Source organism: Campylobacter ureolyticus (assembly GCF_027277485.1).
GTDB classification, from domain to species: domain Bacteria; phylum Campylobacterota; class Campylobacteria; order Campylobacterales; family Campylobacteraceae; genus Campylobacter_B; species Campylobacter_B ureolyticus_B.
On the sequence record NZ_JAPXGQ010000003.1, the window covers coordinates 1 to 57,671 of the forward strand.

The 57,671-nt window shown below is 29.3% G+C and carries 61 protein-coding genes and 4 tRNA genes; 34 read left to right on the forward strand and 31 right to left on the reverse strand.

Features of this window, described 5'->3' with window-relative positions; translation table 11 throughout:
- Positions 1-95: 95 nt before the first annotated feature.
- The 5 genes from O6B72_RS09510 to O6B72_RS01950 form a co-directional block, all read right to left on the reverse strand.
- Positions 96-320: a DNA methyltransferase gene (locus O6B72_RS09510; protein ID WP_332112744.1), complete on the reverse strand. Its 225-nt coding sequence runs from the start codon at positions 318-320 to the stop codon at positions 96-98.
- Between the two features lie 277 nt (positions 321-597).
- Complete coding sequence (locus O6B72_RS01935) at positions 598-1,194, reverse strand: ZinT/AdcA family metal-binding protein (RefSeq protein WP_269492045.1); 597 nt, start codon at positions 1,192-1,194, stop codon at positions 598-600.
- A 336-nt stretch (positions 1,195-1,530) separates the two neighbouring features.
- Positions 1,531-1,827, reverse strand: coding sequence for an energy-coupling factor transporter transmembrane component T (locus O6B72_RS01940; protein ID WP_269492046.1), 297 nt, complete (start codon positions 1,825-1,827; stop codon positions 1,531-1,533).
- Positions 1,828-2,120: 293 nt separating this feature from the next.
- On the reverse strand, positions 2,121-3,842 hold the full coding sequence (locus O6B72_RS01945) for an ABC transporter ATP-binding protein (protein WP_269492047.1): 1,722 nt from the start codon (positions 3,840-3,842) through the stop codon (positions 2,121-2,123).
- On the reverse strand, positions 3,826-5,580 hold the full coding sequence (locus O6B72_RS01950) for an ABC transporter ATP-binding protein (protein WP_269492048.1): 1,755 nt from the start codon (positions 5,578-5,580) through the stop codon (positions 3,826-3,828). Before O6B72_RS01950 ends, O6B72_RS01945 begins: the two co-directional genes overlap by 17 nt.
- Positions 5,581-5,730: 150 nt before the next feature.
- On the opposite strand from O6B72_RS01950, the gene O6B72_RS01955 reads away from it, so the two are divergent.
- Positions 5,731-6,723, forward strand: coding sequence for an AraC family transcriptional regulator (locus O6B72_RS01955; RefSeq protein WP_269492049.1), 993 nt, complete (start codon positions 5,731-5,733; stop codon positions 6,721-6,723).
- Between the two features lie 256 nt (positions 6,724-6,979).
- Entirely contained in the window at positions 6,980-7,300 is a 321-nt protein-coding gene (locus O6B72_RS01960; RefSeq protein WP_269492050.1) for a uroporphyrinogen-III synthase, read from the forward strand.
- A gap of 696 nt (positions 7,301-7,996) precedes the next feature.
- On the opposite strand, the gene O6B72_RS09570 is transcribed toward O6B72_RS01960, so the two are convergent.
- The 11 genes from O6B72_RS09570 to O6B72_RS02005 form a co-directional block, all read right to left on the reverse strand.
- The gene (locus O6B72_RS09570; RefSeq protein WP_415271058.1) at positions 7,997-8,152 is read right to left on the reverse strand and encodes an HNH endonuclease; all 156 of its coding nucleotides are present in this window, start codon (positions 8,150-8,152) and stop codon (positions 7,997-7,999) included.
- 98 nt (positions 8,153-8,250) lie between these two features.
- The gene (locus O6B72_RS01965) at positions 8,251-8,538 is read right to left on the reverse strand and encodes a hypothetical protein (RefSeq protein WP_269492051.1); all 288 of its coding nucleotides are present in this window, start codon (positions 8,536-8,538) and stop codon (positions 8,251-8,253) included.
- A gap of 189 nt (positions 8,539-8,727) precedes the next feature.
- Positions 8,728-9,375, reverse strand: a complete 648-nt coding sequence (locus tag O6B72_RS01970) for a hypothetical protein (protein ID WP_269492052.1) — start codon at positions 9,373-9,375, stop codon at positions 8,728-8,730.
- Between the two features lie 130 nt (positions 9,376-9,505).
- Positions 9,506-10,885 carry a hypothetical protein gene (locus O6B72_RS01975; protein ID WP_269492053.1) on the reverse strand — a complete coding sequence of 460 codons (1,380 nt, stop codon included), beginning with the start codon at positions 10,883-10,885 and terminating at the stop codon, positions 9,506-9,508.
- Positions 10,886-10,887: 2 nt separating this feature from the next.
- Positions 10,888-11,925 carry a hypothetical protein gene (locus O6B72_RS01980; protein ID WP_269492054.1) on the reverse strand — a complete coding sequence of 346 codons (1,038 nt, stop codon included), beginning with the start codon at positions 11,923-11,925 and terminating at the stop codon, positions 10,888-10,890.
- 449 nt (positions 11,926-12,374) lie between these two features.
- Positions 12,375-12,761, reverse strand: a complete 387-nt coding sequence (locus tag O6B72_RS01985; RefSeq protein WP_269492055.1) for a hypothetical protein — start codon at positions 12,759-12,761, stop codon at positions 12,375-12,377.
- Between the two features lie 44 nt (positions 12,762-12,805).
- Positions 12,806-13,048 carry a helicase C-terminal domain-containing protein gene (locus tag O6B72_RS09575; RefSeq protein ID WP_415271060.1) on the reverse strand — a complete coding sequence of 81 codons (243 nt, stop codon included), beginning with the start codon at positions 13,046-13,048 and terminating at the stop codon, positions 12,806-12,808.
- Between the two features lie 796 nt (positions 13,049-13,844).
- The gene (locus O6B72_RS01990; RefSeq protein ID WP_269490889.1) at positions 13,845-14,114 is read right to left on the reverse strand and encodes a type II toxin-antitoxin system RelE family toxin; all 270 of its coding nucleotides are present in this window, start codon (positions 14,112-14,114) and stop codon (positions 13,845-13,847) included.
- Positions 14,111-14,332: a type II toxin-antitoxin system RelB family antitoxin gene (gene relB / locus O6B72_RS01995; RefSeq protein WP_024962245.1), complete on the reverse strand. Its 222-nt coding sequence runs from the start codon at positions 14,330-14,332 to the stop codon at positions 14,111-14,113. The genes O6B72_RS01990 and relB overlap by 4 nt, the downstream gene beginning before the upstream one ends.
- Before the next feature lie 255 nt (positions 14,333-14,587).
- Positions 14,588-15,922: an OprD family outer membrane porin gene (locus O6B72_RS02000; RefSeq protein WP_269492056.1), complete on the reverse strand. Its 1,335-nt coding sequence runs from the start codon at positions 15,920-15,922 to the stop codon at positions 14,588-14,590.
- 72 nt (positions 15,923-15,994) lie between these two features.
- The gene (locus tag O6B72_RS02005) at positions 15,995-16,579 is read right to left on the reverse strand and encodes a transglycosylase SLT domain-containing protein (protein WP_269492057.1); all 585 of its coding nucleotides are present in this window, start codon (positions 16,577-16,579) and stop codon (positions 15,995-15,997) included.
- A gap of 149 nt (positions 16,580-16,728) precedes the next feature.
- Here O6B72_RS02005 and O6B72_RS02010 point away from each other — a divergent pair.
- The 12 genes from O6B72_RS02010 (at position 16,729) to O6B72_RS02065 (ending at position 27,017) form a co-directional block, all read left to right on the forward strand.
- Positions 16,729-16,804, forward strand: a tRNA-Val gene (locus O6B72_RS02010).
- An 8-nt stretch (positions 16,805-16,812) separates the two neighbouring features.
- Positions 16,813-16,889 (forward strand) — tRNA-Asp (locus tag O6B72_RS02015).
- Positions 16,890-16,900: 11 nt separating this feature from the next.
- Positions 16,901-16,976: transfer RNA gene (locus O6B72_RS02020), tRNA-Lys, on the forward strand.
- A gap of 199 nt (positions 16,977-17,175) precedes the next feature.
- Entirely contained in the window at positions 17,176-18,408 is a 1,233-nt protein-coding gene (locus tag O6B72_RS02025) for a tyrosine-type recombinase/integrase (RefSeq protein ID WP_269492058.1), read from the forward strand.
- Between the two features lie 347 nt (positions 18,409-18,755).
- Positions 18,756-20,804 (forward strand): dynamin family protein, encoded by a 2,049-nt coding sequence (locus O6B72_RS02030; RefSeq protein ID WP_269492059.1) that lies wholly within the window; start codon positions 18,756-18,758, stop codon positions 20,802-20,804.
- Complete coding sequence (locus O6B72_RS02035) at positions 20,797-21,441, forward strand: hypothetical protein (protein ID WP_269492060.1); 645 nt, start codon at positions 20,797-20,799, stop codon at positions 21,439-21,441. The genes O6B72_RS02030 and O6B72_RS02035 overlap by 8 nt, the downstream gene beginning before the upstream one ends.
- Before the next feature lie 24 nt (positions 21,442-21,465).
- Positions 21,466-24,600 carry an ATP-binding protein gene (locus O6B72_RS02040; protein WP_269492061.1) on the forward strand — a complete coding sequence of 1,045 codons (3,135 nt, stop codon included), beginning with the start codon at positions 21,466-21,468 and terminating at the stop codon, positions 24,598-24,600.
- A 1-nt stretch (position 24,601) separates the two neighbouring features.
- A complete protein-coding gene (locus O6B72_RS02045; protein ID WP_269492062.1) occupies positions 24,602-25,291 on the forward strand; it encodes an HNH/ENDO VII family nuclease in 690 nt (229 codons plus the stop codon).
- The gene (locus O6B72_RS02050; RefSeq protein WP_269492063.1) at positions 25,292-25,684 is read left to right on the forward strand and encodes an SMI1/KNR4 family protein; all 393 of its coding nucleotides are present in this window, start codon (positions 25,292-25,294) and stop codon (positions 25,682-25,684) included.
- 88 nt (positions 25,685-25,772) lie between these two features.
- The gene (locus O6B72_RS02055) at positions 25,773-26,009 is read left to right on the forward strand and encodes a hypothetical protein (RefSeq protein ID WP_269492064.1); all 237 of its coding nucleotides are present in this window, start codon (positions 25,773-25,775) and stop codon (positions 26,007-26,009) included.
- 477 nt (positions 26,010-26,486) lie between these two features.
- On the forward strand, positions 26,487-26,633 hold the full coding sequence (locus O6B72_RS02060; protein ID WP_269492065.1) for a hypothetical protein: 147 nt from the start codon (positions 26,487-26,489) through the stop codon (positions 26,631-26,633).
- Between the two features lie 308 nt (positions 26,634-26,941).
- Positions 26,942-27,017 (forward strand) — tRNA-Glu (locus O6B72_RS02065).
- A 345-nt stretch (positions 27,018-27,362) separates the two neighbouring features.
- On the opposite strand, the gene O6B72_RS02070 is transcribed toward O6B72_RS02065, so the two are convergent.
- Positions 27,363-28,130, reverse strand: a complete 768-nt coding sequence (locus O6B72_RS02070) for a hypothetical protein (RefSeq protein ID WP_258298779.1) — start codon at positions 28,128-28,130, stop codon at positions 27,363-27,365.
- Positions 28,131-28,242: 112 nt separating this feature from the next.
- Here O6B72_RS02070 and efp point away from each other — a divergent pair, with 112 nt between their 5' ends.
- Positions 28,243-28,809 carry an elongation factor P gene (gene efp, locus O6B72_RS02075; protein ID WP_024962240.1) on the forward strand — a complete coding sequence of 189 codons (567 nt, stop codon included), beginning with the start codon at positions 28,243-28,245 and terminating at the stop codon, positions 28,807-28,809.
- A 39-nt stretch (positions 28,810-28,848) separates the two neighbouring features.
- Here efp and O6B72_RS02080 read toward each other — a convergent pair whose 3' ends face one another.
- Positions 28,849-29,064, reverse strand: a complete 216-nt coding sequence (locus O6B72_RS02080) for a SelT/SelW/SelH family (seleno)protein (protein WP_269492066.1) — start codon at positions 29,062-29,064, stop codon at positions 28,849-28,851.
- A gap of 64 nt (positions 29,065-29,128) precedes the next feature.
- On the opposite strand from O6B72_RS02080, the gene O6B72_RS02085 reads away from it, so the two are divergent.
- The 3 genes from O6B72_RS02085 to dnaE all read left to right on the forward strand — a co-directional run bounded on the left by O6B72_RS02085 (position 29,129) and on the right by dnaE (position 33,697).
- Positions 29,129-29,674, forward strand: coding sequence for a DJ-1 family glyoxalase III (locus tag O6B72_RS02085; RefSeq protein WP_269492067.1), 546 nt, complete (start codon positions 29,129-29,131; stop codon positions 29,672-29,674).
- Positions 29,675-29,766: 92 nt separating this feature from the next.
- A complete protein-coding gene (locus tag O6B72_RS02090; protein WP_101637015.1) occupies positions 29,767-30,015 on the forward strand; it encodes an RNA recognition motif domain-containing protein in 249 nt (82 codons plus the stop codon).
- A gap of 139 nt (positions 30,016-30,154) precedes the next feature.
- Complete coding sequence (gene dnaE / locus O6B72_RS02095) at positions 30,155-33,697, forward strand: DNA polymerase III subunit alpha (protein WP_269492068.1); 3,543 nt, start codon at positions 30,155-30,157, stop codon at positions 33,695-33,697.
- Between the two features lie 69 nt (positions 33,698-33,766).
- Here dnaE and O6B72_RS02100 read toward each other — a convergent pair whose 3' ends face one another.
- The 3 genes from O6B72_RS02100 to O6B72_RS02110 are packed head-to-tail and all read right to left on the reverse strand — an operon-like array spanning position 33,767 to position 35,395.
- Complete coding sequence (locus O6B72_RS02100; RefSeq protein ID WP_269492069.1) at positions 33,767-34,447, reverse strand: hypothetical protein; 681 nt, start codon at positions 34,445-34,447, stop codon at positions 33,767-33,769.
- Between the two features lie 8 nt (positions 34,448-34,455).
- A complete protein-coding gene (locus O6B72_RS02105; protein ID WP_269492070.1) occupies positions 34,456-35,064 on the reverse strand; it encodes a hypothetical protein in 609 nt (202 codons plus the stop codon).
- A 7-nt stretch (positions 35,065-35,071) separates the two neighbouring features.
- A complete protein-coding gene (locus tag O6B72_RS02110; RefSeq protein WP_269492071.1) occupies positions 35,072-35,395 on the reverse strand; it encodes a TM2 domain-containing protein in 324 nt (107 codons plus the stop codon).
- 136 nt (positions 35,396-35,531) lie between these two features.
- Here O6B72_RS02110 and O6B72_RS02115 point away from each other — a divergent pair, with 136 nt between their 5' ends.
- Positions 35,532-35,729 (forward strand): hypothetical protein, encoded by a 198-nt coding sequence (locus tag O6B72_RS02115; RefSeq protein ID WP_024962236.1) that lies wholly within the window; start codon positions 35,532-35,534, stop codon positions 35,727-35,729.
- An 81-nt stretch (positions 35,730-35,810) separates the two neighbouring features.
- On the opposite strand, the gene O6B72_RS02120 is transcribed toward O6B72_RS02115, so the two are convergent.
- Complete coding sequence (locus O6B72_RS02120; RefSeq protein ID WP_269492072.1) at positions 35,811-36,575, reverse strand: DUF234 domain-containing protein; 765 nt, start codon at positions 36,573-36,575, stop codon at positions 35,811-35,813.
- A 168-nt stretch (positions 36,576-36,743) separates the two neighbouring features.
- On the opposite strand from O6B72_RS02120, the gene O6B72_RS02125 reads away from it, so the two are divergent.
- Both O6B72_RS02125 and O6B72_RS02130 read left to right on the forward strand, forming a co-directional pair.
- Positions 36,744-38,048, forward strand: a complete 1,305-nt coding sequence (locus O6B72_RS02125) for an aminotransferase class V-fold PLP-dependent enzyme (RefSeq protein WP_269492073.1) — start codon at positions 36,744-36,746, stop codon at positions 38,046-38,048.
- 69 nt (positions 38,049-38,117) lie between these two features.
- Positions 38,118-38,897, forward strand: coding sequence for a sulfite exporter TauE/SafE family protein (locus O6B72_RS02130; protein WP_269486873.1), 780 nt, complete (start codon positions 38,118-38,120; stop codon positions 38,895-38,897).
- A gap of 17 nt (positions 38,898-38,914) precedes the next feature.
- Here O6B72_RS02130 and O6B72_RS02135 read toward each other — a convergent pair whose 3' ends face one another.
- The 7 genes from O6B72_RS02135 to O6B72_RS02165 form a co-directional block, all read right to left on the reverse strand.
- Positions 38,915-39,691 (reverse strand): undecaprenyl-diphosphate phosphatase, encoded by a 777-nt coding sequence (locus O6B72_RS02135; RefSeq protein WP_258298788.1) that lies wholly within the window; start codon positions 39,689-39,691, stop codon positions 38,915-38,917.
- Entirely contained in the window at positions 39,678-40,307 is a 630-nt protein-coding gene (locus O6B72_RS02140) for a thiamine phosphate synthase (RefSeq protein WP_258298789.1), read from the reverse strand. The genes O6B72_RS02135 and O6B72_RS02140 overlap by 14 nt, the downstream gene beginning before the upstream one ends.
- 33 nt (positions 40,308-40,340) lie before the next feature.
- Complete coding sequence (locus O6B72_RS02145; RefSeq protein ID WP_258298790.1) at positions 40,341-41,066, reverse strand: basic amino acid ABC transporter substrate-binding protein; 726 nt, start codon at positions 41,064-41,066, stop codon at positions 40,341-40,343.
- Between the two features lie 21 nt (positions 41,067-41,087).
- A complete protein-coding gene (locus tag O6B72_RS02150) occupies positions 41,088-41,915 on the reverse strand; it encodes a transporter substrate-binding domain-containing protein (protein WP_258298791.1) in 828 nt (275 codons plus the stop codon).
- A 138-nt stretch (positions 41,916-42,053) separates the two neighbouring features.
- On the reverse strand, positions 42,054-42,782 hold the full coding sequence (locus tag O6B72_RS02155) for an amino acid ABC transporter ATP-binding protein (RefSeq protein ID WP_050335990.1): 729 nt from the start codon (positions 42,780-42,782) through the stop codon (positions 42,054-42,056).
- 4 nt (positions 42,783-42,786) lie between these two features.
- Entirely contained in the window at positions 42,787-43,497 is a 711-nt protein-coding gene (locus O6B72_RS02160; RefSeq protein WP_024962227.1) for an amino acid ABC transporter permease, read from the reverse strand.
- Between the two features lie 85 nt (positions 43,498-43,582).
- Positions 43,583-44,014: a trehalose-6-phosphate synthase gene (locus tag O6B72_RS02165; protein ID WP_269485245.1), complete on the reverse strand. Its 432-nt coding sequence runs from the start codon at positions 44,012-44,014 to the stop codon at positions 43,583-43,585.
- 145 nt (positions 44,015-44,159) lie between these two features.
- Here O6B72_RS02165 and putP point away from each other — a divergent pair, with 145 nt between their 5' ends.
- The 4 genes from putP to O6B72_RS02185 all read left to right on the forward strand — a co-directional run bounded on the left by putP (position 44,160) and on the right by O6B72_RS02185 (position 46,820).
- Positions 44,160-45,671 (forward strand): sodium/proline symporter PutP, encoded by a 1,512-nt coding sequence (gene putP, locus O6B72_RS02170; RefSeq protein WP_244079240.1) that lies wholly within the window; start codon positions 44,160-44,162, stop codon positions 45,669-45,671.
- Entirely contained in the window at positions 45,661-46,086 is a 426-nt protein-coding gene (locus tag O6B72_RS02175) for a hypothetical protein (RefSeq protein WP_269492074.1), read from the forward strand. The genes putP and O6B72_RS02175 overlap by 11 nt, the downstream gene beginning before the upstream one ends.
- Positions 46,087-46,142: 56 nt before the next feature.
- Positions 46,143-46,433 carry a hypothetical protein gene (locus O6B72_RS02180; protein ID WP_269492075.1) on the forward strand — a complete coding sequence of 97 codons (291 nt, stop codon included), beginning with the start codon at positions 46,143-46,145 and terminating at the stop codon, positions 46,431-46,433.
- A gap of 129 nt (positions 46,434-46,562) precedes the next feature.
- Positions 46,563-46,820, forward strand: a complete 258-nt coding sequence (locus O6B72_RS02185; protein WP_269492076.1) for a hypothetical protein — start codon at positions 46,563-46,565, stop codon at positions 46,818-46,820.
- Positions 46,821-47,031: 211 nt separating this feature from the next.
- On the opposite strand, the gene O6B72_RS02190 is transcribed toward O6B72_RS02185, so the two are convergent.
- Positions 47,032-47,448 (reverse strand): Hsp20/alpha crystallin family protein, encoded by a 417-nt coding sequence (locus tag O6B72_RS02190; RefSeq protein WP_050335520.1) that lies wholly within the window; start codon positions 47,446-47,448, stop codon positions 47,032-47,034.
- Positions 47,449-47,692: 244 nt separating this feature from the next.
- Here O6B72_RS02190 and petA point away from each other — a divergent pair, with 244 nt between their 5' ends.
- Genes petA through O6B72_RS02205 form a run of 3 tightly spaced genes read left to right on the forward strand, consistent with a single transcriptional unit; the run spans position 47,693 to position 50,598 of the window.
- Complete coding sequence (petA, locus tag O6B72_RS02195; RefSeq protein ID WP_016646661.1) at positions 47,693-48,193, forward strand: ubiquinol-cytochrome c reductase iron-sulfur subunit; 501 nt, start codon at positions 47,693-47,695, stop codon at positions 48,191-48,193.
- A gap of 10 nt (positions 48,194-48,203) precedes the next feature.
- Positions 48,204-49,463 carry a cytochrome b gene (locus O6B72_RS02200; protein WP_258298795.1) on the forward strand — a complete coding sequence of 420 codons (1,260 nt, stop codon included), beginning with the start codon at positions 48,204-48,206 and terminating at the stop codon, positions 49,461-49,463.
- A 1-nt stretch (position 49,464) separates the two neighbouring features.
- Positions 49,465-50,598 (forward strand): c-type cytochrome, encoded by a 1,134-nt coding sequence (locus O6B72_RS02205; RefSeq protein ID WP_269492077.1) that lies wholly within the window; start codon positions 49,465-49,467, stop codon positions 50,596-50,598.
- A gap of 142 nt (positions 50,599-50,740) precedes the next feature.
- Here the strand turns inward: O6B72_RS02205 and mnmG are convergent, their stop codons facing one another.
- Positions 50,741-52,621 carry a tRNA uridine-5-carboxymethylaminomethyl(34) synthesis enzyme MnmG gene (mnmG, locus tag O6B72_RS02210; RefSeq protein ID WP_269492078.1) on the reverse strand — a complete coding sequence of 627 codons (1,881 nt, stop codon included), beginning with the start codon at positions 52,619-52,621 and terminating at the stop codon, positions 50,741-50,743.
- Positions 52,622-52,725: 104 nt separating this feature from the next.
- On the opposite strand from mnmG, the gene bioB reads away from it, so the two are divergent.
- From bioB to O6B72_RS02240, 6 genes are all read left to right on the forward strand, one after another.
- Positions 52,726-53,691 (forward strand): biotin synthase BioB, encoded by a 966-nt coding sequence (gene bioB / locus O6B72_RS02215; protein WP_269492079.1) that lies wholly within the window; start codon positions 52,726-52,728, stop codon positions 53,689-53,691.
- 20 nt (positions 53,692-53,711) lie between these two features.
- On the forward strand, positions 53,712-54,329 hold the full coding sequence (locus O6B72_RS02220) for a riboflavin synthase (RefSeq protein WP_269488071.1): 618 nt from the start codon (positions 53,712-53,714) through the stop codon (positions 54,327-54,329).
- Positions 54,293-55,006 carry a peptidoglycan editing factor PgeF gene (gene pgeF / locus O6B72_RS02225; protein WP_269492080.1) on the forward strand — a complete coding sequence of 238 codons (714 nt, stop codon included), beginning with the start codon at positions 54,293-54,295 and terminating at the stop codon, positions 55,004-55,006. Before O6B72_RS02220 ends, pgeF begins: the two co-directional genes overlap by 37 nt.
- A 117-nt stretch (positions 55,007-55,123) precedes the next feature.
- Positions 55,124-55,915 (forward strand): 30S ribosomal protein S2, encoded by a 792-nt coding sequence (gene rpsB / locus O6B72_RS02230; RefSeq protein ID WP_050335510.1) that lies wholly within the window; start codon positions 55,124-55,126, stop codon positions 55,913-55,915.
- Positions 55,915-56,964, forward strand: coding sequence for a translation elongation factor Ts (gene tsf, locus O6B72_RS02235; RefSeq protein WP_050335509.1), 1,050 nt, complete (start codon positions 55,915-55,917; stop codon positions 56,962-56,964). Before rpsB ends, tsf begins: the two co-directional genes overlap by 1 nt.
- Positions 56,965-56,971: 7 nt before the next feature.
- Entirely contained in the window at positions 56,972-57,616 is a 645-nt protein-coding gene (locus tag O6B72_RS02240) for an ABC transporter ATP-binding protein (protein ID WP_269492081.1), read from the forward strand.
- Positions 57,617-57,671 lie beyond the last annotated feature (55 nt).

Genomic DNA, 57,671 nt, shown 5'->3' on the forward strand with positions numbered 1-57,671 from the left:
TTTAAAATATCATTCTCCATTTCAACCTGTTTCAATTTTTTACGAAGTCTGATTATCTCTTTTTGTTTCGCATCCACATTATCAAAATGGTTACTCTAAGCAGCACACCAACTATTTATTTTTTGAGCTTTAAACTTTGGCAGAAGTCTTGAACTCTTTATATTTACATAACTATTTGCCTCTATCACTATTATGACACGAAACCCTAAGAAAAAATCCATTACGATGTCGTTTGGTTGAGTGGAAATTTCGATAATTCTTTGGAGTAAAAATTCACTTTTTGGATACGAAAAAATTTTATTATTAAATAAATTCTTAATATTTGTTTAGGTTAAATATTTGATTCGCCCAATAATATGATTTAAAATATAGATTACCATATTGGTCATGTCTTGTATTGGGGGAAAAGGACGTATAAATTAAGGGCTTGTCACTTTTTTCTCTCCGCCCCCCGCAGACCGTCAGGCAAACCAGAGCCAAAAGATATCTTCCTTTTTTTTTGCAAAAGGTCCTCCCTCCTTAACAAAAGAAAGGACAGGTTGCCCTGTCCAACTTGTTTTCATCTTTATCTCTTTTTTGAAGGTATTTTAGAATAAATTATTCTGCAATTTCTCCACTAATTTGATCATTGGTAGAAGATGGTTTTACAAAAGTTGGGAACCAACCTTCTTTAGCCAATAATTCGTCTTTGTCATCACCATAGCGCATGTGGAAATGGATTAGAGCTTCTTCCCAACCGACAGGCATCAACAATAAATACTTGTAAGGAGCATCTCCTTCTGCTTCAAAAATATTCCATTTCAAGGTTGCTTTTCCGCGGGGAACTTCTTTTAATTCAACAAACTTGTAAGTTCCTTCACCCTTTGCTTCACCCTTGTCTGCAGGAAAAGTAGATAGGTAGGTAACCTTGTCGCCTTCGATCTTTAAGCCGTCAAAGTCACATTTTCTCTTGGCAAGGTAGTCTGCTTTAGCCTTGGCCACATCAACATTTTCCTTTTTAGCTAATTCTTTGTAAGCAGATTGAACTTCAGGGCGTTCTAGGTAGCCACCCATGTTGTTCCATTCGCCTTCCCAATCAGCCAAGGATACCTTGTTGTTTTCAGCATTGGCACTGGCATTGCTTGCCGGAGCAGCATATAAAAGCACGGAGCAAAATAAAGCCCCAATCGCTAAAAGTAATTTTGTTTTTTTCATTTTGTCCTCCTGTTTTTAATCATGTGGCAACCTGGTCTAGCCCCGGAAAACTATGAAGAGAGGTTTTTTCTCAGCAAACCATTCCCAAGCTACAATCTTGCAGCACTTGGAACTCACAGGCCCCGCCACGCAATCATTCATTTTGCACGTTCATTATATCACAAAAAGAAAATGATGTCAATAATCATTTTTAACTTCTACCATACTAAGCCTCCTACAATTAGTCCATCAACCGCTAAAACATAAACAAAATAAATTAGCTGTATCTTTACACGGATAGATCTGGTCTTGGCAATTGGATTTTCTATTGCTTTTGTTTCTGCCGCTTTTGAAATGTCATCTGCAATATTTGAAGATATTTAGTAGTAGTACTGCAACATATTCAAAATATTTGATTGGGTTTTTAAAATTTATCTCTCTTACTCTCATAGCCATTTTGATGTTTTTCTTCTCCTCTTTAAAAGATGGGAAAAACCTAAACATAACCGCAATAGGTATGGATAGATTTTTTGAAATTTTAAGCTTATTCATCGATAAAATTATTGTACCTACATCAGAAGTCTTAATCATGAAACTTGCTGCCATAAATGGCAATAAAAACATTCTAAAGACAATAGGTATACTTAAAAACATCTTAAGTATTGGGTTTAGTGTAGAAAAAAATCATAAAATTATCCATTTGAAAAGTGTTTTTTTGTACCCATTCAAATAAAACAAAATACCAATAAAACAGATAATCGCTAGCTCAAAACGGATATTTATGCTATGCATAACAGTTAAGCCTGTAAGAAATACGGCTAATATCTTACTTATGGGATTGGGATTAAAGGGAGCATTTGAAGAAAAGGTAGGCATTATACAATGCCTACCTTTTTCAAAGTGTTTTTTCAATAGAGCCCTGCCTATATATGCTCCAATAATTCCTCCTAATAAATAAATTCTTCTGCCATTTTTGTCTTTTCTATTAAATTCTTGTAAACTTTTGATTTTTGTAAAAGCTCTTCATGCTTACCTTCGCTTTCCACTTTTCCGTTTTCAAGAACTACAATCTTGTCCGCATTTTCTATGGATTTCATTCTGTGTGAAATTATAACAACAGTTTTGTCTTTAATTAAATTATTTAAAGACTCTTGAATTTTTTTCTCATTATCTACATCAAGGCTTGCTGCTATTTCATCCAATATTAATATTGGTGCGTCTTTTAAAAAAGCTCTTGCTATTGATAGTCTTTGTCTTTCACCACCAGATAGCTCAGCGCCATTCTCGCCAATAACTGTATCAAAATCCTTATCCATTTTTTTTATAAAGTCTGTGCAATTGGCAAGTTTTGCTGCTCTTTTAACTTCTTCATCACTTGCTTCTTGCTTGCCAAGTCTAATATTTTCCATAACACTTTGATTAAAAAGAACCACATCTTGAAAAACTATTGAAACCTTGTCAAAAAGTGATTCTGTTGATATTTCTTTGATATCTTTGTCATCGATTAGGATTTGTCCCTCGTCATAATCATAAAGTCTTGATATAAGTTTTAAGATAGTTGTTTTACCGCAGCCACTTGCTCCTACCAAGGCAGTGACCTCTCCCTGCTTTGCCTTAAAGCTAACTCCCCTTAAAATTTTTGCGTCTTTGTTATAAGCAAATTCAACATCTTTTAGATCAATATCAAATTTTTTTAACTTATAGTCTTTGCCCTCTTGGAGATTTTGATTTTGAATTTCTTTTAATCTTTCAATCTTTGGCGTTAAATAAAATATTTCCATCATACCCTCTTTAGATGCATCTAGAGCGTCTTTTATCTTCATAGCCGCTAGCAAGTATCCTATAAGGTAGAGAACACTTATCTCTTTATTAATAATTAAATTTACGCCAACAAATATCACAACAGCAAGAGATATAAAGCTAAATATTGATGAAAGTGACATAGTTAAAACAAGTCCCATTTCTGTCTTTAAGTGTACTTTTTCACTTTTATCCATTTTTTCATATAGCTTTTCTTTCATCTCCTCTGATAAGCCATATGCTTTAATCTCCATTTGCATTTCGATATTTTCCTGAAAGCTTTCTGAATTTTCTCTTAAGATGTCATAATATTTTTTCTGCCCTTTAACTTGATATTTTTTAGATAAAGGTATGAAAATAAAGCTTAAGAGTGATGGAATAATTACAGCTAAGCCCATCTTGACATTTCCTACTAACATCATTACAGATATTAGTGGGAAGAAGAGTGCCATACCGCCAACTTTTGGTATCGAGTGGCTCATTGCATGTTCTATGCCCTCAATATCAGCCATGATTGTTTGTGAGAGATCAGAAATATCATGTTTAGAAAAGTATGATAGAGGCAGTTTTGACAAATACTCCGCTGTCCTTACTCTTAAATCTGCACTTTCTTGATATGTTGTGCTATACAGTTTATCGTACTCAATAAAAAGTAAAATATACATTACTATCAAGGTCAAAACTGAAAATATTATATAAAAACCATTGCTTTTGTCGATATTCTCCAATACTTCTTGAGCAAAAAACATTAGTATTATTACAGGAAGCATATTTATACAATAGACAAAAAATGAGAATAGTGTTGCTTTAGTTAAATTTCTAGCTCCCCTATCTGTAAGAGCAAATCTTTTTTTATAAAACTCTTTCATTTGAAACCCTCCATTCATTTGCACTGTTAAACAACTCTTGCAGTCTCTTATACCTTGTATCTCTTGACATTAACTCTTTGTCAGAACCTCTCTCTATTATTCTTCCATTATCCATCACAAGTATTTCATCAAGATCTTTAATTGTAGAAAGTCTGTGAGCAATCATGATAACTGTCTTATCCTTCATAAGATTTTTGAAAGCTTTTTGCAGTTCAAACTCATTATCTGGATCGATAGACGCCGATGCTTCATCCATAATAATAATTTTAGAATCCTTTAAAATTGCTCTAGCAATTGCAATTCTTTGTCTCTCTCCTCCAGATAAATAAACTCCTTTTGAGCCTATGACTGTATTTTCTCTATCTGGGAATTTGTCCAGTATCAGATCGCATCCTGCTAATTTCAGGGCTTTCATAACGTCATCTTTGCTCGCCTCTTTATTGGCTAAAGCAACATTGTCATAAATACTTTTCTTAAACAATTTCGAATCTTGAAAAACAAAGGAGATAGCTTTAATTAGGGCTTCGTTAGAATATTTAGATATTGGTATGCCGCCTATCTTTATGCTTCCTTCATTGACATTATAAAAACCTGATATAAGTTTTGCTACTGTTGATTTGCCTGATCCAGAGGAACCGACTAGTGCATAGGACTTTCCTTCTTCTAATTTAAAGGATAAATTTTCAATGACAACTTTATCATTATAAGCAAAGCTTACATTGTCAAACTCAATATTGAAGTTTTTAAAATTATTGAGATTGCCATGCACTAATTTGTCTTTTTGCATATCATTGTATAGTGACTCTAAAGTATCTACGGCATAATTTCCTTGAGAGATATACATGGAGTACCACATCATTCTCATAAATGAAACGAACATAACTCCTGATAAAAATAAAATCATGATAAGCTCAAGTAATATCATCTTGGCACTACCTAAGCTAGTCATAAAATAGACAACTGGAATAATTAAGATAGTAACTAGACCAAAAAATAACCACTGATACAAAACATAAGGTTTTTTACAAGATAGTGAATAGTCATAAGCATACTTTGAGTAATCTTTTATCGCCTTGTAGAAACTTTTAAATGACTCTACATTTGCTCTAAATATTTTTACAACCTGCATTCCTCTAACGTACTCGACAGTTTCAGCACTTAGTTTAGATAGGGCTTCTTGGTATATCTTCATAAATCTTCCCTCGCCCATCATTGCTCCTAAAATTACGCTTCCGATTATTGTAAGAGCAAGTAAAGTGATGCCTACTCTTATACTTACTATAAAGCCAAGCACAAGCACAAGAAAAGGTGTAATTATTGCTTGAGAGCTATCTGGAATCATGTGGGCTACAACTTGATGAGTTTGCGCGGCATTGTCATCTATGATCTTTCTAATTTTTCCAGAAGGGTTCAAGTCAAAGAACCTAAAGCTTGCTTTCTCTAGGCCATCAATCCCTCTTTTTCTTAAATTTGTTTCAAGCCTAAATCCCAATATGTGTGAAAACATTCCTGAAACAAAATAAAATATTGCTCCACCTGTTAATGCAAAGACTGATTTTAACGCTAAACTCTCTGCGCCAGATAAATTTGAATTAACTATTAAATTATCTAAAAATTTGTAGATTAGATAATATCCATATACTGTGAGCACTGCAGATATGACAGAAAAAACTATAGCAAAAACTCCAAGATATTTTTTATCCTCTACATAAGCAAATAGCTTTTTATAAATATTCATTCATCTCCCCTTTCTTTAATATCTCATTTAGATATAAATTTTGACAATAATTATCGTTGATTTTTTATTATACATCGATTATAATACAAATACAATAGTTTTTAATTAATAAGGCTAATTGGAATATTGTCTAAAAGGGATAGGATTATGATGACTTATTATGAATTTGTAAAAGAATATATGAACGTAGATGAATGTAAAAACAATAAGAAATATTCAAGTGCAGGGAATACATTTTGTTGGAGTAAAGAGGATTCAACCTATGCGGAAGGCCTATATTGGTTTTATGAAGGAGATGGATTTATTATTGATATACATGATTTTTATATCAGAGAAGAGGTAGTTCAAAATAGCACTTATAGTATGGCAGACTATGTTTCGATATACTCTAGCTACATTGTAAGTGCAAACGGCGAGAAATTTAATCCTTATCAAACTTTGACAGCCAACTCATTATGCACTTTTGATTTTGACAATATAAAAGATGACTTTCGATTTTTATTGCACGAGAACTGCTATTATCTTGCTGTTTCTATAGGCTTTAAAAAAGAACTTCTAGAAAAACACTTATCGTCCATTGATATTGACCTAGAATCATTTTATAGGGCTTTATTTCAATCAAATCAAATAATACTTACAAAGTCATTAGAAAAAGTGACAATGGAAATATTAAATTGTAAAATGAGCGCTCCTGCTGCTGATTTTTTCTTTAAAGCCAAAGCAAATGAGTGGATAAGCAGAGTAATAGATACCTACTTAAATAGAAAAAATTATAAAATTGAGTCTGATGATGATAAGGCACTTGAAGATGTAGCCAGATTTTTAGATGATCATTTCTCAATGAATATAAACCAAAGAACACTTGAAAAAATATCTAAAATGAGTGGAACAAAATTAAAAAATTTGTTTAAAGAAAAATATGGTCAAAGCATTACAGAATACACCCAAAGGAAAAGAATGAATGTAGCTGAAACTCTTCTTTTAAATACTGAGCTTCCTATAAAGGAGATAGCTGAGTCTGTTGGATACACATCTCATAGTAAATTTTCCATTTATTACAAAAGATACAAGGGAAAACTTCCTAGTGAAGTTCGTAATTTAGCTTTCAAGCATCACAATTTAAATTGCGATTACTGTGATTAAACTAAATTTTCTTTTATTCTTTCTTCTTTTAGATCTATCCCTTTAATAATTGTATCAATGTCCATAGTTGTTCTATTTTCAATACCAATTAAGAGTGATATAAAAATCCTCTTTTATTACAAAATTATTTTTGCATTAAAAAATAAATAAGAAATTTATCATATAATTATAATCTTATTATATATGTTTATGTAAAAAGTTTTAATATTTTTCAAAATAGATTACAAATATGGAAGTTTATAAAAAGGCAAAATAAATGGATAAAATTTATCTCATATCTCACACACAAAATAAAGCAGTTAAAAATTTAAAAGTTTGCGAAATAGAGTTTTTAAAATTTAGTGTTGATTTAAGTAAATTTGATGCTTTAGTCATTACTTCAAAAAACTCTATTAAGGCTTTAAAATTTAACAACATAAAAAAAGTAAATTTGAAAGTTTTTAGTATAGGTGATGGCTCGACAAAAGAAGCTTTGGAGTATGGATTTAGTGATATTTATACAGCGAAAAACTCTCACGGAAATGAATTTACAAATGAAATAGCTTCTTTTTTAAAAGGTAAAAAACTCTATTTTTAAAAGCTGAAAAAACAGTTTCGGATGTTGATGAAATCCTTAGTAAAAATGGAGTAATTCTTTAAAAAGAGAGTGTTGTGATGCTGAAATTCATAATGACTGGAAGTCATCTTATCGAAAAACATATTAGAATTCATCACTAGGCGTTAGAATAAATCATATGTACATATTGCATATTGAATATTGAATATTAACATATTACGTATTACATATTACAAAAAAAGAAAGCTTATTTTGTCTTAGCCTCGCAGAGCATATTGCGTTAGAGTTTCTCTAACGCCTAATATGTCTATTAGTCTATTAGTCTATTAGTCTATTAGTCATTAAATTTTATTTGACAACAAAAATAAGCTTTATCTCATCTATCATTTCCTTGTTATTTGTCAATCATATTTCATATGTAAGATTTCATATTTCATATTTCATATGTAAGATTTCATATTTCATATATTTTCATTTACTTTTTTATCTACTTTATAGCCTATGTAGGCGTTATATTTATATATTTTGATAATAGTTATTAAAAATGGATGAATTTCAATCCCTCGGTAGAGGGATATTTTGAGAATTGAATTCAAAACATATCCAAAAAAGTATCATCGTTTTCTTTATTAATTAATTTTTATCTGATCGTTTTTCATTGGCTCTTATTACTATATAAAAAAATATATAGTGCCAAAAATGGCACTATAAAATTAGTTACTTATCTGATTTTGTTCTGTTGCAATTCGCACAGAGCATTTGACAATTTTGGGCATTTGTTTTGCCACCCTTAGACCATGGTGTGATATGGTCGGCTTGCATATCTTTTAACTCAAATTTCTTACCACATTTTACGCAAATACCATTTTGCATTTTTTACACTATCGCTAAACTCTCTTAAATTTAGATGCTTTTCGTTTCTGTTTAGCACATAGTAGTATATGCCTTTTTTGTTGTTTACTTCATCATCGTCATTTTCCTAACATTAAAAGCTTTAAATCATATAGACAATCACGCTCATCGTTGTCATCTGAATCCTCAATATCACATTCAATAATGTGTTCTAATCCAGCAGCACAAGCTATTTGCAAGTCATAATCGTTAGCTTTTGCCAAAGCATCAATAAAAAGGTCAAGTTCTACTATTACCATTTTTGATAACTTATTTCTATCTATTTTTCCAAGTTTTAAATAGTAATCTAATAACTCTTTTCTTTCATCATAAGACATCTTATCATCGGTTGATAAGATGTCATCCATCACATCATGCAATTGCTGATTGTTTTTGCAATTATTTAGTTGATTTTTATAGTTTTTCATAATTTTTTCCTTTACTTTATATATTTTATTTAAAAAAAGCCCTAAAAAGATATGCAAGGAGTCTAAGCTAACGCTTATCCCCTCTTGCTTTTATACCTTGCCAGAGGCAAGGGTCAAGTATGAGCTTTTTTAATCACTATTTGTTTTAAAATATTCTTCCATTTCCTTATATTCATTTTTATATTTTTCATAGGTATCAGGTACTCCCTTTTGTATTTCATAACCAAGATTGTTTAAATAGTCTTGATAACTTATTTTAATTTTAAATTCAGAAAAAAGTTCATAAGCTAGTTGATATGCCATATGTACTTTTTGCGACTTTACGGAATAGTTACAAAGAGCACCCCACATTTTTAAAAAGCGAAAATATGAGTCATCTCTATCTAGCCTTAAATATTTTTTAGAATTCGTAGCGTAATAGATAAATATATTTTCTTGTTTGTCAAAAATAGGATTAGTTGGAATATCACCTAGTTTTTGAATTTCATTTTTAGCAAGTTCTTTTACTATTTGAGGTAAACGTTTATACATAATTTCTAGTCTATCGGAAAATTCAGTATCTTCACCAAGTTTTTTTAAGATTTGAAAATATAAAGAGCTTGGTTCTAACTCTTCATAATTCCATTCCAGTATTAGTGTTCTGTGCATTTGTTCCAAATACAGGGCAGGTAAACCATCAAAATAATCAGCTGTTTTATTTATATCAAAAAACCAGCTTAAAAACATTTTATTGTTAAACTCATTCTCTTGTTGTGTAAAATTTTTGTTAATTTTCATTTTTTTTCCTTTATTTTTTAATTTAAAAGCCCTAAAATAGGGCAACTAAAAGCGAATGGCGATAAAATCTAAAAGTGCCATTCGGCCCAGTATTCGTCCTCTTTACTTATTTTTGGGAGGTCAACGTCTTTCATTTGCCACCTCTTTTTTTTCTAAAATTTTCAATTATTTTGCCTTTTGAGAAACCCAACTCCCTAAAACTCACATTACGTCCGAATATTGTAAAGCCCATTCCATCGAGCTTTATAGGTGATATTGTTATCTCATTTCCGAGCCTGTCTTTAGCTTTTCTCTTTTTTAATTCCAATTCAGTGCATAGGAAATCATTAAAAGTTATATCGTTTTTCACATCTGGGTTTTCCAAAGCTTTTTCAACTGCTGCTTTAATTTTTGGATAGTTTAAGGTTAAATAATCTTTGCCGTAAATCCTTAATAAAATATCCCCCAAATCACGCCAACTGTGGCATTTTAACTGTTTTCGCAAATATTGTGCAGGTGTATAACTTATCCTTTTTCCAACTGAATCATTCATATTGACCACAGCATTATCCCACTGACACTTGATATATGCAATACCCTCACCACGCCAAGTTCCACTACAATCTTTTTTCAAATGGGGTTCAAATTTTTCAATTAGTTCCTCTATTTTATAATCGCTATTCAGCTTTTGAAAATCAAGTAAGATTAATGCATTTGAACTCCCCATAGATTGGTTATTTGCCTTGATTTGGCTTGGGGTGGTAGAATGACTTCCAGTCATCTGAATAGCAGCTTTTATTTTAAACTTTTTCTCTTTTTCTTTTTCCAGCCTATAAAATTCAAGATATTCAAGTATTTTGTTTGAATCCAAAATGCCCTTATTTTCCCCAAAATAAAGGCTTTGCTTGTGTTTTGATGATTGCGAAGTATAATACATCTGCCCAAAATTCAGAGCATTTTTATCGTATTTTTGAGCTATTTCATCATTCCTCAAAATCTCTAAGATATGTGATGAAATTGCCCTATATTCGTCATTTGTTAGTTTTTCATAGATAGAGCTTGACAATGGAATTATTAGTCTGAATTTGTTTTCTCCATGTGGGCAATGCCTTGAAGTTGTTGATATCAAGCTTTTAAAATTTTGGGTTTTTAAAAAATTTGCAACATTTTCAAGCAGAATTCCATGGTCAAAGTCAAAAACTAGGAAATTTAGAGAGATAATGTTTTCTCGTTTTCGATACCCACTTTTAAATGAAACATTACTATAACTAGCTATTTTAGAGCATTCGCACATATTTGCTATTCTAGTCCATTCGCACATTTCGGCTGTTTTCCAGCCAGTTAGTCCTCGATACTCTACCTTATTTTCTTTCCTTCCTATTTCGCTCATGTCTTGGCAAAATGAGGTAGTTAGAAAAACCTCACTATCAAGTTTTGGAGACGTTAAAAAGTAGCCTATATCATCGAATTTGGACTTTTCAATAGATGGTTTTTCCATCCAAATTTCATCATTAAATTTTAAATTCTTCATTGTTACATTCCTTTATATAGATTATTTTGTTTTATTTTTTCTTTTAATTTTTCTTCAAAATCATAAAAATTATTTTGAAAATGTCGATAGAATTCATACGTCATGTCGCCTGAATTTGCCATATTTTCAAAGAATTTTCTACTATCTTGAACCATTTTTAGGGTTTCTTCATCACTTTTTACTTGATTTTCATAGTTATCGAATGTCGCTCCCACGGTAGTTTGAAACATTTCTCTGCTCTTAGCAAGAGTAGAATACTCCATATTTTGGATATCAGCTTTTACTTCTTTTGCTTCATTTTCAAGATATTTTTTTGCTTTATAACTTCTCCAGTCAAGTCTTTTAGCTCCTGAAACACCTCGTTCCATCCCCAAAATTTCAGCTGTCATCGATTGGAGCTTTTTTAGATCACTCGTACCCATAGAATACCCACTGCGTCGCCATTTACTAGGGTCTCTCAACGTACAAAATGTCATATGCGCATGGTAATTTCTCACAGGCTCAAATTCATCTATGCTATAAACATCAAAGAATTTTTTTCCTGTTTTTTTGGCCTTTTTAAGTTTGCCATTTTCATATCCACCATCTGAAAGTTCCCACGCCTCGCCATTTTCATCAACTTCGAAATCAACTTGAGGGATGAAAATTTTTCCATCAGATTTTCGTTTCAGAACACCCTCATCCCTGTGTATTGAAATGGAAAGTGGGTAATAGCCAAACTCGCTATTTACGGCGTCTGCAAGCTCTATTAATTGTTCTATAGTGGTGTGCGAATCGCAGTTCACAATAGCTTCTCTAATATTATTTGCAATTATTGGTTTTTTACCTTTTTTTCCTTCGCAATACAGAGCAAATTTTGAGTTAAATACTTCTTGAGCTAATTTGGCAGATGAATCACCCCAATATTCATTAAACAGCGAAAATTCGTCAGGTAAAAGATGTGGAACATAGGCTATTCTTAAATTATGACCTTGCGCTTTACGCCAATTGCTTTCGCTTGGAGAGCCGAAGTAGAAGCAAGCTTTTCTTTTTGTTTCCACTTTTTCAACCTTCCTAATAATACTTAGTATTATTTATGTTTATTTTTTATAGGAAAAATATAACATGATTCACTATAAAAAATCAAGGCCATTTTTTAATATTTTTTTTAATCATTTTTTAAGGTAATTTATATTATAATATTCCCATACATAGGGAATTATAAACACTTAATATTACTTTTTTATCTACTCAAAAATACAGATATAGCCTATATAGGCGTTATATATTATTCTAGTATTATTTTTTTATAGCATTTATGTTTTTAAAATAATACTGAACTTTTTTAAAAAATAAAAAAATAGCAGGGACAAATTTAAAAGATAAATGAATAGTTAATGATTTTAAGAGTGTTTTTTTGTTTTTTTATAAATTTCATCATTTTTTATGCTTTTTTGAGCTGTTTTTAAGTTTAATTTAAGAGTTAGAGTTTTTAAAAAAGAGAAAATTTTTATCTATCGCCTATATACTTATTTAGTATTCTTTCTTTCCTTGCTGCTCTTCTCTTATCTGCTCTATCCCAGTCCCAGTTAAGAAATTTTTGCTTAATGCTACGATATTCATCCATTGTAAAATGGTTAATATCATTGCATATCTCTTCGATAGATAACTCTAACCTATAAGCTGCACTACTTTTATGATAAGGTGTTCCAATCTTATCAGCTATATGATTTTGAAATATCTCATATATGAAAGATTTTCCACCATATAACTCTATTTTTTCTACCGTTTCATTAGATAAAACAATATCTTGTCTGCCACACTCATTTAGTGTCAAACCATATGTATTGACATAGGTTTCAATTGTATCATCTGAATATATTTCATATACTTCCATATCTCATCTCCTAAATATTTTATTAATTGTATCATTATTTTTTATCACTTATCTTTTGGTGTTCTTATAAGCCTTCCAATAGCTTGTCTAAAATTAATTATCATATCATTTTCATATTGAAGCCACCAAGTATTAGGGCATTTTCTCTTTGTTTCAAGCCACTTCTTTGTTTGAGCTATAGGGGGTATTGTATTTTTGATATAAAGAGAATTTCTAACGCCTATATACTTAATTAACTCATCTGTCTTGGAATGATGGGATAACAGGCTGCCGCCTATGAGGGGAATTCAGCAGTTTTTCTCACTCTTTAAAAAAAAAATTAGTAGCTGGTATTCAACCACACGGAGTGTGGACTATCTCATGTAATCCATATAGAAGTAATAAAAGAGTATCAGTTTAATATATATATCTAATTTGCACACCCATGTAACCTGAATGTAACCTGAATGCACACCACACTATTCCCTTAGAATGGGGTTGCCACCCTGCACACTCTACTTTACATAAAAAAACCATATTATCATATTTAAAAAAAGCAAATGCCCTAAAATAGGGGAGTTTAAAAAAAGCAAAATAAAAAAAGTAAAAAGTTGTTAAAAAAATGGCTTAAGGTTTCAATTTTCTCAATAAACATGGTATAATACCCCAATTGAAAAAAAGTTGAAAAAAGACCTAAAAAAAGTTGAAAAAACCCAGTCATTTTGGGAGCAAAGTTGAGCAAAGCTTGAAAATAGGGGGATATAAAAAGGTCTCTCTGTCCGCCATATTAAAAAAACACATGATAAACCACCTAAAAATCGATGTCGATTCTTTACTTTTTTTAACAAATTTCAAAAATTGGGACAAGTTTTGGGACAAGATTTTAACAAATTCCTATAAATTTGCACTTTTTTTGAATTTTTTAGTCCTTTTTTAAAAATTTGCGATTTTATCCATATAATTAAATATAAAAAAGGATGAAAAATGATGACTTTTATAGAAATCAAAATGTAAAGAAAAGTATTTACAATATTAAATGAGATTTAAAATTTAAAAATAAGATAGTTTTTTGAAAATAATATAACAAAATTGATTTTTTAAATGTTATTGTTTTTTAAAGTCATAAACATTTTTTCTGTGAGAAATTTTAACAACTAAAATTATAAGTTTATCATCTAGTATTTGAGCCAATATTCTATAATCTCCACTTCTATATCTCCAAAGACCAAGCAAATTTCCAGCCAATGGTTTACCGTCATCTTTTGGATCATTCAAGCTCTCAATAAATTTTAATTTTTTAAAAATCTGAATTTGTATATGCTTATCAAGCTTTGCAAAATCTTTTTTAGCTCTATCATTTAATTCAATTTTCATACATTTAAGCCATATAAAGATGAAATTTCATCTAAGGAATAAGTTTTTTTGCCACTGCTTTCATTAATTGATTTCATAGCTTCTTTATAATCATCATAATCATCAAGCAAGTTTTTAACTGCTTCTTGCAAATAGTGAGATTTTGTTCTTTTAGTCTCATTTACAAGAGCTTCAAATCTTTTTGATAACTCATCATTTAATCTAAAAGTTAGTTGCATATCTTTTTCCTATTATTGTAATTTTTGTAATGCAAGTATAACAAAAAAATCTAAAAAATACTTAAACTTACTATATAGATTTTTCACTATTTAAAGATTTGAAATTTTTATATAAAATATGATTTATTATATTTTTTTAAATTTTTATTTATATTTTTAATCCATAATGCTTTTAAAATGCGATTTTGCAAAATTAATCAAAATTTATAATTAAAAAATAAGTGGCACAAGAAAAAATCTTTTGCCACTAAAAGATTAAAATTTATAACTTAGCTTTACCCAAAGTTCATCTATTTTTGATTTATTAGTTTTATTGTTTAATGTTTTTTCCTCATTAAGGCTTACCCACATTAAATTTGTGCTAAAGCCCTCTAAACAAGGAACTTTATAGTTAAACGCTAAGCTATATCCATTATATTCTCTTTTTACATTTGCTGGATTCATTCCTGCCTGTTTATTAGGAGTGCTGTGTTTTGAAAATACATAAGCTGCGCTAGTTTTTAAGTTTTTAATACCAATTTTTGAAAGGTCATAACCGGTTTGAAATTTATAAGTTGTCATACCCGCTGTTGAGGTAAAAAGATGCCCGCCTCGAACTGGTAAAAATGTGTAGCTATTTCCACCAAGTCCAGCACTCATTATAACAGATTTATTTTTGCTTACGGTTGTAGCAGCGGCAATAAAGTTAAATCCATTTAAGTCATAAACTCCAGCTTTTATACCATACATTTGACCATTAAAATTTCTTTCCTCTAATTGGCCTGAAGTTTTAGAGCCTCTAAAATTTGCATCAAATTTAAGGTTAAAATTTTCAAACGGCACTTTGTAGTTTCCTTCAGTATAATAAAGATGAATATCTCCACTTTTATCTTTCATATTAGGAATTGCAAATTCAACATTATTCAAATAACTATATTGAGCTGTTAAGTCTAGATTTTCAAAACTTTTATTTGTTAAGCCTAAATAATAAAGCCTATCAAATTTATGAGCTTTTGGACCAACTCCACCAAGAGTGATTCTATCTTTAAATTTTGGATATTTTCCGCTTTCATCACCCATTATAAAGCTTGTTCTACCTTGAAATTTATAAACATAGCCTAAGAAAATGTCATTATTTTCTATATCTTTAATGTTTGCTGTAGCGCCTTCAAAAGATTCTTTTAAGATTCTTGCACCATTTCCAGCAACTAAAGGAGTGTTAATAAATTGCCTTCCGATTTTAATATCACTATTTGATATTTTATAGCCTAAATAAAGTTGTGATAAAACAATTCCTTTAGTGTTTTGTTCGCCATTATATAGTAGTTTTGCGTTTTTTTTACCAATTGGAGCAAAGGCTATTTGGGCAGTTGAGCCAAGATAAAAACCATATAAATCACCTGTTTTAAGACCAAGCTCTAAAGCAAAATTTGTAATATTTTCGTTATTAAATTTGCTAGTTTCATCTGTTTTATCCCAGTACCAAGCTTTAAGTTCTGAGTTAAATTTTGTATTTAATAACGCATCTTTTAAACTCTCATTATTTGAGTCTGCAAATGCCATACTTGAAAGTGCGATAAGTAAAGTTATGCTAATTTTATGAGGTTTCATAAAAATCCTTAATGAAAAATTTATCCGAAATTATATCTAAAGTAAAATTAATTTTACCTTTTTATAAGAAATTTAGTTTTGGCCGAATTCTTTCATAAAATGCTTATAAAATCGCTTATAGTAAGGATTTGAGCCTCTGTGTCTCATACCGTAATTATAACATTCTATGGTCTGTTGCATATCTTTATTTTTGGCATTAAAGCATTTTCTAAGGATTTTTGCACATTTTGTTAAATTATAGTTTGGATTAAATATATATTCAATCTCATTTAGGCTAAAATTTTGAGAGTTTAACTGTCCAAGACCAACATCTATATTAAAGCCATTTTTTAAAAGAAGTTTTGATATTTCTATTGCATAAGATTCGTTTGATGGATTTATAGAAACTACCCATTTTGACTTATTTAACGAATACGGACTTGCTTTTACCCTTATGTTTTTTGTCTCCAAGCTTTTAAAATAAATTGCATTTTGGTTATTTGTTAGAAACGAAATAGCATATGGGTTAAGATCACTTTCGATTTTTACTATTGTATAAAGAACTTTGTTAGCTATTCCTTCTTTGTAGGATACATCTTTTATAGCGTATAAAATTTCTTCATAACTGTATGAAAACAGTAAATTTATAGAAAAAAATATAAAAAATAAAATTTTCATATCCAACTTTCAACTTTAAATTTTAGTTTAAATTATAGCAGAAATTGTAAATTTTGAATTTTTATAAAAGACTTTAAGTCTTTAAGCTTAATTTAAGATGTTTGATTGTATAATTTCATTTCCTTTTTAAGGAAAAAGCTTAAAAAGTTGGTCGCTTAGCTCAGTTGGTAGAGCGCCACCCTTACAAGGTGGATGTCAAAAGTTCGAGTCTTTTAGCGACCACCACTTTAGGTGCAGCAGTAGTTCAGTTGGTTAGAATATCGCCCTGTCACGGCGGGGGTCGCGAGTTCGAGTCTCGTCTGCTGCGCCATTTTTAAAGGTGTCTTGCTAGCTCAGTAGGTAGAGCATCTCCCTTTTAAGGAGGGGGCCGTTGGTTCGAATCCAACGCAGGACACCATTATTTCTATTTTTCACTCAATTATGATATAATTCACTTCAAAACAATTGATTTAAAACCTTATTTAAAATGCCTTATAAAGGGCTTTTGATATGTTTTTAATATCTTTTCAATTGAACTCAATATATTTTGACTTAATAAAAGATAATGTTACTTATAAGGTAGCTAGTAACTTTATAAAGTCGCTATAAGGAAAAATGTGAAAAAAGCTAGTAAAACATTAACCGATAAGCAAATAAGAGAATTGCCAATAAAAGAAAAGAAATACATACGCACAGTTGGAAATCCTAAAGAATTAATAATAACAATAAATCCTAGTGGAATTAAAGTTTTTAGTTTAAGAGTAAATGGAAAATATTACAAGTTAAAAGAATTTAACGATAAAGTATATCCAGTAGAATATGCAAGAAAAGAAGCAATAGCTATATTAAACGAAATGAACCAAAAAAATATCACACTAGATAAATATAAAGAAGAAGAAAATAAAAACTATTCATTCTATGGATATTATAAAGAATTTATAAAGATTAAAGAAGCTACTTGCAGAGAAGAAACCCTAAAACAGATAAAACAACAACATAAAAAATATACTTTACCAATATTAAAAAATATAGATATAAGGGAAATAGCACCAATTAATCTAAAAAAGCTATTACAAATACCTTATAAAAATGGAAGATATTATGTTATTTATGACTTAATAAGAGATTTAAAAAAAATATTTGATATAGCTATAAGAGAACAAATTATAACACACAATCCAACTTTTATGCTAATAGAGGATTTTCCACTGGCTAAAAATCATAAATCAGCTCATCAGTCAGCCATACTGGATAGAAAAACATTAAAAGAGTTCATAAAAGACTTAAAAGCAGACAATAAAATGGATATACAAACTAAAAGGGCTATATATTTACAAATTCTTTGTGTTAATCGACCAATAAATACAGTATCAGCAGAGTGGGAAGAAATTGACCTAAAAGAGAGAATATGGACTATAAAAGCAGATAAAATGAAAATGGAAAAAGAACATATCATACCATTATCAAAACAAGTTATAGCTATATTTGAAGAACAAATTTTATATTCAAATAGGTTTAAATATGTATTTCCAAGTGGAAATAAAAACGGACATTTACATAGAGATAGCTTAAGTAAAGCTATTAGAAATTTAGGCGAAAAGAACAAATATAAAGAAGTTGCAACTAGCCACGGATTTAGAGCTACATTTAGAACAATATGCACTTTATATAGCGACAAAATAACAAAACTAGGAATAAGCGATAAAGTAGTAGAAGAATGTTTAAGTCATAAAGAAGATAATAAAGTAATAGCAAGTTATGAGAGGCAAAGAGCAACACTAGAACAAAAAAGAATATTAATGCAATGGTATGCTGATTTTATTGACAACATAGAGCCATTAGGATATTAACCTTAAAATAAACTTCAAGTGATTTAGGTTATTTATAGTTGTTTAAGCAGGTTAAATCACTTGTAAAAATCTACATATTAAAAATTGCGAAATAAAGCGACTGATTTCGTTATTTTAATGAGTGTATTAACAAGATTGTAATTATTTTAATATCTAATATTTTATAATATGTTGAGCCGTTTTAAATTGTAATTAACTATTTTTAGGTATAATCGCTATGTGATTATTTGGTTTATTTAAATAAAATTACAATACTATTTGCAAGATTATTGCATATAGAAATATTGGACAATAAGATTGAAATATATTTGTATTTTTAGCTAATTATTTAATAGGAGCATGCTAATATGATAACTAGTTATAAAAAAGCAAAAGAAGATGTTTTGAAATGTTACTCCGAATTTTTAGATATTATTTCTAAGACAGACTTTCCAAAAGATGACACCTCCCTTCAAGCATTAAAATCCCAAGCTATTAAAATCAAAGAGGATAAATTTTGCTTAATGATAGCTGGAGAAGCAAAAAGTGGTAAATCTACATTTATAAATGCGTATCTTGGTACAGAAATTTTACCAATGGATGTTCGTCAATGTACAAGTTCTGTTGTTGAAATTAAATATGGCAAAGAATTTGTCTTGCATGCAACTTATGTAGATGGAAGATCTAAAACAATAATTGGTGAAAAAGATATTGCAAGGTTCTTAGCTGATAATGCATCAATAGATGATGAATATAGAGATATTCCAATTACCATCATAAATAATGAGATTATCGTTAAATATAAAAATAAAAGCATTCCAAAACAGATAATTTCAGATTTGTTAAATGGTGTTGAAAATGAAAACATACATCGTCTTTCAAAGGAAGAATATAATAAAAAAATTATAGAGTACATTAGAAAAACACAACCAGAATGGGAAAAAATTGTAACAAAAATAGATATTGAGTATCCCTTCAAAGATAATGATATGCGTGGCATTAGAATTATTGATTCTCCTGGCGTTAATGCAGCAGGTAGAGTTGGGGATGTTGCAGCTAAATATATTGAATCAGCGGATGCTATTATGTTTTTGCGTCCAATTACTGGAGTAGCCATTGAAGCAAATAGTTTTAAAGAATTTTTAGAATCCAAAAGTGTTGATAGAAATAAAAATGCTATGTTTTTGATTTTGACTAGAGCTGCATCGGAATCGGAAAATACCATAGAGCGAGCATATGAAGAATTTGTAAATATGTTCGGTAGTCAAAAAAATGATAATAGGCATGGAATAGTAAAAGAACAAATCATTTCTGTAGACAGTAAGGCTAAGCTCTATTATAATATATTTAAAGAAATGTCTACTTTAGAAATTAAAAATAAAATAGAAAGTATGAATTCTGAGAAAAAAATTGAACCCTTCCTTGGGCTTGCTTGGTTTGGTTCAAATAGAGAAAAAGAAAGTTTTCTTTTGGAATTAAAACGTATATCTAATTTTAATGCTATAGAGCAATCTCTAAATAAATTTGGAAGAAAAGCACAATTTATTGCACTTAGTGAGTTTCTTGGCAGAATGTTAAAAGTGTATACAAAAATAAGTGTTTCCTTGCATGAAAAAATTGATAATTATAAATTAAAACGTAAGGATCCAAATAAATTAGCACTAAAAATAAACGAAATAGAGAATGAGCTTATGGGTATTAGACTTGCAATGAAGGGTAAAGCTAAAGATATAGAATCAGAATATAGTAGCTCAGTAACAAAAGGATTAATTGCACAACGCGCTGAAGAAGTCACGGAACAGTATAAAAAAAACATAGAAGAAATAGATGGCACAAGTAATTCAGCTATTGATCAGTTGGAAAAACTATCATTTAGACAAGTTGATATTCTTATAGAATTTGAGGATGATTTACAAAAAAAGGTAGTTTCTGAGTGCAATGAGGCATTAAAAGTTGCACTCAGTGATAGTAATACAATTGAATATGTATCTTTGGAACCGGATTTCTCAAAAGAATTGGTAGATAAGATTAAAAATGATATGAAAAGTAAATCTTATGAATTACGTGAATATACAACTGGAGCTACGTTTAAAGAAACACATACAAAACCTTATTTTTCGCAAGATAAATATTATAAACTCGTAAAAACTAGTATAGTGGGAAAGATAGATGAGATTAAAGAACGTGCAATTAGTGATCTCCGCGATTTTGTAAGTGATACTTTAAAAGCGTATATAAAAGAACTACGTAAAAATGAATATGAAAAAATGAATGAATTGCATAAAGTTGAAGAAGATAAAAAAACTGCAGATGAAATTATAGCAACTATATCTAAACTAGAGAAAACTTTATCTTCTATTGAGCCTAGAAAAAAAATTATTTCTGAATTAAAAGGGGGCATTGATAGCAATGTGTAATATAGAATTAAGAAATGCGGTCCATAAAATGTTTAATGAGTTATCAAAAAAAGCTAGTGAAATTGCAGAAAATTGTGGTGCAGGAGATATGGCTATAAATGAAATAAGTAAAATGGTTTCTTCAAAAGTGTCAGCAGAAAGCAGAGGATACATTGTTGATATCTATGCAAATCTTGTGGACAAAATTAAAGAAGATGATTATTTTAAAGATCCAGAAAAATTAAATGACTTCTATGAACTTAATTTAAGAGAAAAATTAAATGAAAAATATAATTTTGATATTAAATTAAAGAATGCATATGAAAAAGGTATTAAATTTAAAGATATTAATAAGCTATATGTTGCTGCAGGTTCTGCTGCAGGAACTCTAGCAGTCGGCGGTATTTTAAAATTTGCAATTTCAGAGACAATTGAGACTCCAATTTTAGGGACAATTGGGATTCCAATTTCAATTATCATTGCAGGTGCTGTAATTGTTGGTATTTCTTCATATTTAATATGTTCAAAAAAGAATAAGCAAAATTTTCATCAAGCTATCAACAAATATTTAAAAGATATGGAGAATGAAATTCTAAATTGGCTAGTTGAAATAGAAGATTATTTAAACAGGCAAGTTAGAACCATTTACAAAAATTAATTTTTTAATTTTTAAGGAAAAATGATGAGTCAAGATTGTATTTTAAATGCTTCTCAAAAAGAAAACAGACATAATAGTGAACTAAAAACACAATTTAATCAAGATACCCAAATTATTGCAGAGCAATCTATTAAATTTATAGAGGAAGTGCATCCTTCATATTTGCTTAATGAAAAAAAAGAAATACAAAATTTAACATATGATAACTCTAATGAATTTTTAGATGCATTTGATTTTTTTAGAATTGTAAGCTGTACAGTAAATGGACTTGATGATGTTTTTGAATTTTTAAATGATAAAATGAATAAATTTTATACAGCTCTATATCATATAGGAAAACCTATAGTATATGGTATTGTTTCTTATAATGGAACTATGAACTTAGTAATTGGCTTATATGATCTCGATGAAGATATGGCATTAATAAAAAATATTATTGAAGGATTGTTGGATAATATTGAATTAGTGCCATATAAAACAAATTTTACAAAAAGAAAAGTATGTGAAAAAGATGCGGGGTTAATATCTGCTATACCATCCATAAAAATAGAAGACGAAAAACAAAAATTTTCATTAGCATCAATGATGAGAAGCCTAAACGGGCAGGATTATACAGTTTTGTTTATTTCGCGTCCTATATCTCAAGAAAAAATTCTTTATAAATGTGGTCAATTGATAGATATCAAAGACAAATGTTTCTCTGTTAGTAAAAGAAGTATATCAAAACAACAAGGGATATCAAAATCCGTAGGAGACACTAAAGGCTTGACAAAGACAAATACTTACAGCGTATCAGAGTCAAAAACCAAAAATATTGGGTTGGGTTATATTATTTTTAATACTGGTAGATCTGAAAGTAAAACAAAAACTGATAGCTATTCTATCTCAAATAACTATAGTCAAACCATAACCGATACTATTAATAAAAATGAAGGAATTTCATCCGATATACAAAATGGATTTGCTCTTGAGATGATTGATTATGCAGATAAAGCAATTGATAGATTTGAAAAGGGTAAAAATAATGGGATGTGGGAAACTGTTATTTCTTATTCTGCAGATTCAAAATTGGTTTCTAATGTCATAAAATCTTGTATTTCTGGGGAATTTGCGAAGCCAAATTCAAATATTCCACCAATTAAGGTGCAAGAGTTTCATATAGATGGCATTGAAGCTGATAGAAATTCTATCTTAATTCCAAAAATACTAATGAATGAAAAAGATCTATCTTCATTATGCAGCGTTGTTACATCTGAGGAATTGGGATTAATGTGTACATTGCCTGATGTCCCAGTTCCAAATTTTGAACTAAAAAAAGGGAAAATATATCCATTGATTACTGATGACAATGGAGGTATTGAAATTGGTCATATTTGTTCTGGAAAAAGAATTCTTAAAAATATGCCATTTTCATTAACATATAGGGATTTAGCACGTCATACTTTTGTATGTGGTATTACTGGTAGTGGTAAAACAACAACAGTAAAAAACATATTAATAAATGCAAATACTCCATTTTTAGTAATTGAATCTGCAAAAAAAGAATACAGAAATATTAGCCTTAAAGACAATAAAAGACCTAAAGTTTATACTTTAGGAAAACCAGAAATAAATTGTCTGCAATTCAATCCGTTTTATATTCAATGTGGTGTTTCTCCGCAAATGCATATCGACTTCTTAAAAGATTTATTTAATGCCTCCTTTTCTTTTTATGGTCCTATGCCATATATATTAGAAAAATGTCTGCAAAACATATATAAGAAAAAAGGATGGAATTTAACTTTGGGATTTCATCCGTATTTTACAAATATGAATAATTCCATTGATTTCTTTGATGCAGATTATATGCAGGAAAAATATGCTTTAAAAACCCATAAGTACATTTTTCCTACAATGCAAGAGTTAAAATTTGAAATAGAAAGATATATTGAAAAAGAAATGAACTATGAGGGGGAAGTTGCAGGCAATATAAAAACAGCCATAAAAGCAAGACTAGATAGTCTTTGCTCTGGCTCTAAGGGATACATGTTTAACACTTATGAATATGCCAATATGGATGAGTTATTAAATAATAATACAGTTTTTGAACTAGAGGGTTTAGCCGATGATTCAGATAAGGCATTTTGTGTTGGACTTTTAATTATATTTATTAATGAATATCGCCAAGTACATAAAGAAATTGCAAGTTCAAATCAAGACTTATCACATATTTTGGTAATCGAAGAAGCTCACAGGCTTTTAAAAAATATAAGTACTGAAAAAACTTCAGAAGATATTGGAAACCCAAAAGGAAAAGCAGTAGAGCATTTTACCAACATGATTGCTGAAATGCGCTCATACGGCCAAGGTGTTATTGTCGCTGAACAAATTCCAAGCAAACTTGCTCCAGATGTAATTAAAAACTCATCTAATAAAATAATACAACGTTTAGTAGCTGCTGATGATCAAGAGCTGATTGCAAATACTATTGGCCTGCCAGTAGATGACTGTATAGATTTAGGTAATCTTACAGCTGGAACTGCATTGTGTCACAAAGAAGGAATGAATCTTCCAGTTCGTGTGAAAATACCTTTAGCTAATGAGAATAAAATATCGGATGGTATGCTGTATGGTGATAATATTGAAGAACGATTATTTAAAATTAATCTTAATATTGCCAATGAAATACTTATGAACTATATAAACCCTTTTGCTTTAAAAATGCTAAACACTATTTTGATACAAGAGTATGAAAATGTTAGTGCTGCGATTAAAAAATATAGACAAGCAGCTAGAAGAAATCTTATAAAAAATAATGTTAATTTGGTAATGTGCAATAATGAGAATTCAATATATGCTACCTTGTTGCATAATTCGATTATTCAATATTTATTAAATGGTTGCTATAGTATTAAACAAATTTTGCCTGATAAGCTAAACAATGCAATATATGAATTATTATTTTCTCCAAGTATTGAAAAATTAACTTCAGTCAAAGAGCAATTCAAGCTTGTATATCGAGATGACATTAAATATAAAGGCAGGTTTATTATTGCACAGTTAGTATTGTATAATGCAACCAATGAGACTGATATTGTTAGCACAATTAAGAATTATTTTTTTGATATATCAGATGAAGAAGCTTATAAGGTTAAAAGTACAATAGATAGGAGTGAATAGTATGATAGAAACACTTGTAGCAATTGAAAAAAGCTTAGATAAGCCATTTAAAGAGTTTAAGCCAAAACAAAATATTGAAAATACCGATATAGATAAATATAGAGAGTATTCAAATTTTAAAAAACAAATTGTTCAAGAGGCTGATACTGAAACTGCTATGAATTCTTCCCTCTCCTCTGTTTTAGAAGCCAATAAAGAAAAGCTTGAAACGCGAGATAATAAGGCTTCAGAGATAAATGAATCTGGTGAGGGCTTAAGTGATGAAGAAAAAAAAGAAATTCAAGAAAAAACTGGATGGTCAGATGAAGTTATAGAATCAATTCGATCAAAAGAAGAAGCAGAAATATATATAAAAGCAAATTTAAAAGAAGTTGAAATTAATGGCAAAAAATGCTTAATTAGGGATGATATCGACTTAGATCAAGCAGATGAGGATGGGATCACAAATAGAGAAAGAATGGAAATAGGAAGACCGCCTCTTACTAAAAATGGCGAAGAAGTTGAACTTCATCATATTGGACAAAAACAAAACAGTCCTTTAGCAGAGCTAACAACTCAAGAGCATAGAGGTGTTGGAAATGATGCAATATTACACGATAAAGCAAAAGAAACAGAAATTAATCGAAATGAATTTGCAAAAGAACGTTATGAACATTGGCAAAGTAGACTATCTAGTATGGAAGGAGAATAAATGTCTAAAATAGTTGAAACAATACAAAATCTTGAAAATTTAATACCTCTAAAGCCTGCAAGTATTGAAGATATAGAAAATGTTGAGATTGAACTAGCACTTCCTTTAGCAAAAGACTATAAGGAGTACTTGCTTAATTTCGGAGCTATTATGGCAAATGATATCGAGCTCACTGGCATTGCTAAATCAAAAAATAGAAATGTTGTTGATGTAACAAAGAGAGAGTGGAATCTTAATAGAAAAATAAAACATAATTTATATGTAGTAGAAAATATTGGAATTGATGGAATTATAATATGGCAAGATAGTTCAGGTAGTATATATGAATCAAGACCTAATTATGAAGCAAAAAAGATAGCTAATAATTTGTTAGAATATATTAAATCAAAATAGCAAAAAACTCTATGATAAATTTAAAATAGTTTTTAAAAGTATATTTAAATAATGATATAGTCTAAATAATATAATAAAAAGAAATATTATGAAGATAATGCTAAATAAGACTAAATTTCTAAATAGTCTAAACAGTAATGAAAAAGATGTTATAAAAAAAGCACAAGAGATTTTTTATAAATGGGCCAAACAACAAGAGCCTTGCATTTTTTCAGAAAAAGAAATCAATGAAAATTTAAATAAAGCAGTTAAAGAAATTCAAAACAAAACAGCTACTTTATACACAAAAGAAGAAATTGATAAGCAGATAAAAACAAAGCTTTAAATATAGTTTTAAATACAACAAACACTTTATAGTCATACGTTAGAGATAGTTGAGTTTATAAAAAATAGCGAAAAAAGAGTTTTATATTAATTTCAAGAAAAAAATAATTAGTGTAAAATTTATGGCTTATAAATATAAAAAATATAAAGTAATAATTGAAAATATACATAATTCAATAAATTTGCAATACGATATAAATACAGTTCGGCCAATCTTTAATAATTCCAATAAATTTTTAGAGTGAGTGAATAAAAATGAATGTAACTAATAGTAATATTATAAATTTTACTTTTAATGAGTTTGTGGATTATTATGAGATGTCAAAAGAGTTATCAAAGTTTAGGGTTTAAAGATTAATGTTTAGTGGCTTTTGCATCGCATGTTGGTTCATCATATATTGGTTCCTCGTGTTTTGGTTCCTTGTATAGTCTATCAAAAAGCGAAAGAAAATTATAAATAGTCATTAGGGACCAAGCTATGAATGCAAGTATAATTGTAAAAACAATAAGAGAAAATACCATAAGAACTAAAGCTACAATTATGTTATCAAGCATAACCACTCTTTTAAAATTTGATAATACTATTGCATCACAAAAAGGCAAAATATGGCAAAAGCAACTCTAACCTTTGGAATGGATTTAAGCGAGTTTAAAGATATCAAAACTAATATAAAAAAATAAAATACAATTTAGTATTTTTTGCAGGTTAAAGATATTATGTAAAAATATTGATTACTTGAGATAATGACAAATTACATTTAGCATATTAAATATTTAGTAAAATTTTTATAAAAATTAATATTTTATATGAAAGTAGGTTCCTGATTATTTAAAATATTAAAAATCAATGGTTTATTTGCAAAGTAAATGCAATGTCTATAAATTTGACAAATTTGTAAAAAGATAATAAAATCAAGTTTTCAAATTTGATATGACCCTTTCGTCTAGTGGCTCAGGACGTCACATTCTCAGTGTGAAAACGGTGGTTCAAAACCCCCAAGGGTCGCCATTTATTTATAAAGTGGAGTCAAAAATAGATATCTATATAATTCTAATATTTTTTAGGTATTTTTCTATTTCATTTATGGTTTTTATACTTTATAAAATTTATTTTATCTATAAAAAGCTATCAAAATAGGTTTTTTATTTCAGCTATATGTAGTTGCAATTTTTCTTAATTTTTAAGTTTAAAATAAGAAAATTTACACTATTTTCCAATTTGGAGATGATGTTTTAAACTTTCCATTTTTAAGAGCAGTTGGATTTAATTTTTCATTTTTTATATTTTTTGTTAGGAATAGTATAAAAAGCTAGAAATTAAATCCTAGCTTTTTAAAATTTATGGTTTTGAAATTTATTCTTTTTCAACAGTAAAACTAAAAGGAACACCTTTTATGACACCTTTTGAAAAAAGTTTTTTTGCATCTTGAAGCACTCTATCTCTTTCTTCATCGCTTGCTTGATCGTCACTGACTGTAGCATTTATATCATAATATTTATTTAAAAGTTTTATTAGAGCTTCTTGATTGTCTGGATTTATTTTTGAAGCTTCTTTTAACATTACAGCTGATTTTGTATAAGCACTTTTTCCATGAACAGGAGCAAATATTATCCTAACATTTGCATTTCTTAAATACTTTACCATTTTAGTTAGATGCTCACGACAATCAGGACATTCAGGATCGCTTACTATATAGGTCATAAATTTGTTATTTTTATCAAAAGATTCTATATTTATAAACCTATCTTTAGGAATTTCTTTTATTATTTCATAGGCTATTTTGTCTTGATTTGCTTTTATATCTGCGTGAAGTTTTTCCATTCTTCCTTCAATTAAAATTTTATCTTTGTCATCTCCTATAAAAATTAAATTTGAAAAGCCAATTACACTCTTTCCGTCTTTGCTTACAAACATAGGTATCATTTCTCCATTTATATTTGTAATTACAAAATTTAGTCCATCAATTGATTCAAGCCTATCAACTGACATTATCTCAAATTTTTCAACATTCTTAACTATATTTTTAAGTGTGCTTTCATAATTTTGACTGAAATTTTCATTAGCAAAACCTTGTGTAAATACTAAAGCACTCAAACCTAGGTAAAAAGCAAATTTTTTCATAGTTCATCCTTTCTGAAATTTTATATATTATAGCCATTATTGAATTAAAATTTTATCATTTTAACTATATTTTTTGCTATAATGCTATTTTTATTAAGATTAAGGAGAATTTATGGCTTATTCTATGGGCGATTTAAAAAAAGGCTTAAAAATAGAAATTGATGGTATTCCATATAAAATTGTTGATTATCAACATGTAAAACCTGGAAAAGGTCCAGCTTTTGTTCGTGTAAAAATTAAATCTTACACAACAGGAAAAGTTTTAGAAAAGACTTTTCATGCAGGTGATAAATGTGATGAGCCGCATTTAGAAGAAAGACAGATGCAGTATTTATATGATGATGGTGAGTCTTGCCAGTTTATGGATACTGAAAATTACGAACAAGTTGCAATTAGCGATGAAGAAGTTGGCGATAGCAAAAAATGGATGCTAGATGGAATGATGGTTGATGTGCTTTTTCACAATGGAAATCCAATCGGCTTAGAAGTACCTCAAGTTGTTGAACTTAAGATTATAGAAACAGCACCAAATTTTAGAGGTGATACTCAAGGTAGTAATAAAAAACCAGCTACTTTAGAGACAGGTGCTGTTGTGCAGATTCCATTTCATATCCTTGAGGGCGAAGTTATAAGAGTTGATACAACAACTGGCGAATATATAGAAAAAGTCAAAAAATAAGTTAAATTTCAAGGAATTTTCCTTGAAATTTTCAATGGTTTATATTAAGTCTAGAATTTCATTTTTGTTTGGGAAACGATTAGTTTCCTTTTTGGAAAAAATCACTTTGTTTTCAACTTCGACTATAAAATTTCCACTTCCACTAGCTATTAACTGTACATTTGCATTTGGAAATTTAGATAAAATTTCATCTTTCACACGGAAAGCTTTTGGTTTATAGTTTCAAATATTGCAATATGTAATCTTTATTTTCATAAAATTTCCTTTATTTAAAAAATCAAGTATAATTATAGTATTAAATTTAAACTAAGGAGAAAATATGAAAAAAGTTGCAATTATTTTAGCGGATGGATTTGAAGAGATTGAGGCAATTACTGCAATAGATATTTTAAGAAGGGCTGAGATTAAGGCTGTTAGTGTTGGTCTTAATAAAAAAATAGTTAATGGAACTCACGGCATAGAGGTAAAAGCAGATATGATTTTAGATGATCTAAATGTAGGCGAGTTTGATATGATAGTTTTACCGGGTGGGCTTCCAGGGGCTGAGCATTTGGCAAAAAGTGAAAAATTAGCTGAAATTTTAAAAAAATTTAATGATAAAAATTTAAAAATTGCTGCTATTTGTGCAGCTCCTTGGGCACTTTCAACAGCCAAAGTTTTAAAAAACAGCTACACTTGTTATCCAGGTTTTGAACAAAAGGTAAATTACAAAGGCTATACGGATGAAAAAAATGTAATAATTGATGAAAACATAATAACCTCTAAAGGGCCTGCTACGGCGATGGGGTTTGCTTTAAAATTGGTAAAAATTCTTTTAGGTGATGATAAATTTAATGTTTTAAAAACAGAACTTTTATATAAATAAAATAAATTTATGAATTTTATATCAAAATAGTTAAAATTTAGGTAAAATACCAAAACCAAAATAAATTTGGTAATTTTTTTAAGGGATATAATTTGAATATCTATGTAGGTAATTTACCGTTTCGTTTAGCTGAATCAGAGCTTAGAGAAGCTTTTGAACAGTTTGGAGAAGTTAGTCGTGCCAAGATCATAAAAGATCGTGAAACAAATCGCTCAAAAGGCTTTGGTTTTGTTGAGATGAGTAATGATGATGAAGCATTAAAAGCCATAGAAGCTTTGGACAATAAAGAGCTTTTTGGTAGAGTTTTAAAAGTTAATGAGGCTCGTCCAAAACAAGACTAAATTTACTTTTTAGACCGCAAAAGCGGTCTTATTTTCTTTTTTTAAAATTTCTTTTTATTTCTATTTTTTTGATATTAACCATATTTTTATAAGATTTTTATACAATTACATCTATAAATAAATTTTAAAGAGAGTTTTCATGAGCAAATTTACGCACTTACATTTACATACTGAGTATTCACTTCTAGATGGAGCAAATAAAATTCCAGAGCTTGCTTCTATACTAAAAGAGCAAGGCGTTAATAGTGTTGCTATAACAGATCATGGAAATATGTTTGGAGCTATTGATTTTTATAAAACTATGAAAAAAAACGGCATCAAGCCAATAATAGGAATTGAAGCTTATATTCACAATCACGATGATTTGGGTGATAAAAGTGATAGGCAAAGATTTCACCTTATTTTGCTTGCTAAAAATGAAATTGGATATAAAAATTTGATGTATTTAAGCTCAATGGCATTTTTAGAAGGATTTTATTATAATCCAAGAATTAATAAAAAAATTTTAAAAGAACATAGTGAGGGTTTGATTTGCTCGGCAGCTTGTTTGCAAGGTGAAGTTAACTTTCATCTTAATATGAGTCAAACAAACAGAGAAAGAGGTGCAAAAGGCTATGAAAGAGCAAAAGAAGTTGCGCTTGAATATAAAGAAATTTTCAAAGATGACTTTTATCTTGAAATTATGCGTCATGGCATAACAGATCAGCTAAATATAGATAAGCAAATTCTTCAAATTTCAAAAGAAACTGGTATAAAAGTAATTGCCACAAATGATGCACATTATCCATATCAAAATATGAGTGAAGCACATAATATTTATATGGCTATTTCAGGCATGAAACTTCGTCACGCTGTAAGACAATTTTATGTAAAAAGTAGCCAAGAAATGGAAAAAATATTTGCTGATATTCCTAATGTGATAGAAAACACACAAGAGATTGTTGGCAAATGTAATTTAGAACTAGATTTAGGTCACCCAACTCCACCAAATTTCAAATTTACAACAGACTATGCAAAAAATTTAAATTTAACTTTGCCAAACCCTGGTGTTAGAGATGATTTAGAAAATGATAAAGTTTTATTTGAATATTTAAGTAGGAAAGGACTTGAAGAAAGACTTAAATTTATAGATCCATCGAAACATAAAGCTTACAAAGATAGACTTGAAAGAGAAATAAGCATAATAAATTCTATGAAATTTCCAGGATATATGCTTATAGTAAGTGATTTTATAAATCACGCCAAAGAAAAAGGTATCCCAGTTGGACCAGGTAGGGGAAGTGCTGCTGGAAGCTTGGTAGCATTTTCATTGAAAATAACAGATATTGATCCGCTTCCATATAACTTGCTTTTTGAAAGATTTTTAAATCCTGAAAGAGTTAGTATGCCAGATATCGATGTAGATTTTTGTCAAGATAGGCGAGGGGAAGTAATAGATTATGTAATTGAACAATATGGCAGATACAATGTCGCTCAGGTTGCAACTTTTGGAAAGTTGCTTGCAAAAGGCGTCATCAGAGATGTTGCAAGAGTTTGCAATATGCCTTATGCTGAAGCTGATAAAATGGCAAAATTAATACCGAATGAGCTAAAAATAACCCTAAGAGATTCATTTGATAAAGAGCCAAAAATAAGATCTTTACTTGAAGAAAACATAGAAGCTAAAAAAATTTGGGATTATGCATTAGAACTTGAAGGCCTTAATAGAAACGCAGGAATGCACGCAGCCGGAGTTGTGATAAGCAATGATGAGCTTTGGAACAAAACCCCTGTTTTTATCCAAACAAATAATGATAAAGGTCATCTTATCACGCAATATACAAAAGATTATCTTGAAGATGTTGATTTAATAAAATTTGACTTTTTGGGACTTAAAACCCTAACTGTTATAAATAACGCTATAAAGCTTGTTAAAATGCGATATAACAAAGATGTCATTTGGGAAAAAATTGATATTAACGATAAAAAAGTTTATGAAACGATAAGCAGTGGAAATACTTTAGGTATTTTTCAAATAGAAAGTGGTGGTATGCAAAAACTTGCCACTGATTTAAAGCCTGATAATTTTGAAGATGTTATAGCGATGATAGCGCTATTTAGACCAGGTCCTATGGATCTTATACCAAATTTTATTGAAAGAAAACATGGAAACGCAAGAATTGACTATCTTATAGATGATATAAAGGAAATTTTAGAGCCAACGTATGGAATTATTGTCTATCAAGAGCAGGTTATGCAAATCGTTCAAAAAATAGGTGGATTTAGCCTTGGTGAAGCGGATATCGTAAGAAGAGCGATGAGTAAGAAAAAAGAAGAAGAGATGAAGCGCCTAAAAAAAGAGTATTTAGAGGGCGCTAAAAAAGGTGGATATGATATCAAAAAAGCCGACGAGCTTTTTGAAATGATTATGAAATTTGCCTCTTATGGATTTAATAAATCTCACGCTGCAGCTTATGCATTAATTACTTTTCAAACTGCTTATTTAAAAGCATATTATCCAGCTGAGTTTATGGCTGCACTTTTAACAAGCGAAGAAAATAACCTCGATAAAGTTGCAAGATATATCGATGAGATCAAAAGACTTAATATTGAGATTTTACCACCATCTATAAATTTATCTTTAAGAGAATTTAGTGTTGTTCAAAAAGGCGAAAAAGATGCAATTGTTTTTGGAATGGGTGCCATAAAAGGTGTTGGTCTTGGTGCGATAGAAAATATCGTAGAAGAGAGGAAAAATGGAGATTTTACTGATATTAGCAACTTTGCTTCAAGGATAGATAGTTTTAAGGTAAATAAAAGAGCATTAGATGGACTTATAAAATCAGGCGCCATGGATTGTTTAAAACTAACGAGAAAAAATTTATTTTTAAATATTGATAACATTACAGAATCTACGCGTAATGCAAATAAAATAAAAAGCGATAAAGAAAACTCTTTATTTGCTGATTTAAGCGATGATGATATGAGTATGGAGGTTGAGGTACATTTAGAGCTAACCAATGGTGAATATACTCAAAAAGATATTTTAAAAAACGAAAAAGAAGTGCTTGGACTTTATCTTTCAGGGCATCCACTTGATGATTATGTGGATGAGATAAATGAGATTGATTATACATTAACTAGCCAATTTGAAGAGCTTAATGATGTAACTGAGACCTTACTTGTGGGAAAAATAGAAGAGATAAATACAAGAATAACCAAAAAAGGCTCTAAAATGGCGATAGTTAATGTGCTTGATCTACATGGAAACTTTGAAATGGTTGTGTTTGATAACAAACTTCCTGAAATAGAGGCTTTATCAGAAGCTGAACTTGAAAGACCATATGCTTTTAGAGTAAGAATTGAAAAAGACGATGCACAGTATAAAATAACTTTAAATGAGTTTTTAAGACTTGATGAGGCAAAAAACTCAGATTTTAAAAAGCGAAGTTTTGCTAAAAAAGGCTTTAAAAAAGAAGAAAAAAGAGTTTATGAAGAATATGTTTATACTATAAATCTGGACGAATTAAACCAAAACATAATTAATGAAATTTACAATCTTGCCTACAAACAAAATAACTTGAAAAACTCTAAAAAACTTATTTTAAGAGTCGAGACTTCAACAAAAGTATATATTTTTGAAACAAATTTCTTTGTTGATGAGAATTTTGGTCAAAATGTAAGTGAGATTTTGGTAGCGTAATTAAACGAAATTTAGCAGAAATATATTTTTTAATAGCTTAGGAATTTTCCTAAGCTATTAAGTGCAATATTAGTAATTTTTGAGCTTTATTTCCTTTTCACTTATAGAATTAAAACTTTTATGTATACTTGCCCTATATTCACTAGTGCTTTCACTATAAAAGTAACCATTTAACACAAATACCTCTGGAGGATAGCCATTATAATTTTCATAGCATCTCTTGCTAGCATTGCCTTTATATGCTACGTAAACTGTACCTGGAATTATATCATAATAATTTACTTCCATTTTAAGACCCTTAAAAGAATATTCTGTAATTCCACAACCCAACCCAAAATATTCTGGATTATTAAATTTGTCTACTTTGCAGTCATCATCAGTACTTAGCCTATCTTTATTGTATTTCATGCTCAAGACAAAAGGTCCTGGTTCATCACCCCAATCAGCTCCCTCTGGATGAAAAAAGTCATCAACCCAATAGACAAAATCCTCCTGTTTTGTAACAGGATTATTTTCCATTGGAAGGCATATTGCAACATCCAAGTAAGCAATTTTCTCCTTTTTAATTATTTTGTCTAAAAAATTAGCAAACTCTAAGGCATCTTTTTTATTGGTTATTGCGCCTTCATATCTTTCAAATTTCTCCTTTTGTAAATTTAATAAATCAGGGAAAAATACAGCTACGATACCAACAGCTGTTATTATAAAGCTTGTGATTGAGCCAATTATAACTTTTTTTTCAAATTTCATTTCTACTCCTAAAATATATCATTAAACATGTTATCAAGTTCTTGCATTTCACTATCGATCTCTTGCATATCTTTTTGAAATTCTTTGTATGATTTATCAAGTTCATCATCAGTTTTACCAAGATAAACATCACTTTCAAAAGTATTATTTAGTATTTCATTAAAATCAGAAATATTATTATAGACATATTCAAGAGTTCCTAATATATCAAGATTTAAGCTGTCTAAATCATCTAAATTTATACCTATATACTGGACATCTAAACTATCTTTGTTTATATTAAGCACGAATTGAAAATCTACAAATATTTCTTTTATTTTGTTTGTGTTGATTTTATTTTTGCTTATATATCTTTGGTTTTTTAAATAATACTTAATAATATCATTTTTATAAGATTTTTCAATTTTACAATTTGCCTCAACGATACTTCTACCATTGTCGCTTGTAAATTCACTCCATTTTACACTATTACAAACTTTCCATTTTTCTATCGCATCACCAACGGTTATACTATCATTTGTTAGTAGCACACCATTTTTTACAATGCTTATGTTGTCGCTACATCCACTAAAAATCAAAATAGCAATAAAAATTATAAGTTTATCAAAAATTTTCATTTCAGTGTTACGCAAAGTAGCTAATTTTTTCAAAATTATCTTTTTTAATGCTTGGCATTATCAAAAACCAGTCAATTATCGCCCAAATTCCAAGTCCGCCTAATGTTACAAGCTTTAAAATTCCAAGCAAGATTTTACCTTGATAAAATCTATCAACTCCAAAACCGCCAAGTAAAATTGACAAAATAAGACCTAATTTAGGATCTTTTAACTGAAGCATAGAAATCGAATCTATTTTATCACTACTTAAATTTTCTAACTTCTTTTTTAAGGCAAGTTGCAAATCAGCAGGAACCTTATCCTTTAACTGTAAGAAAAGTGAATTTTCCACTTATAATCCTTTATTTAAAATATATTTTTATATTATATGAAATAAAGTCTAAATTTTTAATAAATTTAAGACTTATTTTCGCTATTAATTATTTATTGTCTAAAAGATAAATTTATCACTAAAAAAAGGTAAATTTATGAATTACACTCAAAGAGACAAAGCAAGAATTTTAAGAGTTACAACTAGGACACTTCAAAGGTGGCGAACGACAAAGCCTGAATTATATGCTATCATAGAGGCTTCATTTATCCTTAGAGAAGCGATTTCATTAGATGAAGAAACAGATAAAAAAGTAAAAGAGATGATAAAAGAAGCAATTCCTGAAAATAGTTAGATTGGCTAAAAGTTAAATAATGAAAATGATTAAATATATTTTAAATGTAATAATTAAATTTTTAAAATAATTTTTTGAAATTTAGACTAAATCTTTGAAGTCATTTAGCTCAAATAAAAGTAGATTTTTGCTTTTTAAATTTATTAGTTCTTTACTAAACCCACTTTTTGAAAAAAGTGCTACTATGTGTGGTGAAATTCCTAGTTTTTGACATTTTAAGTATATTAAATTTAAGATATTTTTACAAATTTTTCTCTCTTTGTATTTTACTTCGCCAACTATGAAAAAACCGTTAAGCTTAGCAAAAATGTCTATTTCAAATTCCTTTGTCCAAAAGCTGTAAATTTCAGCCTCTTTTAGGTCAAGCCTTTTTTTTAAAAGCTCACAGCTTAATGTTTCAAATCCTAAGCTAGAGTAGTTATCAAAATCGTACTTTATTTTTTCCAAAACTTCATCAAATTTATTTCTTTTAAGTAGAGTTAAATTTGGCTCTACAAATCTAAACCAAAACCTTAAAAAGTTACTTTTAAAATGAATTTTATCATGCATAACGTATCTTCGTAAATGCCTTGGAAGCTTTTCTTTTGGATGTTTTGGAGTAGGTTTTTTCTCTCTAGTTTTTTCTAAAATTATATAATTTTTATTAAGTAAATCATTTACAATTTTTTGAGATTTATAGCGAGGAAAGATCTTATTAAGCCCGTATTTTTTTCTATCGCTTTTTGCAAATTTCATTAAAGCAAGTTTTTCATCACTGCTTAAATCAAAAATAAATTCATCAAATTTGTATAAAATTTCATTTTTTATAGCTTCAAAAATATTGTTATAAATTTTTATATCACTCAAATTTTCAAAAAAGAAGTTATCAAATACAAAATGAAACTTTAAAAGCTCGCTTATATTTAGATTTGGAAATCTTTTTGCTGTGATTTTTAAAGCGTTTATTCTAATCCTCCTTTTTTAGTGCCATTTTACCAAATTTAGATATAATTTACAAAAATTCAAGGAAATAGTTTGAATATAAATAAAGAAGATATTATCTTAAAAGAAGGTATTTTTTATTTTGATTGGACGGCTTCTGGTTTGGCATACAGACCTATAGAAAATGAAATTTTAAGAATTTTAAAAACTTATGCAAATACTCACTCAGAAGCTAGTGAGCATGCAAGAATTACAAGTGAGTATTATGAAAAAGCAAAAATTGGTTTAAAAAATTTATTAGAACTTGATGATAAATTTTATCTTTTTTCATGTGGTTTTGGAGCAACTGCAACGATTAAAAAATTTCAAGAACTTATGGGAATTTACATTCCTCCAATGAGTAGGGAATTTTTAAAACTTGATATTAAAAATTTAGAGAATTTGCCTTTAGTTTTAGTCTCTCCATACGAGCATCACTCAAATGAGATAAGCTATAGAGCAGGGCTTTGTGAGGTAAAAAGAATTCCGTTAGATGAAAAAGGCGAAATTGATTTTAACGCTTTGAATCAAATTTTATCAGAAAATAAAGGTAGAAAAATAATTGCTTCTTTTAGTGTAGCTTCGAATATCACAGGCGTTTTGACTAATTATAAAAAGCTTTATTTAATTATAAAAGCATTTGGTGGGATAGTGGCACTAGATGGAGCAAGTGTGGCATCTCACATGCAAATTGATCCTGGTTTTTATGATGCATTATTTATATCGCCACATAAGCTTTTAGGCGGAGTTGGATCAAGTGGAATTTTAATTATGAAAAAAGAGCTTTGTGTAAGCGATGAGCCGACTTTTGCAGCTGGTGGAACAGTGAGATATGTTGATAGAAAAACTCAAATTTATAAAATAGATAAGGAAAAGCTTGAGGATGCAGGAACACCTGGAATTACAGAGCTAATTAGGAGTTATTTAGCTTTTAAGCTTAGAAATGATATTGGACTTGAAAATATAGAAAAAAAAGAGCTTGAATTAAAAGAGTATTTTTTAGAAAAAATTTTAAAACTTGAAGATGTGATATTATATGCCAAAGATGTTAAAAATAAACTTCCAATATTTTCATTTAACATAAAGGGTTTTGATCCATATACTTTTTCAACTCTTCTTAGTCAAAAATATAATGTAGAAACTAGAGCAGGGTGTGCATGTGCAGGACCTTATGGGCATGATTTAATGAATATGGATGATGGTAGAAATTTTTTAGAAGAAGGCAAACCTGGATTTGTAAGAGTTAGCATTAATTATACACATGAAAAAGATGATATTGATTATCTAATAAGTGCAATAAAAGCAGTTATTAAGCTAAGAGAAAAAGTTAAAATGACAGGCGGAAAACATCTTTGCTAGTTTTGATTTAGTTTTATCAAATTTGGTTTTAGATTTTATATATATTCAAGATATGGACAGGGAAAATTTGTGATAGAGTTTTTGCTTTTAGGGTGCGTTGTTGGTGTATGCGCTGGAATGTTTGGCATCGGTGGTGGGGGCATAATGGTTCCCATCTTTACTATGATTTTTTTAAAAGAAGGCATAAATGATGCAATGCATTTGGCTCTTGGTAGTAGTATGTGTGCCATAATAATAACCTCATTATCTAGTTTTTTAGCCCACAATAAAAATAATGCTGTTAGGTGGGATTTGCTTAAATTAATTGTTCCTGGAATCATAATAGGAACCATGCTAAGTGCATTTATAGCCTCTTTTATACCAGCTTTTTATCTTGCTATGGTTTTTAGTTTATATATGTTTATTTCAGCTTTAAGAATGTTTTTTTCAAAAAGTGTAAGCAAAACAAGGAAAATTTATAAAAAGTATATTCAATTTATTGCAGGACTTATTATAGGGTCAGTTTCGGCAATAGTATCGATTGGTGGAGGGAGTTTAAGCGTTCCATATATCGCTTCTCAAGGAGTTGATATTAAAAAAGCTATTGGAACATCTGCTGCTATAGGTTTTCCATTAGCTATTGCTGGAACTTTTGGCTATGTCGTAAGTGGCTGGCAAAATACAAATTTAAGTGAGTTTATAATAGGGTATGTAAATTTAAAAGCTGTATTTTTTACCACAATTACCAGCTTTTTATTCGCACCACTTGGAGTTAAAATAGTTCATAATATCAAATCACAAAATGTAAAAAAAATCTTTGGAATATTTTTGTTTATTTTAAGTATGAAAATGCTTTTTGAGTTTATCTAGGTTATAAAACTATAGCTTTAAAGTACAAAAAATAAAAATACAATTCCAATAATAATTCTATAAACCCCAAAAGGAATATAATCAAATTTGCTTACAAATTTTAAAAATAAATTTATTGCCAAAAGTGCAACAACAAATGCTACAAAACCACCTATTAAAAATAGCCCAATTTGGGATAAATTTTCTTTAAAAATATTTAAATTTTTATAAGTATCATAAAAAGTTGCTGCAAACATTGTTGGAATTGCAAGTAAAAAGCTAAAACTTGCTGCTGTTTTTCTGCTAAGTCCGCTTAAAAGTCCAATTATGATAGTTGCGCCACTTCTAGAAGTTCCAGGAATCATTGCAAAACATTGTGAAAGACCTATTATAAATGCTTGCTTGTAAGTTATATCTTCAAGTTTTTGAATTTCATTTTTAGGAGGATTTTTTTTACGAAAAAGTTCAACTATAATAAAAATAATACCCCAAATTATAAGCATATAGGCAGTAATTTTTGGACTAAAAAGTCCTTTTATTGATGAGTATAGTAAAAAACCTATCAATGCTGTTGGAATAAAGCCAATTATAAGTTTTATCCATAAATTTATATCTTGTTTAAGTCTTTTAAAAAACATAAAAACAACTGCTAAAATTGAGCCAAGCTGAATTACAACTTCAAAGCATTTTAAAGTATCTGTTTGCTCTAAATTTAACAGATGCGAAGTTAGTATTAAATGCCCTGTTGAGCTAACTGGTAAAAATTCGGTTAGTCCCTCAACTATACCTAAAATTATGGTATCAAATATTGTCATTTTTTTCCTTATTTTTATTTATTATCAATTTTAAATTTGCTAAGTTTTTTGTGATTGAGTTTGGTTTGTAAGCCGCACTTACAATAGCTAAATAATCAGCTTTTTTATATAAAATTTTGTCTAAATTTGAAGTGTTTATGCCACCTATCAAACAAGTTTTAATTCTTAATTTTGAAAAATCAATATTGTCTATATTGCAAATTTGAGCTTCTTTTTTTGTGTTTGATTTAAAAACAGCTCCAAAAGCTGCATATGAAGCACCATTTTCTTGAGCTTTTAAAGCTAAATTAACATCTCCATAACAACTTATTCCATAAATTTTGTTTTTTCCCAAAAACTCTTTTGCAATATTTAAACTTGTATCATCCATTCCCAAATGAACACCATGAGCTTTTACTTTTTTGGCTAAATTTAAATCATCATTTATTATTAAAAATGCATTAAAGTCCTCACATAAAGAAACTAAATTTCGAACAATTTTTTCATCTTTATTTTCTTTTTTACTTCTGTATTGTATAAGTTTAATTCCTGATTCAAGCATTTCTAAAACTTGGGTAAAAATAGTGCTATCCGGGGTATAAAAGTCATCGGTTAATGTATAAATTTGGTTTTTCATGCGTAATTAAGCCCCAGGATTTTGGGGCTTTTTTTATTTAAGATCGTATTTTACTAAAATTTTATCGTAAGTTCCATCTTCTTTTAGCTCATCAACAGCATCATTAAATTTAGCTATAAGATCACCATGTTTACCTTTGTTAAAAGCAAATGAAAAACCATCACTTCCATCAGGCTCTGTGTGAAATGGTGCTAAGTCAGGATTTTCTTTTAAGTATCCATAGGCTACTGATGAGTCAAATACTGCAACATCTACTTTGCCATTTTTTAAAGCCATTATCACATTAAATGGATCTTTCATAGTTGATACTTTAATGTCTTTTAATTCTCTCATAGCTATTTCTTGAACTGTGCCAAGTTGAGTTGAAACAATCTTGCCTTTAATATCTTCTTTTGATTTTATAGAATCATTATCAGCCTTTTTTAAAAAAACATTTTCTGTTGAGTAATAAGGATTTGTAAAATCAGCTGCTTTTCTTCTTTGCTCAGTTGCGCTCATTCCAGCTGCTACCATATCTATCTTGCCACTTTTTAAAGCTGGTATTAATCCATCAAAACCCATATTTACTATTTCATATTCAAAACCTACTTTTTTACTAATTGCATCTAGTAAATCCATATCAAAACCAACAATTTGTGAGTTTTTATCAACAAATTCAAATGGAGGAAAACTCGCATTTGTTCCAACTTTTAAACTCTTGGCATTTGCCAAATTCAAACATGCTAACACGACTAATAAAATTTTTAAAAATTTTTTCATATCTATCCTTTTATTAAAAATTTATTTTAAATGATATTTTGTAAGTAAATTATCATAAGTTCCATCAGATTTTAATTCCTCTAAAGTTTCATTTATCTTTGTCATTAAAGTTTCATTTTTACCTTTTGTGAAAGCTATACCAAAACCTTCAGTTCCATCACCTTCTTCAAAAAATTTAACTAAATCTTTATTTTTGCTAAGGTAGTCGTTTGCAACAATCAAATCTAAAATTACAACATCTACTTTATTTTGTTTTAAATTTATTATCCCAACATCAGGTGTTTTAAAGGTTTCTACTTTAGCACCTTGTATTGATGAGGCAATTTTTTCAAACACAGTTTCTTTTTGTGCAGACACTATTTTTCCACTTAGGCTTTCTTTATCTTTTATTTTACCATTACTTGCCTTTTTTAAATAGACAGTTTTTGTTTGAAAATATGGTACTGAAAAATCCACAAGTCCTTTTCTTTCATCGGTGATACTAATAGATGATAAGCCCATATCTATACTTTCATCTTGAAGTGATGGTATAATTTTATCAAAGTTCATATCTTTTATTTTATATTCAAAACCAATCTTTTTAGCAATTTCATCTATTAAATCAATTTCAAAACCAATTGGCTCAAAACTCATTCCAATGTATGAAAAAGGTTTATAATTTGCGTTTGTTCCTATTATTAGTACTTTTTTATTTTTTTGTTCATGTCCTTTTGGTTGTTGTACTGTTGCTTGTGGCTGTACTTGTTCTTGTGTTGATAAAGTCTTAGCATCTTTTACAACCTCAGGAGTTTCGGCATTAAGAAAGCTTGCTAAAAAAAACATCACGAAAAAACTCATTATTTTCTTCATTTTTTGCTCCAAATATAAATTTTTAAAACTATTTTACCATAAATTCTTATTTCTTTTCTTTTTTTGATTGCTAAATTTAATTTTTATAAAATAATATTGTATTATAAAAATTAAATGAGTTGCAATTTAATATAAATTTTAATGATTTAAAACTTTATTTAAAAAGTCTTCAAGTCTTTTATTTTCTGGATTTGTAAAAAACTCACTTGGTTTTTTATCAACTGCAATCTTTCCTTTATCTATAAAAAACACTCTGCTTGCGACATTCTTTGCAAAACCCATTTCGTGTGTTACAACAAGCATTGTAATGCCTTGTTTTGCTACATCTTTCATGATGGCCAAAACCTCACCAACCATCTCCGGATCAAGTGCAGAAGTTGGTTCATCAAATAAAATAATATCTGGGTTTATTGCTAGACTTCTTGCTATTGCAACGCGTTGTTTTTGACCACCGCTTAGCTTGTGTGGATATGCATTTGCTTTGTCTTTAAGTCCAACTTTTTCTAGTAAATTTAGCCCAATTTCTTCTGCTTTTTTTTCGCTATAAATTCCTGCATTAATTGGAGCTAGAGTTAAGTTTTCAAGAACGGTTTTATTGGAAAAAAGATTAAAATGTTGAAAAACCATACTTACTTTTTGGCGAATTTTATTAATGTCTGCATTTTTATCTAAAATATTTTGATCTTTTATGTAAATTTCGCCACTAGTTGGTTCTTCAAGGCGGTTAATACATCTTAAAAATGTGCTTTTACCACCACCACTTGGTCCAATTATAGCGACAACTTCACCTTTTTTTATCTCAGTAGAAATACCATCTAAAACCTTTAATTTTCCATAATTTTTATATAAATTTTTAATTTTTATCAAATTTTCAGTCATTTTTATTAAGCCTTGTTTCAAGTATTTTTGCTAAAAGAGTAAAAAATTTCACACTTGCATAGTAAATAACTGCTGCAAAAAGTATAGGTTGAGCTGTAAAAAGTGTAGCTTGAAGACTTTGTGAAAACATTGTTAAGTCAAATATGCCTATCATTCCAACAACCGAAGTTTCTTTAAAAAGTGATATAAACTCATTTGCAAGAGCTGGTAAAATATTTTTTATAGCTTGTGGAAAAACTACTTTTCTCATCGAAACTCCATAGCTAAGCCCCATAGCTCTTGCTGCTTCCATTTGTCCCTTATCTACGCTATTTATACCAGATCTTACTATTTCAGCAACATAAGCCGAACTGTTTAATCCAAGAGCAATTATTGCTGCATAAAGACTATTTGACCAAGCTGCAAAAACAATAAAAGCAAAAACCATAAGTTGTATTAGTATCGGTGTTCCACGTATTAAATCAATATATTCATCAATAATAAAATTTAAAACTTTTATATTTAAAAATTTTAAAAATGCCAAAATAAAACCTAAAACTATACCTATAAAAATACCACCAACAGTAAGTTTAATCGTTATTAAATAGCTTGTTATATAAGATAGTTTTTGTGCTTGGCTTAAATCTTTTGGATATGTGTAATAAACTGCTACTATGATAACTATTATAAAAAATAAAAATTTTAAGATATTTTCTTTTTTCAATCAATTGCCTTTAAAAAATTTAAACTAAAAGAATACTGAAATTTTGATATTTTTTAGCTTAAATTTAAGAAATTTATTTTTAAATTTATAAATGCCACATAGCTTTTGCAAAAAATACGATTATTATGCATAAAACCAAAGCAATGAGATGTGAAAATTTGCCAAATGGATCTGGTTTTTTCAATATAGCTACAAAATATACCGAAATAAAGGTTATAACGCACATAAAAATAATCGTAAGAATTTTAAGGCTTAGAAAAATTTGTAAATTTGAGTTAAAAAATCCTTTTGAAATACCGATATAATGACTTCCAAGCCAAATTCCACTTATCAAAAGCACTAAAAATATCACGCCAAAAACAACTCCGCTTCCTTTTGTATAAGCTTTCTTAACGCTTTTATAAGTTTTTTCATCAATGCTTTTTTTAGAAAAAGGATAAATGATGGCATCAAAAAAAACATACCCTATAAAAAATATTGCACAAAGTAAATGCATAAATAAAGCAAAAAAATACATTTTAATTCCCAAAAATTTATTTTACAAATTTTAGCTAATTTAAAACTAGATTATAATGATTTAAATCAATTAAAAAACTAAAAGATATATTTAATTTAATTTTAGATAAAATCAAAGAATTATTTTTTGTAGCGATCGGAGAGTTATGGATTTTAGTACATATTTAGCTATTGGGCTTTATTTTGTGATTTTGCTTTTTATAGGGAAAATTTCTTATAATAAAAATGCTGGATTAAACGAATATTTATTAGATAATAGAAGCCTTGGTCCTTTTGTTACAGCTTTAAGTGCTGGGGCAAGTGATATGAGTGGATGGATGCTTTTAGGACTTCCTGGAGCGATTTTTTTAAGTGGACTTTGCAATATTTGGATAGCTATTGGACTTACAATTGGGGCTTGGTGCAATTATAAATTCTTAGCAAAAAGACTTAGGGTTTATACAGAAGTAGCCGATGATAGTGTAACAATACCTGATTTTTTAGAAAATAGATTTAAAGATAAAACAAAAGTTTTAAGAATTGTCTCAGGACTTGTTATTTTAGTTTTTTATACACTTTATGTAAGCAGTGGGGTAATTGCAGGCGGAAAAACATTTGCTAGTTTTTTTGGACTCCCTTTTGCACTTGGAGCAATTTTAACAACTTTAATTGTTGTATTTTATACATTTTTTGGTGGTTTTAGAGCTGTTTGTTTAACAGATGCTTTTCAAGGTGCGCTTATGTTTTTGGTGCTTATCATAATTCCTCTTGGAGCCTATTTTGCACTTGATTTAAATAATACAAGTTTTTTTAAAGAGGTTTTAAAATATGAAAATATAGCTTCTAGCCAACATTTAAATCCATTTTCAAATCAGACATTTTTAGGTATTCTAGGACTTCTTGCTTGGGGGCTTGGATATTTTGGACAACCTCATATAATAGTTAGATTTATGGCCATAAGAAGTTCAAAAGAGCTTGATCAAGCTAGAAATATAGGAATTTCATGGATGGCTTTGGGGCTTTTGGGTGCTGTTTGCAGCGGGCTTATTGGTTTTGTTTATTTTAATCAGCAAGGAATTAACCTAAAAGATGCTGAAACTGTATTTTTAGAACTTGGCAAGACACTATTTCATCCATTTTTTGTAGGAATTATTATAACTGCTGTTTTGGCTGCTATAATGAGTACTATGTCAAGTCAACTTTTAGTTACAGCAAGCTCAGTTACAAAGGATTTTATTTTTGCTTTTTATAAAAAAGATGTAAGCGCAAAAACTCAAACACTAATAAGCAGAATTTCAGTTATATTTATAGCTGTAATTTCAACATTTTTAGCTTTCGTTTATAAAAATACTGTTTTAGGCGTTGTAGGAAATGCTTGGGCTGGATTTGGCGCTAGTTTTGGTGCAGTGCTTTTGTTTAGCTTATATTCAAAAAAAATGACCGCACTCTCAGCACTTCTTGGAATGGTAAGTGGTGGTGGAATAGTTATTTTATGGATAGTTTTTAATCTATCAAGTGTGGTTTATGAAATACTTCCTGGCTTTTTTGTTTCAAGTCTTGTAATAATTTTAGTAAATAAATATAGTGAAGTTTTAGGAAAAATGACGGATGAGCCAAAGCAAAGTGCTATTTTTGCAGAGTTTGAAAAAATGAAAAAAAGAAGTGATGATGGTAAATAACCTAGTAAAATGTCCAAAATGTGGCAGTGAGTTTCCAATAAATGAAAGCATAAAAGAAGAGTTAAGAAAAGAGTATAACTTAAAATTTATAGCAATTAAAAATGAGCTAGAAAAAGAGAAATTAAATTTAAAACAAAAAGAAGCAAAATTTAATGAGAATTTACAAAATGCTCTTAATTTAGAACTCCAAAAGGAAAAAATAAATTTAAAAAATGCTTTAAAAAATGAACTTGAAAAAGAAAATTTGCAAAAATTCGAATCATTAAATAAAGAGCTTTTAGAAAAATCAGCCAAAATTTCAGAGCTTAATAAACAAACTGCCGAGATTGAAGTACTAAAGCGCAAAAATTTAGAGCTTGAATCAGAATATAAAGCTAAAATGCAAGCAGTTTTAAATGAAAAAAATAAAAGATGAAAAACTATAAAAATCAACTAAATAATTGCAAAAACAATCAGCAATTGCACGATGTGATGGATGACATTTTATCAACAGATGATAAGATGTCTTATGATGAAAGAAAAGAGTTATTAGATTACTATTTAAAACTTGGAAAAATAGATAGAAATAAGCTATCAAAAATGGTAATAGTAGAACTTGACCTTTTTATTGATGCTTTATCAAAAGCTAACGATTATGACTTGCGAATCGCTTGTGCTGCTGGACTAGAACACATTATTGAATGTGATATTGAGGATTCAGATGACAACGATGAGCGTGATTGTCTATATGATTTAAAGCTTTTAATGTTAGGAAAAAGATGATAATTTTTGATAAAGTTGAACCTGGTTTTTTGGTGGATCAGATGATGTAGAAAAAGTTGAAATTTTTTATAATAATAAAACATATATTGGAAAATTTAACGCTAGATTTGATGAAAATAAGAAAAAAGCTTGCTGACTTCTTATAAAAACTCTATATATTCAGAATATGTCTGTTCTAAAATTATAAAAGAGTTAGGACTAAAAGTTCAAAATGTGTTAATAGGTCTTTCTATTAGTGCAGATGGAAAACAAAGAGAAATTGCTATAGAAAAAGCAAGAGATAGCGCTATTGATATGTTTGGTGAGATAAAAGGCATTGCCGGTGAAAGTGTGGCAAGTGTTGAGAGCTTGGAAATTGAAAATATCTTAGAATTAAAAGATGAATGAGTTTTTCAAAAAATAGCTTTAATTTTTTGTTTTGTAAATTTATCAAATACAGCGAATTATTTTTTTTGGTGAAAAAAAATTAGTCCATATTTAAAAATATATGAATTTATGAAATTAATAAATAATAAAAAGAGTTCAGATTTATTGCAGGTTTTTATACTTAGTTATTTTAAATAAAATTATAAATTTGCCACCATATGGTGGCAAATTTTTATTTAATCTCTATTTTCTTAGCGACTTTTGGTGCTACTTTAGGGATTAAAATTTCAAGTACTCCATTTTCAAAAGATGCTTGTATATTTTCGTTATCAACACTATCAGGAAGTGAAAAACTTCTACTAAACTTGCCAAAAACACTTTCTACTTTGTAGTAGTCATCTTCTTTAATTTCATTTTTAATTTTTCTCTCTCCGCTTATTGAGATATGGTTTTTATCCAAATCAACACTTACATCTTCTTTTTTGACTCCTGGAAGATCAACTTCTATGTAGTATGCTTTATCATCTTCTCTTGTATTTACAGATGGAGTAAATCCAGAAATACTTTTTTCACTGTTCAATGGAAGATTAAAAAATTTGTCTCCAAGCTCTGAAAAACTGATAAACGGTTCATATCTTTTAACTTTCATAATTTTCTCCTTTAAGTTGAATTATTTATTTAAATTGAGTGTATTATACTAAACTTTATAAAAAATGTCAAGTATTTTTAGCAGTTTAATATAATAAGTGCTAATAAAATTTATAAATATAAATTTATTTTTTGAATTAATGCTTAAAATTAAACTAAAAATTTACTCAAATGTTTATAAATTATTATAATTTAATAATTATTTAGATAAAATCAATCAATCATTATTTTACGAAAGGATAAGAATGTCTATAGAAAATAAAAAAAGAAGAGATTTTATAGGACTTTCTTTTACTGCGGTTGCAGCAGTTGGTGGGCTTGCCGGACTTGTAGCCATGAAAAAAACCTGGGATCCGCTTCCAAGTGTTAAAGCTGCAGGTTTTACAACAGTTGATTTAAGTGCTGTTGTAGAAGGGGAGCTTTATCAAACCCAGTGGAGAAAAAAACCTATTTTTATACTTAAGAAATCATCTGATATGAAACCTGATGATTCTAGGGATGTTGTAGTTGGAGATGCTAGATATACAGTTTGTATCGGGCTTTGTACGCATTTGGGTTGTATTCCAAGCTTTAAAAATAACCAATTTATTTGTGCCTGTCATGGTGGGCTTTTTGATGCCAGTGGAAATGCAACTTTTGGACCACCACCTCGTGGACTTGATATCCCTCCATTTAAGATAGAAGGAACAACTTTAGTTTTAGGCGAAGTTGGGCCTGAGTATGAAAAACTTGTTGGTAAAGCATAAGGAGGATTAGATGGCGAGAATTAGAAAAGCTACTAGTCTTGGTGATTGGTTTGACCAAAGACTAGCTATAAATAAGTTTTGGAAAGTTATGGTTGCTGAGTATTGGATACCTAAAAATATCAGCTTTCTTTGGGCTATGGGAGTTATCCTTTTAGCGCTTTTTGTTCTTTTGATAATAAGCGGTTTAATGCTAATGTGTTATTATAAGCCAGATACTATGCTTGCATTTGATAGTGTTAATAAAACAATTATGCAAGAAGTGGAGTATGGATGGCTTTGGAGGCATATGCACGCAATAGCTGCTTCAGTTACATTCTTAATCATATATATTCATACACTAACAGGAATTTATTACCGCTCTTATAAGCAAGGCAGAGAGATGATTTGGATAAGTGGTATTATACTTATGGTTGTCTTTTCAGCCGAGGCATTTAGTGGATATATGCTTCCTTGGGGGCAGATGAGCTATTGGGCAGCCCAGGTTATAACTCAACTTTTTGGTGGAATTCCATTTATTGGAGATGCTGTTGTTGAGTGGATGAGAGGAGATTATGCAGTAAGTGACCCAACTTTAACAAGATTTTTTATGCTTCATGTTTGTTTGCTTCCACTTGTTGTTATAGTTGCTTTAGCACTTCACTTTTATGCTTTAAGATTTCCACATGTAAATAACTTAACAGGTGAGGAAATAGATTTTGACTTAGAAGCTGAAAAATACTTGGAAGGAAAAACAAAAGAGAGTAAAGTTATTCCGTTTTGGCCTGGATTTTTAGCAAAAGACTTTTATTATGTTTCTATATTTATGGTATTTTTCTTCTACCTTGTAGGATTTAATTTTGGCTTTGCAATGGATCCTATAAATTTTGACCCAGCAAATAGCTTAAAAACACCACCGCATATATATCCTGAATGGTATTTTTTATGGGAATATGAAATTTTAAGAGGATTCTTCTTTGATGTCGGACCTTTAAAAGCTGCCGATATTGGACTTATTGCGTTTGCTTTTGCTATGGTTTCATTAGCATTTATTCCATGGCTTGATAGAAGTAATGTTGTGGCTCCCGCCCACAAGAATAAAGGATTTTTTGTATGGTTTTGGGTGCTTTTAGTTGATTTAATACTTTTAAGTATTTTTGGTAAATTACCTGCTGATGGCTTTACTTTTGGAATTGCAAATACTTATATAGGTTTTGTCCTATCAATGCTTTATATTATTCTCATCCTAGTTGCATTGCCGCTTGTAACTATCGCAGAAAGAAAAAGGGGTTAAGATGAAAGGGTTAAAACCATTATTAGTAGTTATATTTTTTACACTATTGTTGTATTGGGGGATAGAGCCTTACGCTCATTCAAAACTTAATCCACATGTTGATCCAGCAAATTATGATTTTGCGGTTGAAGATATAACTTTAGCAAAAACTAATGTTAAAAAAGCAGAAGAAAATGTTAAAAAAGCAGAAAAATCAGGTCTTGAAGATATGATAAAAAATGCAAAACTTGACCTTGATAATGCTAATTCAAATTTAGACAAATATAGTGCTTTTTGGGATGAGATAAATCAAATAGATTTAACAAAAGGTGATGCCGCGACTGGTGCAGAAACATTTTTAATGGCTGGATGTACAGCATGTCACGGTGTTGAGTCAGCCGGTATGCCAGCTCCACTAGGTGCAATGGATGCAAGTCAAGCTTATGGAGTAAATCCACCTGATTTAAGTATGGCTGGTAAGATTTTTGATGATAAATTTTTAGCAGCACTTATTAAAGATCCAGTTATGGCTCAAAAGCTAGATCATAAATTTGGTGATGAAGTCCCTTATCCAATGCCTGGATTTTTCGGCGTAGGTGGTGACATTAATCAAGAATTAGCTGATATTGTTGCATACTTAAAATCAATCGTTCCAAGCGATGATGGCATAGTAGAACTTTATGCAAATAAAATGGTTGCAAAAGGGGAATTAAATGAAAATGACAAGACTAAATTTATAGATGGTTTAAATAAAAATGATAAAGAAAATATCATAAATAAAGTAATCTATGCAGATGCTTGTCAAAGATGTCATGATATGAAATATGATGATGTTTATGCCGATGGAGATAAATTAAGTATTGCAGCATACCTTGGCTCAACTCCACCTGATCTTTCTATGTATATAAGATCAAGAAGTAAAGAATTTTTACATAACTTTTTGAATGATACTCAAAAAATGCTTCCAGGAACTGCTATGCCAAGAGTTGGTTTAAATCAAGAAAGTGAAGCTAAAGTTATAGAATATATGGAAAATATTGGAGATAGTAAAAAAGCTGAAAGAGAAAGCTTATCTATTTACATAATGATATATTTTGTGATACTTGCTGTATTTGCTGGACTTTGGAAGAGAAAAGTTTGGTCAAATCTCCATTAAATTAAAATTTACCGCTTAAAATAGCGGTAAATTTTTTCTACTCAAAATTTAAATTTATAATAAAAAGTCTCTTGTTCTAAATTATTTTCTACTTGTAATTTAAGAAAATCACAAGTAAAAAATTTATAATAAAAAATTTATTTTATATATCTTTGTGAGAGTTATTTTTTCTACTTTGCATTTTTATATAAATATGGAGTAGGTCAATTGCTGCTGGAGTTATACCGCTAATTTCACTTGCTGCAAATAAAGTTGGTGGATTAAATTTATTTAGCTTTTCAACTACTTCATTGCTAAGGCCTGAAATTTTTTTAAAATCTAAATCGCTAGGAATTTTAACATTTAACATCTCTTTCATTTTTTTAACTTCATCAAGTTGCATTTGAATGTAGAAATAATATTTACATTCTATTAAAATTTCCTCGCAACTTCTATCATCTAAATTTGCAAAGAAACTGTTAATTTGTTTTAATTTTTCTTTGTTAAAGCTTTTTCTAGCGACTATTTTTTGCCAAGTAACGATATTCGTTATTTTTTCTTCTCCAAGTTTTTCTAAAAAATTATTATTTTCATTTGATGGATTAAGTGAAGTATTGGTTAAAAAGTCCATTCCTTTTTTGACATTCTCTTTTACTTTTTGTGAAAAATTATAAATTTCATCATCTAAAAGCCCGATATTGTGTCCATATTTGCATAGTCTTAAAAATGCATTATCTTCTCTTAATAAAAGTCTATATTCAGCTCTACTTGTAAACATTCTATATGGTTCTTTTGTTCCTTTTGTAACAAGATCATCTATCATAACACCGATATAGGCTTCATCTCTTCTTAATATCAAAGGGTTTTTTTCATCAGCTTCAAGTGAGGCATTTATACCAGCCATAAGCCCTTGAGCTGCAGCTTCTTCGTATCCAGTTGTGCCATTTATCTGTCCAGCTAGAAAAAGTCCTTTTATCTTTTTTGTCTCAAGTGAGTGCTTTAATTCAGTAGGTTCAACAAAATCATACTCAATTGCATATCCGTGTCTTACAATTTTAGCATTTTCAAAACCTTTTATTGTTTTAAGCATTGCTTTTTGTACCTCAAATGGAAGTGAGGATGAAAGCCCGTTTATATAATATTCAGTTGCATCTTTTGTTTGAGGCTCAATGAAAAGGTGATGTCTATCACGGTCGCTAAATCTATTCACTTTATCTTCTATGCTAGGGCAGTATCTTGGTCCCACACCTGCTATTTGTCCTGTAAAAATTGGAGCTTTATCAAAATTTGCTCTTATTATTTCATGTGTTTTTTCATTTGTATAAGTTATATAGCAAGGAAGCTGTTTAGGATTGAAATTTTTTGTTCTTAGACTAAAAGGTTTTGGATTTTCATCTCCGCCTTGAATTTCTAAATCTTTAAAATCGATACTAGTTCCAAGAACTCTCGAACAAGTTCCAGTTTTTAATCTCCCCATGTTTAAGCCAAGACTTTTCAATGACTTTGATAAAGATTTTGAACTTAGCTCTCCAACTCTTCCTGCTTCAAGTTTATTTGTGCCAACATGAATTAGTCCGTTTAAAAAAGTTCCTGTTGTAATTATTAATTTTTTAGTATAGTAAATACTATCAAGATGAGTTTTTACGCCCTGTATTTCTCCATCTTTCGTTAAAATTTCAGTTGCAATTTCTTGGGTTACATCTAAATTTTTTGTGTTTAAAAGTGTATTTCTTTGATAAATTCTATATTTATCCATGTCAATTTGAGCTCTACTTCCTCTAACTGCTGGACCTTTGCTTTCGTTTAATACACGAAATTGAATACCACACTCATCAGTTGCTACACCCATCCAGCCGCCAAGAGCATCTATTTCTTTTACTAGGTGTCCTTTTGCTAAGCCTCCAATTGCAGGATTGCAGCTTGCTGCTCCGATTTGTTCTGCTAAAATCGTTATAAGAAGAGTTTTTTTACCCATTTTTGCAGCAGCCAAACATGCTTCAATTCCAGCGTGTCCACCACCTACGACTATTACATCATAATTCATTTTCTATATTCCTTTAAAATTAAAGCTTAGATTTTATCAAAATTTATGTTAATTTTATATAATGTGACTTCAATTTCAAACTAAAATATATAAAAGGAAAAATTTTGAGTTTTATTTCAGATTTGGCAAATTCAGTCATAAAAACAGAAGATATTACAAAAGAAGATGCTTTAAAGTTAGCCTGTAGCAGTGATTTAGAAGAGCTTTTAAAGAATGCCGATAACATAAGAAAACATTTTTGTAAAAACAATTTTAACCTTTGCTCAATCATAAACGCAAAATCAGGAAAATGTAGTGAAAACTGTAAATATTGTGCTCAATCAGCTCATTTCAAAACAAATTCACCAAATTACTCACTTTTAAACAATGATATAATTTTTAAAGAAGCTCTTAAATTTGAAGAAAAAGGTGTTCATAGATTTTCTTTAGTTATGAGCGGAAAAGGTGTAAAAGATAATTCAGACGAGCTTAATAGGCTTGAGGAAATTTATAAATACTTAACTAAAAATTCCAAAATCCATCTTTGTGGTTCTTTTGGTATAGTTAGTCTTGAAACTCTTAAAAAATTGAAAAATGCAGGGCTTAAAACATATCATCACAATCTTGAAACTTCAAGACGATTTTTCCCAAAAATTTGTTCAACTCACACTTATGATGATAGAATAAATACCATTAAAAACGCGAAATTAGCTGGACTTGATGTTTGTAGTGGAGCGATTTTTGGAATGGGAGAAAATTTGGAAGATAGAATTAATTTAGCATTTGATTTAAAAAAACTTAATGTTTCAAGTGTGCCTTTAAATATTTTAACACCAATAAAAGGAACTCCACTTGAGAATTTACCTCCATTACCAAAAGATGAAATTTTAAAAAGTATTGCAATTTTTAGATTTATTTTGCCAAAGGCTTATTTGAGGTATGCAGGTGGAAGAAATAATCTTGGTGAATTTGTAGAAACTGGGTTAAATGGCGGTATAAACTCAGCTTTAACGGGAGATTTTTTAACAACCAAAGGCGATGGCGTTGAAAATGATAAAAAGATGATTTTAAAAAATGGATTTGAAATTTAAAATACAAATTTGGAGAGAATATGTTTAATGGACTTATAAGAGAATTTGGTGAAGTTGTAAAATTTGATGGAAAAACTTTAAGTCTAAAATCTAGTTTAAAGCCAAATATAGGTGATAGCATTGCTGTAAATGGAGCTTGCTTAAGCGTCGTAAAAGTTTTTTATAATGGTTTTAATGTTGAGCTTAGTGATGAGAGTAAAAGTGTTTTGGCGGTTCAGAATTTAAAAGGCAAAGTTCATTTAGAGCCTGCTTTAAAGGTTGGTGATAGAGTTGATGGACATTTTGTACAAGGGCATATTGACGGACTTGGAGAAATTTATAAAATAACTACCTTAAAAAGTGGATTTGATTTTTTTATAAAACTTCCTTTAAATTTGATGCCTTTAATGGCAAACAAAGGAAGTGTTGCAATCGATGGTGTTAGTTTAACAATAAATGAAGTCTTAAAAGATGGCATAAGGCTTACTATCATCCCACTGACTATGAAAGATACACTTTTTGGTGAATATAAAGTAGGCAGAGTCGTAAATGTAGAAAGTGATCTTTTGGCAAGATATACAAAACGAATTTTGGGTTATAAGGATAAAAAAAAGGAACTTTCATGGGAAGAGATAGATCATATCTCAAGCCTTTATTAAATAATGATTTTGTAAATTTAGGCTTTACAAACATATTTGGAGGTGTTTCCAAAAAACCATTTGAAAGCTTAAATTTAGCTTCTCATGTCGGAGACATAGCAGAAAATGTTAGAAAGAATAAAGAGATACTACAAAATAATTTAGGTGTTGAAAAAATTATTTTTATGGAGCAAATTCACAGCGATAAAATAGAAATTCTAAAAATACATAACCAAATTTTGCAACCATGTGATGCCGTGATTACAAATTTAAAAAATATTGCACTTTGTGTTATGGTGGCTGATTGTATGCCAGTTATTTTATATTCAAAAAAATGCGTAGCTGCTGTTCATGCAGGAAGAAGTGGAGTTTTAAAACATATTATTTCAAAAACCATAAATTTAATGAAAGATGAGTTTAAAATAGATGAAATTTCACTTATTATAGGACCTTTTATACAAAAAAATTGTTATGAAATAGGTGATTTAGATTTAAAAGAATTTAATAAATTTGTAGTTTTAAATGATAAAAATAAAAGATGTTTTGATTTGAAAAGTGCAGTTTTAGATGAGATTAAGAATTTAAATTTGCACAATGTGAAAATTTCAAAAATTTGCACGCATTGTAATAAAAACTACTTTTCATACAGAAGAGATAAAATAACTGGAAGATTTGCAGGTTGGGTGTATTTAAAGTAAAATTAAGATATTTTTGATAAAATTAAGCCTTTATTTCACACACGCAAATCCTTATTTAGTTGCAAATTTGCTAAGGTGCGTGGAGGAAAAAAACTAAATATTTTTAAGGAGAAACTCATGATTACAATGAGAGATTTACTAGAATGTGGTGTACATTTCGGTCACCAAACAAGAAGATGGAACCCAAAGATGAAAAAATTTATCTTTGGAGAGAGAAAAGGCATTTATATTATAGATTTACAAAAAACTATAAGATATTTTAGACATACTTACAATATTGTAAGAGATGCTGCAGCTGAGGGAAAAACCATTTTATTTGTGGGCACTAAAAAACAAGCTGGCCAAACCCTAAAAGAATATGCTGAAAAATGTGGAATGCCATATGTAAATCATCGCTGGTTAGGTGGTATGCTAACGAATTTTGGAACTATTAGAAAATCAATTAGAAAGCTTGAAGTAATTGAGCAAATGGAAGAAGATGGTTCTGTTGACTTATTGACAAAAAAAGAAGCTCTAATGCTTAAAAGACAAAAAGATAAATTAATTGCTTATCTTGGCGGTATTAGAAATATGGAAAAACTTCCTGATATGATGTTTATAATTGATGTTGCAAAAGAAAAAATCGCCGTTCAAGAGGCTAATAGATTAGGTATTCCTATTGTTGCTCCGCTTGATACAAACTGTGATCCAGATCTTGTAACTTATCCAATTCCTGGAAACGATGATGCGATTAGATCAGTTCAATTATTTTGCAGTGAAATGGCAGAAGCAATCAATGAGGGCAAAGCTTTAAGAGATGAAGATGGTGAAGAAAAAGTTCCTGCAACACAAGAAGAAAAAGATGAAGTTTTAGATGAGGCTATGAATTTGGATGAAATTGATGTAGATGAAATGGAGGATAAAGAATAATGGCAATAACTGCAGCTATGGTAAAAGAGCTTCGTGAAACAACTGGAGCTGGTATGATGGACTGCAAAAAAGTCCTTGTTGAAACTAATGGCGACATGGAAAAAGCTGTTGCTATTTTAAGAGAAAAAGGTCTTGCAAAAGCAGCAAAAAAAGCTGATAGATTGGCTAGTGAGGGTCTTGCAGGTCTTATTATAAATGATAGTTTCACAAAAGCAAGTTTAATTGAAGTAAATTCAGAAACAGACTTTGTTGCTAAAAATGATAAATTTATTGCTTTAGTGGATGATACTTTAAAATTAATTCAAAATGATAATATCAAGGATTTAGACGAGCTAAATAAAGCAACTATAAATGGTGAAAATTTTGAAGAATATCTAAAATCACAGATTGCAACAATAGGTGAAAATTTAGTAGTTAGAAGATTTGCTACTATAAGCGGTGAAGCTATAAATGGTTATGTTCATTCAAATGGTAAAATAGCTGTGGCAATTGCTGCAAAATGTGGCAATGCTGATAAAGAAAAAGTAGTTGAGTTTTTGAAAAACTTAGCAATGCACGCTGCAGCAATGAAACCAAAAGTAATAAGCTATAAAGAGCTTGATCCAAAATTTGTTGAAGATGAGCTTATCGCTTTAAAAGGTGAGTTTGAAAAAGAAAATGAAGAGCTTGTAAGGCTTGGAAAAACACTTCATCATATTCCTGAATATGGTAGTAGGCTTCAAATAGATGAAGAAGCTATAAAAAAAGCAGAAAATGAAATAAAAGAAGAGCTTAAAAAAGAAGGAAAACCTGAAAAAATTTGGGATAAAATAATCCCTGGTAAGCTTGATAGATTTTTTGCAGATAACACTGTAATTGATCAAAGATGTACTCTTTTAGGTCAATTTTATGTAATGGATGACAAAAAAACAGTTGAGCAAGTTATAGAAGAAAAAAGTAAAGAGCTTGGTGATAAGATAGAAATTACTTCATATGTAAGAATTGAAGTAGGCGAGGGCTTAGAAAAAAAAGTTGATGACTTTGCAGCAGAAGTAGCAGCACAACTATAGGTTATATATGGAACTTTTAAAGAGTGTAGGATTAAAACATAGTTTTGACTACACTCTTTTTGAAAATTTAAACCTAACTCTTTTAAGTAAGCAGAGTTTAGCTATTTTGGGGGTTAGTGGATGTGGAAAATCTACACTTTTACACATTTTATCTACGCTTTTAGAGCCTGATGAGGGCGAGGTATTTTATAAAAATATCTCACTTTATTCACAGAATATAGATGAGAAATTAAAAATTAGACGACACGATTTTGGTATAATTTTTCAATCCCATTACCTATTTAAGGGTTTTAGTGCTTATGAAAATATTGAACTTTCTACAATTCTTACAAAGCAAAAAATGGATAATGAGCTTTTTAAAAAACTTAAAATTGAAAATATCTTAAATCAAAAAGTTGGAGAATTAAGTGGCGGACAACAGCAACGTGTTAGTATTGCAAGAGTACTTAGTAAAAAACCAAGTATTATTTTTGCTGATGAGCCTACTGGAAATTTAGATAAAGATACTGCAAATGATGTTATGAATACTTTATTCGATTATATAAAAAATACAAATTCAGGTCTTATTTTAGTAACTCACGATGAAAAAATCGCTTTAAATTGCGATGAAATTTATAGACTCGAAAATAAATTTTTAAAAAAAATTAATTAAAAAAATAAAAAACTTTATAAAACTAAGCAATTAATAATCAAATTTATCATAAAAT

Bases quoted from the DNA above. Each gene is read 5' to 3' on its own strand.
- dnaE (WP_269492068.1), top strand. From the start codon at position 30,155: ATGAGCAAATTTACGCACTTACATTTACATACTGAGTATTCACTTCTA.
- O6B72_RS01990 (WP_269490889.1), bottom strand. From the start codon at position 14,114: ATGAAAATTGAATTAAATGATAGAGCTAAAAAAGATTTTGCAAAGCTT.
- O6B72_RS02000 (WP_269492056.1), bottom strand. From the start codon at position 15,922: ATGAAACCTCATAAAATTAGCATAACTTTACTTATCGCACTTTCAAGT.
- O6B72_RS02045 (WP_269492062.1), top strand. From the start codon at position 24,602: ATGATAGAAACACTTGTAGCAATTGAAAAAAGCTTAGATAAGCCATTT.
- tsf (WP_050335509.1), top strand. From the start codon at position 55,915: ATGGCAATAACTGCAGCTATGGTAAAAGAGCTTCGTGAAACAACTGGA.
- O6B72_RS01935 (WP_269492045.1), bottom strand. From the start codon at position 1,194: ATGAAAAAAACAAAATTACTTTTAGCGATTGGGGCTTTATTTTGCTCC.
- O6B72_RS01950 (WP_269492048.1), bottom strand. From the start codon at position 5,580: ATGAATATTTATAAAAAGCTATTTGCTTATGTAGAGGATAAAAAATAT.
- O6B72_RS02030 (WP_269492059.1), top strand. From the start codon at position 18,756: ATGATAACTAGTTATAAAAAAGCAAAAGAAGATGTTTTGAAATGTTAC.
- putP (WP_244079240.1), top strand. From the start codon at position 44,160: ATGGATTTTAGTACATATTTAGCTATTGGGCTTTATTTTGTGATTTTG.
- O6B72_RS02060 (WP_269492065.1), top strand. From the start codon at position 26,487: ATGAATGCAAGTATAATTGTAAAAACAATAAGAGAAAATACCATAAGA.
- O6B72_RS02200 (WP_258298795.1), top strand. From the start codon at position 48,204: ATGGCGAGAATTAGAAAAGCTACTAGTCTTGGTGATTGGTTTGACCAA.
- pgeF (WP_269492080.1), top strand. From the start codon at position 54,293: ATGGGAAGAGATAGATCATATCTCAAGCCTTTATTAAATAATGATTTT.
- O6B72_RS02165 (WP_269485245.1), bottom strand. From the start codon at position 44,014: ATGTATTTTTTTGCTTTATTTATGCATTTACTTTGTGCAATATTTTTT.
- rpsB (WP_050335510.1), top strand. From the start codon at position 55,124: ATGATTACAATGAGAGATTTACTAGAATGTGGTGTACATTTCGGTCAC.
- O6B72_RS02220 (WP_269488071.1), top strand. From the start codon at position 53,712: ATGTTTAATGGACTTATAAGAGAATTTGGTGAAGTTGTAAAATTTGAT.
- O6B72_RS02190 (WP_050335520.1), bottom strand. From the start codon at position 47,448: ATGAAAGTTAAAAGATATGAACCGTTTATCAGTTTTTCAGAGCTTGGA.
- O6B72_RS09570 (WP_415271058.1), bottom strand. From the start codon at position 8,152: ATGCAAAATGGTATTTGCGTAAAATGTGGTAAGAAATTTGAGTTAAAA.
- O6B72_RS02035 (WP_269492060.1), top strand. From the start codon at position 20,797: ATGTGTAATATAGAATTAAGAAATGCGGTCCATAAAATGTTTAATGAG.
- relB (WP_024962245.1), bottom strand. From the start codon at position 14,332: ATGCAACTAACTTTTAGATTAAATGATGAGTTATCAAAAAGATTTGAA.
- O6B72_RS02100 (WP_269492069.1), bottom strand. From the start codon at position 34,447: ATGAAATTTGAAAAAAAAGTTATAATTGGCTCAATCACAAGCTTTATA.
- O6B72_RS02175 (WP_269492074.1), top strand. From the start codon at position 45,661: ATGGTAAATAACCTAGTAAAATGTCCAAAATGTGGCAGTGAGTTTCCA.
- O6B72_RS02240 (WP_269492081.1), top strand. From the start codon at position 56,972: ATGGAACTTTTAAAGAGTGTAGGATTAAAACATAGTTTTGACTACACT.
- O6B72_RS01940 (WP_269492046.1), bottom strand. From the start codon at position 1,827: ATGTTTTTAAGTATACCTATTGTCTTTAGAATGTTTTTATTGCCATTT.
- O6B72_RS02055 (WP_269492064.1), top strand. From the start codon at position 25,773: ATGAAGATAATGCTAAATAAGACTAAATTTCTAAATAGTCTAAACAGT.
- O6B72_RS02040 (WP_269492061.1), top strand. From the start codon at position 21,466: ATGAGTCAAGATTGTATTTTAAATGCTTCTCAAAAAGAAAACAGACAT.
- O6B72_RS02205 (WP_269492077.1), top strand. From the start codon at position 49,465: ATGAAAGGGTTAAAACCATTATTAGTAGTTATATTTTTTACACTATTG.
- petA (WP_016646661.1), top strand. From the start codon at position 47,693: ATGTCTATAGAAAATAAAAAAAGAAGAGATTTTATAGGACTTTCTTTT.
- O6B72_RS01970 (WP_269492052.1), bottom strand. From the start codon at position 9,375: ATGAAAATTAACAAAAATTTTACACAACAAGAGAATGAGTTTAACAAT.
- O6B72_RS02145 (WP_258298790.1), bottom strand. From the start codon at position 41,066: ATGAAAAAATTTTTAAAAATTTTATTAGTCGTGTTAGCATGTTTGAAT.
- O6B72_RS01975 (WP_269492053.1), bottom strand. From the start codon at position 10,885: ATGAAGAATTTAAAATTTAATGATGAAATTTGGATGGAAAAACCATCT.
- O6B72_RS02140 (WP_258298789.1), bottom strand. From the start codon at position 40,307: ATGAAAAACCAAATTTATACATTAACCGATGACTTTTATACCCCGGAT.
- O6B72_RS02135 (WP_258298788.1), bottom strand. From the start codon at position 39,691: ATGACAATATTTGATACCATAATTTTAGGTATAGTTGAGGGACTAACC.
- O6B72_RS01965 (WP_269492051.1), bottom strand. From the start codon at position 8,538: ATGGATGACATCTTATCAACCGATGATAAGATGTCTTATGATGAAAGA.
- O6B72_RS02150 (WP_258298791.1), bottom strand. From the start codon at position 41,915: ATGAAGAAAATAATGAGTTTTTTCGTGATGTTTTTTTTAGCAAGCTTT.
- O6B72_RS02105 (WP_269492070.1), bottom strand. From the start codon at position 35,064: ATGAAAATTTTTGATAAACTTATAATTTTTATTGCTATTTTGATTTTT.
- O6B72_RS01960 (WP_269492050.1), top strand. From the start codon at position 6,980: ATGGATAAAATTTATCTCATATCTCACACACAAAATAAAGCAGTTAAA.
- O6B72_RS02005 (WP_269492057.1), bottom strand. From the start codon at position 16,579: ATGAAAATTTTATTTTTTATATTTTTTTCTATAAATTTACTGTTTTCA.
- efp (WP_024962240.1), top strand. From the start codon at position 28,243: ATGGCTTATTCTATGGGCGATTTAAAAAAAGGCTTAAAAATAGAAATT.
- O6B72_RS01945 (WP_269492047.1), bottom strand. From the start codon at position 3,842: ATGAAAGAGTTTTATAAAAAAAGATTTGCTCTTACAGATAGGGGAGCT.
- O6B72_RS01955 (WP_269492049.1), top strand. From the start codon at position 5,731: ATGACTTATTATGAATTTGTAAAAGAATATATGAACGTAGATGAATGT.
- O6B72_RS02180 (WP_269492075.1), top strand. From the start codon at position 46,143: ATGGATGACATTTTATCAACAGATGATAAGATGTCTTATGATGAAAGA.
- O6B72_RS02050 (WP_269492063.1), top strand. From the start codon at position 25,292: ATGTCTAAAATAGTTGAAACAATACAAAATCTTGAAAATTTAATACCT.
- O6B72_RS02085 (WP_269492067.1), top strand. From the start codon at position 29,129: ATGAAAAAAGTTGCAATTATTTTAGCGGATGGATTTGAAGAGATTGAG.
- O6B72_RS02070 (WP_258298779.1), bottom strand. From the start codon at position 28,130: ATGAAAAAATTTGCTTTTTACCTAGGTTTGAGTGCTTTAGTATTTACA.
- O6B72_RS01985 (WP_269492055.1), bottom strand. From the start codon at position 12,761: ATGGAAGTATATGAAATATATTCAGATGATACAATTGAAACCTATGTC.
- O6B72_RS02115 (WP_024962236.1), top strand. From the start codon at position 35,532: ATGAATTACACTCAAAGAGACAAAGCAAGAATTTTAAGAGTTACAACT.
- mnmG (WP_269492078.1), bottom strand. From the start codon at position 52,621: ATGAATTATGATGTAATAGTCGTAGGTGGTGGACACGCTGGAATTGAA.